45 protein-coding genes, 1 pseudogene and 1 riboswitch are annotated in these 50,645 nt (G+C 54.5%); of the genes and pseudogenes, 26 read left to right on the top strand and 20 right to left on the bottom strand.

From position 1 onward, the window contains the following. Window positions 1–66: 66 nt before the first annotated feature. From EKL29_RS20775 to EKL29_RS20755, 5 genes and pseudogenes are all read right to left on the bottom strand, one after another. Window positions 67–579: pseudogene (locus EKL29_RS20775) on the bottom strand (MFS transporter); the annotation flags it as partial. 691 nt (window positions 580–1,270) lie between these two features. Continuing rightward, a complete protein-coding gene (locus EKL29_RS20770) occupies window positions 1,271–2,413 on the bottom strand; it encodes a glycoside hydrolase family 105 protein (protein WP_126690581.1) in 1,143 nt (380 codons plus the stop codon). A gap of 4 nt (window positions 2,414–2,417) precedes the next feature. Beyond that, window positions 2,418–3,500 carry an alcohol dehydrogenase catalytic domain-containing protein gene (locus EKL29_RS20765; RefSeq protein ID WP_271153285.1) on the bottom strand — a complete coding sequence of 361 codons (1,083 nt, stop codon included), beginning with the start codon at window positions 3,498–3,500 and terminating at the stop codon, window positions 2,418–2,420. Between the two features lie 424 nt (window positions 3,501–3,924). Continuing rightward, window positions 3,925–4,917 carry a LacI family DNA-binding transcriptional regulator gene (locus EKL29_RS20760; RefSeq protein ID WP_126690580.1) on the bottom strand — a complete coding sequence of 331 codons (993 nt, stop codon included), beginning with the start codon at window positions 4,915–4,917 and terminating at the stop codon, window positions 3,925–3,927. A gap of 285 nt (window positions 4,918–5,202) precedes the next feature. Beyond that, on the bottom strand, window positions 5,203–6,099 hold the full coding sequence (locus EKL29_RS20755; protein WP_126690579.1) for a LysR family transcriptional regulator: 897 nt from the start codon (window positions 6,097–6,099) through the stop codon (window positions 5,203–5,205). Window positions 6,100–6,199: 100 nt separating this feature from the next. Here EKL29_RS20755 and EKL29_RS20750 point away from each other — a divergent pair, with 100 nt between their 5' ends. The 4 genes from EKL29_RS20750 to EKL29_RS20735 all read left to right on the top strand — a co-directional run bounded on the left by EKL29_RS20750 (window position 6,200) and on the right by EKL29_RS20735 (window position 11,263). Next, window positions 6,200–7,030: an SDR family oxidoreductase gene (locus EKL29_RS20750; RefSeq protein WP_126690578.1), complete on the top strand. Its 831-nt coding sequence runs from the start codon at window positions 6,200–6,202 to the stop codon at window positions 7,028–7,030. 513 nt (window positions 7,031–7,543) lie between these two features. Beyond that, a complete protein-coding gene (locus EKL29_RS20745) occupies window positions 7,544–8,125 on the top strand; it encodes a DUF4142 domain-containing protein (RefSeq protein ID WP_126690577.1) in 582 nt (193 codons plus the stop codon). 588 nt (window positions 8,126–8,713) lie between these two features. Beyond that, the gene (gene zigA / locus EKL29_RS20740) at window positions 8,714–9,949 is read left to right on the top strand and encodes a zinc metallochaperone GTPase ZigA (protein ID WP_126690576.1); all 1,236 of its coding nucleotides are present in this window, start codon (window positions 8,714–8,716) and stop codon (window positions 9,947–9,949) included. Window positions 9,950–10,081: 132 nt separating this feature from the next. Further along, on the top strand, window positions 10,082–11,263 hold the full coding sequence (locus tag EKL29_RS20735) for an FAD-binding oxidoreductase (RefSeq protein WP_126690575.1): 1,182 nt from the start codon (window positions 10,082–10,084) through the stop codon (window positions 11,261–11,263). A gap of 3 nt (window positions 11,264–11,266) precedes the next feature. Here EKL29_RS20735 and EKL29_RS20730 read toward each other — a convergent pair whose 3' ends face one another. After that, window positions 11,267–12,637, bottom strand: coding sequence for an aldehyde dehydrogenase family protein (locus EKL29_RS20730; protein ID WP_120458309.1), 1,371 nt, complete (start codon window positions 12,635–12,637; stop codon window positions 11,267–11,269). A 415-nt stretch (window positions 12,638–13,052) separates the two neighbouring features. Between EKL29_RS20730 and EKL29_RS20725 the strand changes: the two genes are divergently transcribed. From EKL29_RS20725 to EKL29_RS20715, 3 genes are all read left to right on the top strand, one after another. Then, window positions 13,053–13,985 (top strand): RepB family plasmid replication initiator protein, encoded by a 933-nt coding sequence (locus tag EKL29_RS20725; RefSeq protein ID WP_120458310.1) that lies wholly within the window; start codon window positions 13,053–13,055, stop codon window positions 13,983–13,985. A 1,424-nt stretch (window positions 13,986–15,409) separates the two neighbouring features. Beyond that, entirely contained in the window at window positions 15,410–16,609 is a 1,200-nt protein-coding gene (locus EKL29_RS20720; RefSeq protein WP_120458311.1) for an AAA family ATPase, read from the top strand. A 7-nt stretch (window positions 16,610–16,616) separates the two neighbouring features. Next, on the top strand, window positions 16,617–17,591 hold the full coding sequence (locus tag EKL29_RS20715) for a ParB family protein (RefSeq protein ID WP_120458312.1): 975 nt from the start codon (window positions 16,617–16,619) through the stop codon (window positions 17,589–17,591). A gap of 349 nt (window positions 17,592–17,940) precedes the next feature. On the opposite strand, the gene EKL29_RS20710 is transcribed toward EKL29_RS20715, so the two are convergent. Beyond that, window positions 17,941–18,885 (bottom strand): sulfonate ABC transporter substrate-binding protein, encoded by a 945-nt coding sequence (locus EKL29_RS20710; RefSeq protein ID WP_126690574.1) that lies wholly within the window; start codon window positions 18,883–18,885, stop codon window positions 17,941–17,943. Window positions 18,886–19,166: 281 nt separating this feature from the next. On the opposite strand from EKL29_RS20710, the gene EKL29_RS20705 reads away from it, so the two are divergent. The 3 genes from EKL29_RS20705 (at window position 19,167) to EKL29_RS20695 (ending at window position 22,382) form a co-directional block, all read left to right on the top strand. After that, entirely contained in the window at window positions 19,167–21,215 is a 2,049-nt protein-coding gene (locus EKL29_RS20705) for an FUSC family protein (RefSeq protein WP_126690573.1), read from the top strand. A gap of 139 nt (window positions 21,216–21,354) precedes the next feature. Then, a complete protein-coding gene (locus EKL29_RS20700) occupies window positions 21,355–22,059 on the top strand; it encodes an aspartate/glutamate racemase family protein (protein ID WP_120458314.1) in 705 nt (234 codons plus the stop codon). Between the two features lie 101 nt (window positions 22,060–22,160). After that, window positions 22,161–22,382, top strand: a complete 222-nt coding sequence (locus EKL29_RS20695) for a YdgH/BhsA/McbA-like domain containing protein (protein ID WP_126690584.1) — start codon at window positions 22,161–22,163, stop codon at window positions 22,380–22,382. A gap of 83 nt (window positions 22,383–22,465) precedes the next feature. Here EKL29_RS20695 and EKL29_RS20690 read toward each other — a convergent pair whose 3' ends face one another. Beyond that, a complete protein-coding gene (locus EKL29_RS20690) occupies window positions 22,466–23,191 on the bottom strand; it encodes an SDR family oxidoreductase (RefSeq protein ID WP_126690572.1) in 726 nt (241 codons plus the stop codon). A 99-nt stretch (window positions 23,192–23,290) separates the two neighbouring features. Here EKL29_RS20690 and EKL29_RS20685 point away from each other — a divergent pair, with 99 nt between their 5' ends. Further along, complete coding sequence (locus tag EKL29_RS20685; protein ID WP_126690571.1) at window positions 23,291–24,175, top strand: LysR family transcriptional regulator; 885 nt, start codon at window positions 23,291–23,293, stop codon at window positions 24,173–24,175. A gap of 3 nt (window positions 24,176–24,178) precedes the next feature. Here EKL29_RS20685 and EKL29_RS20680 read toward each other — a convergent pair whose 3' ends face one another. Then, on the bottom strand, window positions 24,179–24,928 hold the full coding sequence (locus EKL29_RS20680) for a DNA-binding transcriptional regulator YciT (RefSeq protein WP_126690570.1): 750 nt from the start codon (window positions 24,926–24,928) through the stop codon (window positions 24,179–24,181). 75 nt (window positions 24,929–25,003) lie between these two features. Next, on the bottom strand, window positions 25,004–26,266 hold the full coding sequence (locus EKL29_RS20675) for a DUF1479 domain-containing protein (protein WP_126690569.1): 1,263 nt from the start codon (window positions 26,264–26,266) through the stop codon (window positions 25,004–25,006). 244 nt (window positions 26,267–26,510) lie between these two features. Here EKL29_RS20675 and EKL29_RS20670 point away from each other — a divergent pair, with 244 nt between their 5' ends. Next, entirely contained in the window at window positions 26,511–27,332 is an 822-nt protein-coding gene (locus tag EKL29_RS20670; protein ID WP_126690568.1) for a Cof-type HAD-IIB family hydrolase, read from the top strand. Window positions 27,333–27,375: 43 nt separating this feature from the next. Here EKL29_RS20670 and EKL29_RS20665 read toward each other — a convergent pair whose 3' ends face one another. After that, window positions 27,376–27,768 carry a helix-turn-helix domain-containing protein gene (locus tag EKL29_RS20665; protein WP_126690567.1) on the bottom strand — a complete coding sequence of 131 codons (393 nt, stop codon included), beginning with the start codon at window positions 27,766–27,768 and terminating at the stop codon, window positions 27,376–27,378. A gap of 109 nt (window positions 27,769–27,877) precedes the next feature. On the opposite strand from EKL29_RS20665, the gene EKL29_RS20660 reads away from it, so the two are divergent. The 3 genes from EKL29_RS20660 to EKL29_RS20650 all read left to right on the top strand — a co-directional run bounded on the left by EKL29_RS20660 (window position 27,878) and on the right by EKL29_RS20650 (window position 32,008). After that, window positions 27,878–28,927, top strand: coding sequence for an NAD(P)-dependent alcohol dehydrogenase (locus EKL29_RS20660; protein WP_126690566.1), 1,050 nt, complete (start codon window positions 27,878–27,880; stop codon window positions 28,925–28,927). Between the two features lie 517 nt (window positions 28,928–29,444). Continuing rightward, a complete protein-coding gene (locus EKL29_RS20655; RefSeq protein ID WP_126690565.1) occupies window positions 29,445–29,771 on the top strand; it encodes a gamma-glutamylcyclotransferase in 327 nt (108 codons plus the stop codon). A gap of 257 nt (window positions 29,772–30,028) precedes the next feature. Further along, window positions 30,029–32,008, top strand: coding sequence for an autotransporter outer membrane beta-barrel domain-containing protein (locus EKL29_RS20650; protein WP_126690564.1), 1,980 nt, complete (start codon window positions 30,029–30,031; stop codon window positions 32,006–32,008). A gap of 310 nt (window positions 32,009–32,318) precedes the next feature. Here EKL29_RS20650 and EKL29_RS20645 read toward each other — a convergent pair whose 3' ends face one another. The 4 genes from EKL29_RS20645 to EKL29_RS20630 all read right to left on the bottom strand — a co-directional run bounded on the left by EKL29_RS20645 (window position 32,319) and on the right by EKL29_RS20630 (window position 36,149). Further along, a complete protein-coding gene (locus EKL29_RS20645) occupies window positions 32,319–32,486 on the bottom strand; it encodes a general stress protein (protein WP_103796973.1) in 168 nt (55 codons plus the stop codon). 319 nt (window positions 32,487–32,805) lie between these two features. Then, a complete protein-coding gene (locus EKL29_RS20640; RefSeq protein ID WP_311779052.1) occupies window positions 32,806–33,333 on the bottom strand; it encodes a VOC family protein in 528 nt (175 codons plus the stop codon). Continuing rightward, window positions 33,330–35,171: a glycoside hydrolase family 15 protein gene (locus tag EKL29_RS20635; protein ID WP_126690563.1), complete on the bottom strand. Its 1,842-nt coding sequence runs from the start codon at window positions 35,169–35,171 to the stop codon at window positions 33,330–33,332. Before EKL29_RS20635 ends, EKL29_RS20640 begins: the two co-directional genes overlap by 4 nt. A gap of 84 nt (window positions 35,172–35,255) precedes the next feature. Then, window positions 35,256–36,149, bottom strand: a complete 894-nt coding sequence (locus EKL29_RS20630) for an SDR family oxidoreductase (RefSeq protein WP_120458327.1) — start codon at window positions 36,147–36,149, stop codon at window positions 35,256–35,258. A 600-nt stretch (window positions 36,150–36,749) separates the two neighbouring features. Here EKL29_RS20630 and EKL29_RS20625 point away from each other — a divergent pair. The 9 genes from EKL29_RS20625 (at window position 36,750) to EKL29_RS20585 (ending at window position 43,870) form a co-directional block, all read left to right on the top strand. Further along, window positions 36,750–37,700 carry a DMT family transporter gene (locus EKL29_RS20625; protein WP_126690562.1) on the top strand — a complete coding sequence of 317 codons (951 nt, stop codon included), beginning with the start codon at window positions 36,750–36,752 and terminating at the stop codon, window positions 37,698–37,700. 41 nt (window positions 37,701–37,741) lie between these two features. After that, window positions 37,742–37,861, top strand: a riboswitch (TPP riboswitch). A gap of 142 nt (window positions 37,862–38,003) precedes the next feature. Beyond that, window positions 38,004–38,939, top strand: coding sequence for an FAD-dependent oxidoreductase (locus EKL29_RS20620; RefSeq protein ID WP_126690561.1), 936 nt, complete (start codon window positions 38,004–38,006; stop codon window positions 38,937–38,939). Then, window positions 38,929–39,126, top strand: coding sequence for a sulfur carrier protein ThiS (thiS, locus tag EKL29_RS20615; protein WP_120458330.1), 198 nt, complete (start codon window positions 38,929–38,931; stop codon window positions 39,124–39,126). Before EKL29_RS20620 ends, thiS begins: the two co-directional genes overlap by 11 nt. A gap of 3 nt (window positions 39,127–39,129) precedes the next feature. After that, window positions 39,130–39,888, top strand: coding sequence for a thiazole synthase (locus EKL29_RS20610; RefSeq protein WP_120458331.1), 759 nt, complete (start codon window positions 39,130–39,132; stop codon window positions 39,886–39,888). Window positions 39,889–39,900: 12 nt separating this feature from the next. After that, a complete protein-coding gene (locus EKL29_RS20605) occupies window positions 39,901–40,869 on the top strand; it encodes a HesA/MoeB/ThiF family protein (protein ID WP_126690560.1) in 969 nt (322 codons plus the stop codon). 2 nt (window positions 40,870–40,871) lie between these two features. After that, window positions 40,872–41,600: an ATP-binding cassette domain-containing protein gene (locus EKL29_RS20600; RefSeq protein WP_311779051.1), complete on the top strand. Its 729-nt coding sequence runs from the start codon at window positions 40,872–40,874 to the stop codon at window positions 41,598–41,600. After that, a complete protein-coding gene (locus EKL29_RS20595) occupies window positions 41,593–42,330 on the top strand; it encodes an ABC transporter permease (RefSeq protein WP_126690559.1) in 738 nt (245 codons plus the stop codon). The genes EKL29_RS20600 and EKL29_RS20595 overlap by 8 nt, the downstream gene beginning before the upstream one ends. Window positions 42,331–42,339: 9 nt before the next feature. Then, window positions 42,340–43,281: an ABC transporter substrate-binding protein gene (locus tag EKL29_RS20590; RefSeq protein WP_126690558.1), complete on the top strand. Its 942-nt coding sequence runs from the start codon at window positions 42,340–42,342 to the stop codon at window positions 43,279–43,281. Window positions 43,282–43,351: 70 nt separating this feature from the next. Beyond that, the gene (locus tag EKL29_RS20585; RefSeq protein WP_126690557.1) at window positions 43,352–43,870 is read left to right on the top strand and encodes an O-acetyl-ADP-ribose deacetylase; all 519 of its coding nucleotides are present in this window, start codon (window positions 43,352–43,354) and stop codon (window positions 43,868–43,870) included. Here the strand turns inward: EKL29_RS20585 and EKL29_RS23155 are convergent. The 3 genes from EKL29_RS23155 to EKL29_RS20575 form a co-directional block, all read right to left on the bottom strand. Beyond that, window positions 43,867–44,025 carry a hypothetical protein gene (locus EKL29_RS23155; protein WP_158591298.1) on the bottom strand — a complete coding sequence of 53 codons (159 nt, stop codon included), beginning with the start codon at window positions 44,023–44,025 and terminating at the stop codon, window positions 43,867–43,869. The genes EKL29_RS20585 and EKL29_RS23155 overlap by 4 nt on opposite strands. A gap of 79 nt (window positions 44,026–44,104) precedes the next feature. After that, window positions 44,105–45,424: an NtaA/DmoA family FMN-dependent monooxygenase gene (locus tag EKL29_RS20580; protein WP_120458336.1), complete on the bottom strand. Its 1,320-nt coding sequence runs from the start codon at window positions 45,422–45,424 to the stop codon at window positions 44,105–44,107. A 12-nt stretch (window positions 45,425–45,436) separates the two neighbouring features. Next, window positions 45,437–46,345, bottom strand: a complete 909-nt coding sequence (locus tag EKL29_RS20575) for an ABC transporter substrate-binding protein (RefSeq protein WP_126690556.1) — start codon at window positions 46,343–46,345, stop codon at window positions 45,437–45,439. A gap of 247 nt (window positions 46,346–46,592) precedes the next feature. Between EKL29_RS20575 and EKL29_RS20570 the strand changes: the two genes are divergently transcribed. Further along, on the top strand, window positions 46,593–47,669 hold the full coding sequence (locus EKL29_RS20570; protein ID WP_126690555.1) for a diguanylate cyclase: 1,077 nt from the start codon (window positions 46,593–46,595) through the stop codon (window positions 47,667–47,669). A 222-nt stretch (window positions 47,670–47,891) separates the two neighbouring features. Here the strand turns inward: EKL29_RS20570 and EKL29_RS20565 are convergent, their stop codons facing one another. Both EKL29_RS20565 and EKL29_RS20560 read right to left on the bottom strand, forming a co-directional pair. Further along, entirely contained in the window at window positions 47,892–48,971 is a 1,080-nt protein-coding gene (locus tag EKL29_RS20565) for a GlxA family transcriptional regulator (protein ID WP_126690554.1), read from the bottom strand. 2 nt (window positions 48,972–48,973) lie between these two features. Further along, window positions 48,974–49,897 carry a DMT family transporter gene (locus tag EKL29_RS20560; protein WP_126690553.1) on the bottom strand — a complete coding sequence of 308 codons (924 nt, stop codon included), beginning with the start codon at window positions 49,895–49,897 and terminating at the stop codon, window positions 48,974–48,976. Between the two features lie 524 nt (window positions 49,898–50,421). Between EKL29_RS20560 and EKL29_RS20555 the strand changes: the two genes are divergently transcribed. After that, window positions 50,422–50,645: hypothetical protein (locus tag EKL29_RS20555; RefSeq protein WP_148104579.1), on the top strand; the 224-nt coding region annotated here is incomplete at its 3' end.

The raw sequence follows: 50,645 nt of genomic DNA, 5'->3' as shown, positions 1-50,645 counted from the left end.
CGCTTACCGCTCATGGGCACCTCTCTTTAAGCCATCTTAAATGACTCTGAGGTGTCTGTTAAACCCGTGGCGATTCAGAATGCTGGGTAAAAACGAAGCGAGGATGGCCGACAGCTGACCCATCGCAATTCTGGCGCCGGAGAATTTGGATTTATGCGTAAAGTCATCGGTCATCTCTGGTACCAGAGTTTCATAGGGCACCAGAATCATTGAATAAACGATATCGAATAGTAAATAGGTCAGCAGGTAGTACCAGAAATCCATCCCGCTGACCCACATAAAGGCATAGCTAAAAATGCAAGGGATGCCAAGCAGGATAAAAAACTTACGACGGCCAAACCGCTTACCAAACCAGTTGTTGCCAAAATTATCGCTGAGATATCCCATTAAAGGGCTGATAAAAGCGTCGAGCACGCGGGCCGTCGCAAATATCAGTGTGGCCTCCACAGGAGTAAGGCCGCAGAAAGTGGTGTAGAAATAAAGCAGCCATGCTGCTGTCAGCACGGCCGTGCCAGCGCCCAGAAAATCTCCAGACCCGTATGCCAGATAGTGTTTGAACCCAGGCGTTTTATAATTCACATTAACCTCTGAACAGAACCATTTTCGTTATGAGAATGAAACAGCATCAGATGAGTTTCTCCGGGCTTTGCCCCTGCCCGCTCATGAACTGGCTTGTGCCAGCGCTGATTTTCTTTTTTAAAAGCTCCCTGGTGTACCGTTAAAGCCGATGCGTCTGCTGCAAGCGGTACTCTGCTCCGTTGCCCCGCTTCTGTGCATCAGAAAACAATCTGGCATGCGATCATTCTGAAATCCGCATGGAGCATTGATCCGGCATATCAAAACAATAAAATGATTTCGTAAACATTTAAGAAAATAAATATTATTTTGTGATCCATGAAGAAATATTCTTTAAATATCCATAAATAACAAGTGATTATAAATAACTCAATTGGTAGGACCGGGCTTATCCATCGTGTGACACAGCTCATATTTTGTTGTTAAACTCAATAAATGTTCACGATAACATATGAAAGTTATGCCCAGGGGGATAATTCCACATATCTAATAAGGTTATGACTTAGAAAAAATAAAGAAGGGGAACGTGCTTAATGAGACTCCGCCGCAATTTATAGGGGTAATATTCTTCACACTCGACTGAATGAGCAGATCGGAGTAAATGAAAGCATGCGGGAATAAGAAAATGTGCCACATTGTTTATGATGTGGCAGTAGCCATAAGGGTGATGTCAGTTCATCGTATAGATGAAACGCTAGAGATAATCATGCAGATATTCACTCAGGCACAGAATAGCCATCGCCTGCCCATAAGGCATCGGTGTTAGCGGGATCTGACGGTAGTACTCCAGATCGCTGCCCATTTCGGTACCGAATGAGGCTTGTTTTAGCTCGCCGTCTTCACTGATGTTTGCCGCTACGCCACGGATAGCTTTTTGTCCAACCACAGCATAATCTCTCGCAATATAACGCTTACGCACCGCCTTAAGAATGCCGTACGCAAATCCGGCTGTGGCAGAACTCTCTAAATAGGATTGATCATCGTCCAGCAAGGTATGCCAGAGCCCACTTGAATCCTGCAGCCTGGATAATGTACGAACCTGATGTTCTAATACCTGCAGCAGGTAACGCCGCGTCGCATCCTGTTCAGGGAGCTGAAGAAGCTCAATAAAATCAGGGATCGCGACGGTAATCCAGCTGTTCCCGCGAGCCCAGCGTGCCCGGGAGAAATTGTGATTACCCTCAAAGGTCCAGCCGTGAAACCATAACCCGGTATCCCTGTCCATCAGGTACTGGATATGGAGCAAGAACTGATACTTGGCTTCTTCAACGAACTCTGGCCGCCCCAGCAGTAAACCTATTTTTGCCAGCGGCATGACCGTCATCATCAAAGTGTCATCCCAGAGTTGCTGATGATTTTCCTTATGGATCACTACATGCTGTAACCCACCCTGCTCGGTTCGCGGCATCTCATACATAACCCATTCGCCCCAGCGCTCCAGGAGAGATCTCCAGGCAGGATTTTTAGCCTCTTCGTAACGATACGCCAGCGTCAGTAATGGACAGACAGTATTAACGTTCTTGGTTGGCAAGCCCCGCTGGAGCTGCTCGCTGAACCAGCGATCAATAATCGACAGCATCTCTTTATCACCCGTCTGCCTGTAATAGTGATAAATAGCATACAGACCGATTCCGTGCGTCCACTCCCATCCCGCGGCCCACCCTTTGGCGTCAATGATGCGACCATCGTCCAGGTGAAGGGCGAACTCGCCCGTAGTGTCTTCAATATGAATTAACTTATCGGTTAACTTGTGTATGAGCGAGTGCACGTCATCACGCGCAATAACATGTTCTGCCTGACGCAGCAGCGCGCTATGTTTTACTGCGAAAATAGTCATAAACTTACCCAGCCTGTTGTTCAGGAATCAGAAGAATCTTGATGGCTTCTTTCGAGCCGAAGGCTGCAAAAGCATGCTGCCATTCTTCAAGAGGGAAGCGGTGAGTCACAATACCCTCAGCGGTCATCAGTTTTCGGTGGAATAAATCGATAACGGTTTCATAGGTACCGGGGCTGAGATGGGCACCGCGGATGTCCAGCTCTTTTCGATCGCCAATAATCGACCAGTCCACAGACGTTTCCCGACTAAAGACACTGAACTCAACAAATCGGCCTAATTTACGGATCATTTGCAACCCCTGAGTAACGCCTACTGGATTGCCAGTGGCCTCAATATACACATCGCAGCCATAGCCATCCGTCAGGGACTTCACCACAGCCACTGCGTCCTCCTCCTGCGGATTGATGACAACGTCCGCCCCAAGAGTTTGCGCCAGCGCCAGACGGAACGGCATTACATCAATAACAATTAGCTTTTTGGGTGTCTTGAGCTTAATCGCCTGGATCATGCCCAGGCCAAGAGTGCCAGCACCAGCCAGTACCACCACGTCATTAAACTGAATATCGCCGCGATTCACCGCATGTACCGCACATGAAAACGGTTCTATCAGCGCGCACTCTTCCAGCGTCAATGAATCAGGGATTTTGTGCACACGGCTGGTGGGTTTGAAGAGCATATAATCCGTCATGCCTCCATCTGCATCCTCAGCCTGAAATCCATAAATGTCATGCTTTTCGCACATCCAGTACTGGCCGTTACGGCAGAAGCGGCACTTATTACAAGGAACAATTTGCTCGGCTATTACACGGTCATTTAACTCAACACCGAAATGATCCAGTGCGCCGGGGCCAGCAGCATATACCGTGCCGAAGAATTCGTGACCGGCCACCACCGGTGTTTTGACATAGCGCGGGAAGGTTTCATTACCCCAGAACATCGGTGCGCCATGAAAACAGTGAAAATCTGACGCACAGATACCGCAGGCTCCGATTTTAACCAGCAACTCGTTATGGCCTGGTGTAGGCATGTCCCCCCTTTCCAGGCGGTAGTCTTCAGGACCGTAATTAACCAGCTTTTTGATGTGCATTATTGGCATAACCCCTAAGCGACAAACAGATGAGGAAACCATAAAATGTTTTCGTAAACATTTCCACAAGGTCACTCACCTTTGTGATGGAGTTAACGCCAATTATAAAAATTTCTTTAAATTCAATTGATTATATAAATTATATAAAAACAACAAAAACTCAAACTGATACACCCATCATTTATCCGGCGTAAAATGTTATCATTAACATTCATAGGGGCGGGAATCCATCCGGCGTAAAGCGGCCAAAAAGATCAGGGGGAGTGGCAAACGTGGGCGAGAGCAACACCTTAAGCGTTGGCATTCAGAGCCCTTGATGTAGCCAGGATCTTGATTTTTTATCGAAACAGATACCGGCTGCGTAAAACGTAGTAAACCTGAACCCGTGGATTAAGAGTACAATGCGTGTGTTCTTTAACTGGAATTACTGATTATTTTTAAGAAATCCATTAATCATAGTCCGCTCCTGCCAGGGCCGGTCTTCAATTGCGGCAATCAGATTCTCTGCAACGATGGTAGCCCATTGCTTATAATCATGAACCACGCAGCAAAAGTAAAAACCGTAATCTTCTGCATTGGGAATTTCATCAATTGAAAGAAACTCGACGCCTCGTAACATCCATCGCGTGGCCACATTTTTAGCTGCAAGCGAGATAGCGCCGTTAATGCCAATAATGGCGTCATAATCGATTTCGTTAGAAGAAAAGTGCGACGTAATAATTTCTTTAGCATGATCGTAACGGTAATCGGCATAAAGACGGGTAACCTCAATATTATCAGAGAGGTTTTCGCAGATGCTCGTCAAACGTTTCTGGGTAATACGTGAATCTTTAGGCCCGCCAATTATCAGTACTTTTTTATAGGCCTTATCATTCACAATGGAGGCGATAAGCTCGCCCGCACGTCGGTCATTGACATACACTGCAGGCAGTTGCTCATCAAACTGACGGTCAAACTGAATGAGACGAGTGTGGGAACCGTTTAACACTTTCAGATGACGGGTATCATAATCAGCACTGTCACTGATCACCGACAACACGATACCCGCTGCTTTATAACCAACCAGCGTATTAATAGCTTTTGCTTCTGATGCGCGTTCGCCTTGAGTGGTGAATATCATCACTGAATAGCCACGGGTTTCAGATAATTTGCAGAGTTCCTGAATAACATACGAGTAACTCTGATTAAAGGTATCATCAGCAATAATACCAATAATAGGACTCTGAACGGTTTTAATATTTTGCGCGAATACATTAGGTATATAACCCATCTCATCTGCAACTTTCATGATTCTTTCACGCGTCTTGGCCTTGACCTTTTCAGGTGAGGTGAAAACGCGTGATACAGTAATACTGCTAACTCCAGCTACCTCAGCCACATCATTTATGGTAGGTGGCTTGCTTCCGTGTGTGTTCATTATTGCTTCAACCTTAAGTCAGCGGTCTCTTTGCACCTGCCAATTTCTAACACATGATAATTAACAGTAAATGGGAGTTGATGCCAGACCTTACTGGTAAATGTTCAAAACAGCAGCACTGACATCGCAGCTGTAAACGCTTTTGCCGTGCTGCTACGCCGGCGGTGTACTTCCATCGAGATACACCCGGTCCTTTAAACGCATAACCAGCCATAGTCAGTGTTCGCTGCCTTTATGCCAGTGATTCATTTCACAGCATCAGAAGCTCAACTGGTTAAGTCGATTTCAGGCGCGCGATGCTGCTTTGATTGTGTCAACGAACAGCCGTAACGCGACGGGCATATGACGATTCTGAGAAAAGTAAAGCGCAATGCCTTGCGAGGCTATTGTCCAGTCCTCCAGCAGGATGACCAGACGCTCTCTGTCCAGCCAGTGCTGAGCATAGCACTCCGGCACATAGGCCACGCCTAATCCAGCAGCGGCGGCTTCTGCTATTAACGCGCCGCTGTCGAGAGTCAGGCTACCCGGTACATCCAGGGCGAATCGCTGCTCATGCTGCTGATATTCCCAGTGGTAGCGTTTACCGCTCGGCAGGCGCTGTCGTAAACAGGTGTGCTGCATAACATCCTGTGGATGCTGAATTTGGGGACGCAATGCTAAGTAGCCAGGCGATGCCACAGTAACAAAGCGCAACGGCCCGCTCAGGGAAATGGCCACCATGTCTTTAGGCACATCTTCAAACAGCCGGATGCCGGCATCGAACCCCTGCTCAATAATATCCACCAGCTGACCTTGCGCGACTAAATCCATTTCAATCCCCGGATATTGCTGAATGAAGGTCGGCAGTATCGTTTCCAGCAGAAGGCTGATAGCGGCATCGCTGGCGCTGATGCGCAGCGTGCCATAGGGTTGATGGTCGCTGGCGGTCACTTCGTTCAGCAGCTCATCCATCTGGTTGAGCAGCGGCGTCAGACGCTCAATCAGCATTTCGCCTGTTTCGGTCAACGCCACGCTTCGCGTTGTTCGATGGAAAAGCCGCACGCCAAGCGCAGTCTCTAGCCCTTTAATAGTGTGGCTGAGTGAGGAGCGTTTAAGCCCGAGCACATCTGCAGCGCGACGGAAACTGCGTTGTTCAGCGACCGTTTTCACCGCCAGTAATTCGTTCCAGGAAGGACGTTTCATTGTTGAATATTTCCCACCATCTCATGCCAGTTTGTGGAGATTATGCCATCAATTATTCATTTTAAGATGGAGCCCGGTTTACTAAACGGAGATGAGAGTAATGAAAACCTGGCTAATTACCGGCGCATCCAGCGGCCTGGGCCGTCTGATGTGTGAAAGTCTGCTGGCCCGTGGCGATCGCGTGCTGGCAAGCGTCCGACGTGAAGCTGCATTAGATGATATGCGCACGCAATATGGCGACAAGTTGCAGGTGATGGTGCTTGATCTCAGCAAGACAGCAACGATAAAGCCAGTAGTTGAGGCTGCATTCGCTCAGGCGGGACGCATTGATATTGTAGTGAGTAACGCGGCTTATGGGCTATTTGGCGCCGTGGAAGAGCTGAGCGATACGCAAATTGAACGGCAGATCGCTACAAATCTCACAGGCTCAATTCAGCTGATTCGTTCAGTGATTCCGTTTATGCGGCAGCAGGGCGGCGGTCGTATTGTGCAGGTTTCCTCGGAAGGCGGTCAGATTGCTTATCCCGATTTCAGTTTGTATCACGCCACTAAATGGGGCATAGAAGGCTTTGTCGAAGCGGTTCGGCAGGAAGTTGCAGAGTTTGGCATCGACTTTTTGTTAGTAGAGCCGGGTCCGACGGCGACGCAGTTTGGTGCGGGGCTGGATATCGCTGATGCGTTACCGGTTTACAGCGATACGGCGGCAGGGAAAATGCGGTCGACGCTGATGAGTGGTGAATTTGCGATTAAAGGCGATGCGAAAAAATGCGTGGCGGCAATGATCGCTGCTGCTGATGCTGACAGCCCGGCGTTGCGCTTACCGCTGGGAAGTACCGCGTATAACAATATTGAAACGGCGTTAAAAATGCGACTGGATGCCCTGCGGGCAATGAAAACCGTGGCATATAGTGCGGATCGCCCGGAGATGTAGACTGAATCACTCCATGAGGAAAGCGACAAAACAGGCTTGCTGCGTTGCCTTACTTTTAATGACTTCAGTCCGCTTTTGGCTCAAAGCGGACTGAAGTCAGGTCCCTGTCCGCTATGAGGAAAAGCGGACCTTATGCATCTTTATCACTACCTGATTGATCCCCTCTGCCAGATTGAAGAGGCGAACTGATGAAGACCGGTCAGCTTATTGTTCGCTGCGTTTTTTCAGAATCAGCAACAGCAGCCCGATCAATACAGCCGCACCGCGATTGTACAGCATCTCTTCCACAAAAGCAGAATGCCTCCAGTCCAACCGTCTTCTTGCACGCTACGCTGTGCAGTTTCCGCTTTTTGCTTCGGTCATCTCCTGCCCTCCTCCGTTGAGAATGGTTACTTAACCTGCTGGATCAAATCGTTGCCACTATACTGACCATTGTAGTTGTAATTTACATACAAGGTTGAGCACGGTTAATTGCCTGATAACAGCCTTACCCATGACCCGCAGGAGAACAAAATGCAAAAGAGTAAAACCTTGAAAGGACTGCTAGCCGTAACAGCAGTCGCAGCGATGTTCAGCACTGTCGGCGTGCAAGCCCAGACGCCAGCGAGCGCCACGCAGACCAGCGCCGCAGGCCAGACCAAATCGAGCACCAGCCTCAGCTCCGGCGACGAAAAAGCGTTAAAGGATATGGCGCAGGCCGATATCAATGAAGTCGCCGCCGCCAAAATCGCGCTGAGCAAGGCCCAGAGCAGCGAAGTCAAAGCATACGCTCAGCAGATGGTCGACGACCACGGCGGTGCTTTGACCAAAGTACAGACGGTCGCCCAGCAAAAGGGCGTAACCCTGCCGACAGAGCCGGACGCCAAACACAAGACTATGGCCGCCAAACTGGAAAAGCAGAGCGGCACCGCATTTGACAAGATGTATATGAAAAACGCCGGCACCATGGACCACAAAATGGTGCTGTCGAAGCTGCAAAGTGACGCTAAAAAGATCAAGGATCCGGACGTGAAAGCCGTGGCTGACGCGCATATGCCGGTCGTTGAGCAGCATCTTAAGTCCGCGCAGCAGATGCCGATGGCAGCAGGTAAATAAACAGGTAATTCGGTAGGCACACGGTTTTCTGACTCAGGTTCCCCTTTGTGCAAAACGTTGTAGCACGGGGGATCTTTGCTTTATGTGTGCCGATCGATACGCGCTCATCTGCAGTTGCAAGCTAATACGCACTTTACCTGTTGATGACTGAAATTGACTCCGTGCAGCCGTTCGACAGGCTGCATGGCGCAAATATGGCGAAGGACCGCTTTTGGCGCCAGCGCCAGCACAAGCAGATCTCATTGATGAGCTTACTCTCCGAAGCCATGCCTCTCCTGGCTCTCACCTCGCTAAATCCACTCTTTGCCCTGAAGAAACGCAGCAGATCCCTCTGACTTCAGTAAACACAATTTAGGGCACCGGAACGTAAAGCCCATAACTTACGCAATTTAGTGACGACTGCTCGCGTGCGCGTGCAATATGCATCCAACATCCCGTCGCACCCGCTGTTATTACTACAGAGCCGCCTACCCGTAACCTCAGCCTAAAATCAGTGGTGTCTGTTATCCAACAGAAAAGAGGCATTGCGAGCAAAGACCCTTTATTGGTATGTTATAACATACCAATAATGCTTTATCAGAGGTTACAATGTCTACTCCCTTCCCCCTCTCTTCGCAGGCCGATCGGCGTCTGCCGGTTTGTGTACTCTCAGGTTTTCTGGGTGCCGGAAAAACGACGCTGCTTAACCATATCCTGAATAATCGCGAAGGGCGTCGCATTGCGGTTATCGTGAATGATATGTCAGAAGTGAATATCGACGCCGCGCTGGTTCGCAATGGCGGCGCATCGCTGTCACGTACCGATGAAAAACTGGTTGAAATGAGCAACGGCTGCATCTGCTGTACGCTGCGCGAAGATCTGCTGCTGGAAGTGAAAAAACTGGCGGAGGCGGGCCGCTTCGATCATCTGGTGATTGAATCGACGGGCATCGCTGAACCGCTGCCCGTCGCGGAAACCTTTACCTTTGAAGATGAAGATGGCGCATCGCTTTCGAGCATCGCGCGTCTCGATACCATGGTGACCGTGGTTGATGGATTTAACTTTCTGCGTGATTACCACTCAGTTGACTCGCTGAACCAGCGTGGCGAATCGCTGGGCGAGCAGGATGCCCGCTCGGTAGTGGATTTGCTGGTTGATCAAATTGAGTTTTGCGACGTGCTGGTGGTGAATAAAATTGATCTGATCAGTGAAGAAGATCGTCAAACGCTCTTTGCCATGCTGCGTTCACTTAATCCACGCGCGCGCATCGTAACCGCCTGTTTCGGCCAGGTACCGCTGGATCAGGTGCTGAATACCGGCCTGTTCGATTTCGACCAGGCCGCGCAGTCACCGGGCTGGCTGAAAGAGCTACGCGGCGAACACAGTCCAGAGACGGAAGAGTATGGCATCCGCAGTTTCGTTTATCGCGCCCGCCGCCCTTTTCATCCGCAACGTTTCTGGGAAGTCGTCAACCAACAGCTGACGGGCGTGGTGCGCTCGAAAGGTTACTTCTGGCTGGCAACGCGCCCGGATTACGCAGCAATGTGGTCACAGGCTGGCGCTGTGGCGCGCCACGGCTATGCAGGCCGCTGGTGGGCAAGCGTTCCTCGCGAGCACTGGCCGGAAGATGCCGACTCTCTTGAGTTTATCGCTAGCCAGTGGGAGGAAGGTATCGGCGACGCGCGACAGGAGCTGGTGTTTATCGGTATCGATATGGATGAACAGCAGGTGCGCTCGGCGCTGGATGATGCGCTGCTGACGGCGCAGGAGATGGCGCGCGGACCCGACTGGTGGCTCACCTTACCCGATCCGCTCCCCGCATGGTTTGATGAAGTCGCCGGGTAACGACCTGAAGCGCTGCGTGAAGCAGCGCTTTTTTTTGCTCCGCCAGACGCACAAGGTCAGAACGAAAAGTAATTGGTCGGCCTCCTGCTCTGTTTGCTATAACGCGGTATCAACTCACTGGAGGCTACCTTAATGACGCAGCGTATTGCCGTTATCGGCGCAGGTGTACTGGGCTTGTCTGTGGCGCGAATGCTGGCTCTGCAGGGCGCACAGGTCACGCTGTTCGACAAAGGCGCGCCTGGCGCAGGCACCAGCCAGATCAGCTTTGCATGGGTTAACGCCAACGGCAAAAGCCCGGAGAGTTATCACCGTCTCAATGCGGCCGGTATTGAGGCGCATAAACGCCTGCAACAGATATCCCGCGCGCCCGCGCCCTGGCTGCTGGAAACCGGCACCTGGGAGTGGGCGGCGGAGCCCGCCATACAGGCAGAGCTAGAAAAGAGACTGACTAAACTCACGGTGCTGGGTTATCCCTGGCGAACGGTGACGCGTGAAGCGCTGCTGGCGCATTTTCCTGAGCTGCGGCTTGACTCTCGTATTCAGCAAGGCTGTTTTTTTCCTTCAGAATGCCTGCTCTATCCCAGTCTGCTTATCGGCTGGCTGCTTGCCCAGGTACGCCATCTCGGCGGCACCCTTATCAGTCAGACAGAAGTGGTGACGCTTTCAGAGCACCCTGACGGCGCAGCGCTTGAACTGTCGAATGGCGAGCAGTGGACGGGCGATCGCGTGATTTTAGCCGCTGGTCGCTGGTCAGCGGAGCTGTTAAGACAGCTGGGCCTGGATCTGGCGATGACAGATGCTAATCGGCCAGACAGAGTGGCCTGCAGTTTCCTCGCCTATACCGATCCTTTACCGATCCAGATCAACAGCAATATCATTTCACCTGAGCTTAACGTCAGGCCAGACGGTGGAGGCAGACTGATCCTGCAGGCGCTGGATCTGGATGACTATGCGGATCCGGCCCGTCCGGCGAGTACCGACGGATTGATTGGGCAGGAGTTTTTGCGTCGTCTGCGCCGGATGTTTATCCAGACCGAAGACGCGCGTATTGCGAAGATCGAGGTAGGACAGCGTTCGCGTCCTGCGGATGGACTGCCTGCTGTCGGCTATGCGACTCACCACCAGCGGGTTTATCTGATGGCTTCCCACAGCGGCATGACGCTGGCGCCCCTGTTAGGCGAGCTGGTAGCGAACGAGATAATAACGGGCGAGCGCTCTGAAATGCTGGCCGATTTCGCGCCTCAGCGCCTTATGAGGCCGTTTATCGGTAAAAGCGAGGGTCTGGCCCCCGCTTACCTTCCCGCCGCACAGTGAGCCTTAGCGGCGGTTTTTCCAGACGGTCTGAATGTTGCAGAACTCATGTACGCCGAAGTGGGACAATTCACGACCGTAGCCGCTCTTTTTGACCCCGCCAATGGTGACGCGAGGATCCGATGCACCGTTGCCGTTGATAAACACGGCGCCGGTCTCGATCTGATCGGCCAGTCGATCTGCTGTGGCGCTGTTTCCTGTCCAGACCGTCGCGCTCAGACCAAATTCACTGTCGTTGGCGATAGCCAGCGCATGCTCGGCGTCACGGGCGATAGCGATCGCCGCTACCGGACCAAACAGCTCTTCACGAAACGCTGTCATTTCTGTCGTGACATCTGACAGGATAGTCGGCGCGTAGTAGTTGCCCTCTCCTGCGATCTTCTCGCCGCCCAGTACCAGACGCGCCCCTTCACGCAGGGATCGTTCGACCTGATTATGCAGCTCATCGCGTAGATCGAAGCGCGCCATAGGACCGAGATAATTTTTCTCATCCAGCGGATCGCCCATGGTTAACGCCTGTACTGCAGCGCTGAAGCGTGCTTCGAATTCTTCTGCAATGGCGGCTTCAACAATAAAGCGTTTTGCGGCCATACAGACCTGTCCGGTGTTCTGGAAGCGGCCCGTGACGGCTGATTTTACCGCTTCATCAAGATCGGCATCGGCAAGTACGATAAAAGGATCCGCGCCGCCCAGTTCCAGAACGGTTTTTTTCAGGGCTGCGCCAGCCTGTGCAGCAATAGCGGAGCCAGCGCGTACGCTGCCGGTAACGGCGACAGCGGCAATGCGAGGATCTTTAATAGCAGCCGAGACGCCGTCATTGTCGATATTGATGGATGCGAAGGCGCCTTTCGGCAGATCCGTTGCGCTGAACAGCTCCGCCATCAACGTTGCGCAGCCCATCACGTTCGGGGCGTGCTTCAGCACATAGGTGTTCCCGGCGAGCAGCATGCCCACAGCGCCGCGTAGCACTTGCCAGAACGGGAAATTCCACGGCATGACGGCCAGGATGGTGCCGACAGGCTTAAAGCGTTGCCAGGCATCTGGTACCTGCGTTGGCTGATCTTCCAGCATCGCGGGGCCATGTTCTGCATACCAGTCACTGAGGTTCGCACATTTGAGGATCTCAGCACGCGCCTGAGCGACAGGCTTGCCCATTTCAAGAGTAATCATGCGCGACAGTTCAGGCTCGCGCTGACGCAGCTGCTCTGCCAGCTGACGCAGTACCTTAACGCGGGACGCCATATCTGTATTGCGCCACTGCTTAAAGGCAGCGGTACTGGCAGCAAGCGTGCTGTCCAGTTCAGCCAGAGACTGCATAGGGTAACGTGCCAGGATTTCACCGTTGGCAGGGTTTTTTGAAACAGCGTAATCGGTCATGGTGCCTCTCAGGATGCGTTTTGACTATGGGACTTACACTACGCTTCTGGGATAGTGATGAAAAATGAATAATAGTGAGCAAGTTGTTTTCATATTCTGAACAGAAGCAGTGAGGCTATTATCGAGGCTGACGATCGTATACCCTGGCATCGATCAGTTATCCACATATACAGAGAGAAGATCCTAATAAACGATCATAAAGAGATCTAAAAGAGATCCTAAGAGATCCCCGATCGTCGCAGGCCGCACCCCACAAGGGCTGAGAAGGTGATCCCGTTCACTATAATCAGTAAAGAGTTCACTGTAATCAGTACTTTATTCACTACACACTGTAGAATGTTCACTGTAAACAGTGATAGTGTTCACTGTAATCAGAAAACGATCCCTTTCATCCACAGAATGAAGATCTCATGCTATGGCAGATAAAGAGAGTGAAAACAAAGCGTTACTTGAACCTTTTCTGTCGGTGACTAAAAACAGCGGTGAAGTTATTCAGCTTCATCCCAATAAGAATAATACTGTTCAGCCCGTCGCTTTGATGCGTCTGGGACTGTTTGTCCCGACACTGAAATCAACGGCGCGCGGTAAATCAGGCGCAATGGCCTCTACTGATGCGACAAAAGAGCTGAAGAACCTGTCATTAGTGAAAGCCGAAGGCTACGAAAAGATTACCATCACTGGCGCCAGGCTGGATATGGATAACGATTTCAAGACCTGGGCAGGCATCATTCAGTCCTTCTCACGTTATCCCACGAAAGGCGATACCGTAACCCTGCCCTTTATCGATTTCGTCAAGATGTGCGGCATTCCTTCTGCCAACTCGTCAGCGGCGTTGCGTAAAAGGCTGGATGCTTCCCTGCGTCGCATTGCTACCAACACGCTATCCTTCGAAGGAAATGGCAAGGCTTACCATACGCACCTTGTGCAGTCAGCCTACTATGACCGGGAAAAAGATGTGGTTCGCATTCAGGCCGATCCCAAGCTGTTTGAACTCTATAATTTCGACCATAAAGTTCTGCTGCAGCTCAGGGCTATATCGCGGCTCAAGCGCAAAGAATCTGCGCAGGCGCTCTATACCTTTCTTGAAAGCCTGCCAACTAATCCGGCCCCTATTTCGCTGGCGCGCCTGCGTATGCGCCTGAATCTTGGCTCGAAAACCACGACGCAGAACCACGTAGTGCGCCGCGCAATGGAACAACTAAAAGAGATCGGCTATCTCGACTATTCCGAGGTAAAACGCGGTCGCTCAGTCTTTTTTATCATCCACAGCCGCACGCCAAAACTGGATGGAATCAGCACGCTAGAGAGTATCGACTCTCTCGACGAGATCGATTTTGATGAGTCATGAGCAACGTTCACTGTAATCAGTGGGCGGTATGTGGCACTGTCACTTTTTAGCCAAAACGTGACAGTGACCTTTTCCTGGTGTTGTTCACTGTAATCAGCTGCAGCTCCCGTTCACTGTAATGAGCAACATTCACTGTAATCAGTGAAGCGTCAGTTCGGTATGCCTCCCTTCATCTTATCTTTCCCAATTAATTTTTACTAAATACAGCCACTTAAAAGATAGTTAGCGCTTGCTTACTTTTATGGCCTCTTTCTTGCTATCTCGTTCATACGTTCTACACTGATTACAGTGAATATGATGCGCCGCAGCTCTACGCTGCATTTTTGCTGATTACAGTGAACCTGTTGAGACTGACCTTTTACGGCCCTGACGCTGGTGACAGATAAAGGCCTGGCTTAATTTTTTGAATTAAAAGGGATTATTCAGGATTTGTTTGAGGGAGAATATCATCTTACTGATTACAGTGAATGGTTGCATCGGCAAAGCGCTAAAAAGTGACAGGGTTCGCTACAGTCACTGATTACAGTGAACGTTACAGGGTTTTCAGCCTTAATTTGCTGTTCCTTCGACCAGTTTACTGACTGCAGTGAATACTGACGGCGTTCTGTTAAAGTTTTATGGCTCTTTGATGATCGTTATCTACCCCTACTGATTACAGTGAATGCTTGAGCCATCGCTAATGTGCTTGTTCCTTACCCTACTTTTACTGTCTACAGTGAACCTTTGGCTTGTCTTCCCTGTTCTCGCACCTTCCACGTCGAACGCCTTGTGGGGGCGCTGCCGTCTTCCTTACCCGCATATCGAAGGTGATGCTGCATTACAGAATACAGTGAATGTTGTGCATCTCTTCGTTCGTGAAGCCTTTGCCTCTGCTGATTACAGTGAATGTTTGCTGGGTACGAACGCCTGCGTAGCGTTGCTGCCGGTTTTAGACTGAGTCAGCTCACTGATTACAGTGAACGTAAGCTGGCTGTGCTGATTACAGTGAATCTTTTGCTGAATACAGTGAACGTTTCTCTCTGACAGGCGACTCTGCTACTGATTACAGTGAATGTTATAGCTCACAGCTTGCCGACGGCCTTTCTCTACTGATTACAGTGAATGCTTTGAAAGACGCTGCCGATTACAGTGAATGTTTAGCCAGGATCCAGAGAAAGATGTTATGTCGGGACCCATCGGCACGTTGTTGAGAGCGTCTTCATTACTGATTACAGTGAACGAATTGCTGATTACAGTGAATCTGTTCCCCCTGCCCTCTCCTGATGCTTCCATTTGCCATTACTGATTACAGTGAATATTTGCATCATCTCTTTATCATGCAGTCCATTTTTGGCTGATCATTGATTTCGTTATGTAAGATATTTTCTTGCCCGATATGCAGGATTTATGTATAAAGTCACAAATCCTACATGTGTGGAGCAAGTATGGCTAACGACGAAAAGCAGGTGCTGAAGGTCGCACAACGGTCTGAAAGAATGCTGCTGAGCCTGACAGAACAGATTCAGGCGCAAAAAGAAGAGCTGCATGAAAATACGTTTTACCAGGTTTATGCCAAGGCTGCGCTGGCGAAGCTGCCAAAGCTGACGCGCGCCAGCGTTGATTATGCTGTTAATGAGATGGAAGAAAGCGGCTATCAGTTCGACAAACGTGCCGCAGGCAGTTCAACCAAATACGCGATGTCGATAGAAAATATCATCGATATCTATCACCATCGCGGTGTTCCTAAATACCGTGACCGCCATCCGGAAGCCTATACGATTTTTGTCGGCAACCTGAAAGGCGGCGTTTCTAAAACGGTTTCAACCGTCTCTCTCGCCCACGCGTTACGGGCGCACCCTCATCTGCTTTTTGAAGATCTGCGCATTCTGGTTATTGACCTGGATCCCCAGTCTTCGGCGACCATGTTCCTTAATCATGAGCGTTCAGTGGGGATTGTCGAAGCCACAGCCGCGCAGGCGATGCTGCAAAACGTGAGCCGCGAAGAGTTGTTAAAAGAGTTTATCGTGCCGTCGATTATTCCTGGCGTCGATGTGTTGCCGGCTTCAATTGACGATGCGTTTATCGCTTCTCGCTGGGATGAGCTTTGTGCCGAACATCTGGCTGGCCAGAATGTGCATGCGGTGCTGTACGAGAATGTCATTGCCAAACTGAAAAAAGATTATGACTTCATCTTTATCGACAGCGGCCCTCATCTGGATGCTTTTTTGAAAAACGCTATTGCGGCATCCGATCTGCTCATGACGCCCGTTCCGCCGGCGCAGGTTGACTTCCATTCCACCCTTAAATATCTGACGCGTCTTCCTGAGCTGATCGACATTATCGAGCAATCCGGCGCTCCCTGTCGTCTGCAGGGCAATATCGGCTTTATGTCCAAGCTGTCTAATAAAGCAGACCACAAGCTCTGTCACAGCCTGGCGAAAGAGATATTCGGCGGCGATATGCTGGACGCCGCTCTGCCGCGTCTTGATGGTTTTGAACGCTGCGGCGAATCCTTTGACACCGTTATCTCGGCAAATCCTTCAACCTACGTCGGCAGCAGCGAAGCGTTAAAGAATGCGCGTTCCGCTGCAGAAGATTTTGCGAAAGCGGTCTTTGACCGTATTGAATTTATTCGCCTGAACTGAGGTCGCTATGAGTGCAAAAAGAATTACTATCGGCAGAACCTTTAGCCAGACGCCTGTCCAGACTGACGTGTCATCAGACGCGCCAACGCAAACCTTTGTTCTCTCTACCGGCAAGCGTGCCGTATTTCGCCTGGAGCGTATAGAAGCCCGCGACATCGAAGATAAAACCTTTGTGGTGCTGGAAACCAACGGACGCGACCAGGCTGGCCTGACGCCGGATTCGTTACGCGACATTATTCGCACCATCAAACTCCAGCAGTTTTTTCCTGCTATCGGCATAAAGCGTGGCGAACGTATCGAAATCCTGGACGGTTCACGACGTCGCGCTGCCGCGCTCTACTGTAAGACCGGACTGGATATTCTGGTTTCTGAAACGGCAATTACGACTGAAGAAGCACGCAAGCTGGCGCAGGATATTCAGACTGCACGCGAACACAACCTGCGTGAAGTCGGTCTTCGTCTGCTGTCGCTGAAAAATGGCGGCCTGTCACAAAAAGAGATCGCAGAAAGTCAGGGCCTGTCACAGGCGAAAGTGACGCGAGCTTTGCAGGCGGCCAGCGTGCCGGCAGAGCTGATTTCACTTTTCCCCAACCATTCTGAACTGACCTATCCCGATTATAAGGCGCTGCTGATGGCCGCTGATAAACTCACTGAGACAGGTCAGCAGATTGAGCGTTTAATCGAAACCGTTTCCATGGATGTAGATAGCATCTGTGCGCGTGACGGGCTGGCGGCAGATGAGGTTAAAAACCATATCCTTCGCCTGGTGCGCAACGGCAGTCAGACGCTCATCGCGTCGCCTGCAAAAGAGAAACCTGTTTCAGAGAATCTCTGGACCTTTGCGGATAAAGACCGTTTTGCCCGTAAAAAAATCCGGGGCCGTATGTTCAGCTACGAATTTAACCGTCAGTCTAAAGAGCTGCAGGAAGAGCTCGACAGGGTGATCGCTGATACCTTACGTAAATATCTTGGCGACCAGTAAGCCGGTAATCCGGGTATTACTCTACCCGGATTTTTTATCCTCCCCTTTCCCTCCTCGCTTCTTCGCCATCCGCTTTTCAACGCTAACTCCCTGTTTTACAGATTTTTCTGCAAGAATTTCAGGCTGAAATCGCCAGCTATTTCCCTTTTGAAAAGATGCTCTATTTTAAAGAACCTGACCTGATGTTTTATCCCGCATTGGCCAGTTATGGAGTCATCCTGTATGGCTCTCCAGCGTGATTTCATGTTTAACCCATTGAATTTAAAAATAAATGTATAAAAATTTCAGGGTGAAATCGCCAGGAGTGCTGCTTTAAAAGGAAGGATTGCCCTTATTACAGGGCAAGAAGTTACTTTTTGTCGGCGGACCATGTCGCGGAGCGTACTTCAACTTTAACCGGTAAGAGCTTCGCTTGCGTAAAAGCATCCGCAAGTTTTTGCTGCTCTGAAAAAACGCTGTCTGTCATGCGCTCCGCTCCATATGGCAGACGCGTCAGCGTGGTTCGCCAGATGGCCTTGTCCAGGCCAGTAGACTGCGCCAGTATCGCCGCTGCTTCATCCTGATGGTGGTTCGCCCAGTCGCTCAGCGTACTAAGTTCATCCAGCACTTTTTTTGCTGTTTCAGGTTCACTATCGGCAAACTTGCGGCTGGCAAGATAAAAGGTGTAATGCGGCAAGAGGCCTTCTGCGTTACGTACCTGACGAGCGCCGGTGCTGGCTTCTACCTCAGCCAGATAGGGATCCCAGATAACCCAGGCATCTACCGCGCCTTTTTGAAAAGCGGCGCGTGCATCGGCGGGAGGTAAGTAAACAGGCGTTATATCTTTATAAGTCAGCCCCGCTTCTTTGAGTGCGGCAATCAGCAGATAGTTAACGTCTGAACCTTTGTTCAAAGCTACGCGTTTGCCCTTCAAATCCTCAATGTTATGAATACCGGAAGCGGAAGGCACTACAATGGCTTCGGTTTTCAGGTTAGCGGGTGAATGCCCCAGATAAACCAGATCGGCTTTTGCCGCCTGAGCAAAGGCTGGCGGCGCATCGCCTGTTGCGGCCAAATCGATACTGCCAACATTGAGTCCTTCCAGCATCTGCGGCCCGGCAGGGAACTCAACCCAGCGAAGGCTAATACCCTCTTTTTTGAAAGCTGCTTCCAGCGTGCCGCGATATTTGAGCAGCGCAAAGATGTTTGCTTTCTGATAACCGATAGTTACCTGTTCAGGTGCTGCATGGCTGACGGCGGCCAGCGAACCAAGCGCGAACAACAGTATGCCTGACGTTAATTTGCTTATTTTCATTTCTTTGTCTCCCGATTTTTAGCCAACCTTAGCAAAAAGCCTATATAACCAATAAATAACGAATTACATTTGCTTATTCTTAAGGGGCATAGCGGTAGATCAGGCAGAAAAGGCAGGAATAAGAGAGAAGAAGTAAGGGGATAATGCGTCCCCGTAAAGCGAGAAGAGCGAGCTTAATATTAGTTAGCACGTTAATAATTTGTAGTAATAATCAAAGAGCATTCCTCATGGCCTTCTGTCAGGATACGGCCAAAAATGCCTGTCTGAGGTCCATTCACTGTATGAAGTGGTTTTCAAAAAGCGCGCTCCTGTTTTCTGGCAAAACTTGTCTGGCCGCGTTTTTAGCGCTCTATATCGCATTAGAACTCAATCTTGATAAGCCAGCCTGGTCGCTGACCACGGTCTATGTCGCATCGCAGCTCTACTCCGCTGCGACTATCTCCAAATCCATCTTTCGTTTCCTGGGGACGCTGCTGGGCGGACTTTTTGTCTTGCTCATCTATCCGGCCACGGTACAGGATCCGATGCTCTTTAGTCTCTGCATCTCGCTGTGGGTTGCGCTTTGCCTTTATCTGTCACTGCACGATCGGACGCCCAAAAGCTACATATTCATGCTGGCGGGATACAGCGCGGCGATTATGGGGTTCCCTGACGTGACGGCACCTGCTGATATCACCTATACGGTCATATCGCGTATTGAAGAGATTAGCGTTGCTATTCTCTGTAGCAGCCTGGTGCATCGGCTGATTATGCCGGTCTCGATGAGCAGTATGCTGGAGCAAAGCGTGAGTATCTGGTATCAGAACGCCAGGAAACTTTGCGCCGAGCTGATTACAGTGATGCCCCGAGAAAAATCGCTGGAGCGTGAAGATATCCTGATCCAGATGGCGAATTATCCGCTGAACGTTGAAACGATGATTACCCACTGCGTCTATGAAGGTGAAGCGGCGCGGCGCCTGATCCGGCTTGTCAGCGTTCAGTATCAGCATCTCTCCTATCTTATCCCTACGCTTACGGCTATCGAAGCCCGGCTCAGCTTGCTGGCGGAACAGCACATTCGCTTTCCTGAATATGTCGCGCAAGCGTTCCAGCATTTCTTGCACTGGCTGAACAGCACAGACCATAGCGGTGAGACGCTGGCGATTAACGCGTCATTAATTGCTGCGCAGCAGCAATTGAAAGCGGACTGGGAAAAAGGTGAGCTACCTGTTGAAGAGAGCATTCTGCTCACCGGTCTGCTGGAGCGGCTGCTGAATTTTGTCCGCATCTCGGAGGCTTACCAGACGGTAGGCGAGCGCGTTAGCGATCTTACCCCCAGCGCTAAACCTGGCAAAATGACGCGCAGCCATAAACACGTCGATAAAGGCATGCTGCTGCTCTCCTGTCTGACGGCCTTTCTTGCCACCTTTCTGACCTGCCTTTTCTGGATTGGCAGCGGCTGGGTAGACGGGGCAACCGCTCCGATGATGGCGGCCGTTCTCTGCTCCTTCTTCGCCGCGATGGACAGTCCGCTTGCGCCAATGAAGATTTTTCTCAAGGGGGTAGTGGTAGCGATTGGTGCCAGCATGCTTTACACCACGTTACTGATACCGGAAGCGACCTCTTTCGAAGCGCTGGTACTCTGTCTGGCGCCTGGGCTAATGGCACTTGGACTGGTGATTGCTAACCCTTCAACCAACCTGATTGGCTTAATCGTGGCGACGCAGATCCCAGGCCTGATTGGCATGAGCCACCATTTTAAGCCTAACCTGCTGCTTATAGTGAATGCTTCACTCTCGACGCTCGCCGGGATCACCGCTGCTGTTATTGTGACAGCAGTGATCCGCAATAAACGTCCCGCCTGGACGGCCAAACGTGCGCTGCGCAAAGGGTTAAAGGAGTTGCTGCAGTTCATCACCGCCGTCGAGCTCAGCAGTGCCTCGCTGCTGATGCGCCAGCAGTTTGTGGCGCGGACGCTGGATAAGGTCAATATTATCCTGCCGCGTAAGCGTATCGATAATGATGCCGAGCTTGCGGCAGGCGGCAATTTGATTACCGAAGCCTGGCTGGGCGCTAACTGCTATGACTTTTATGTGCGCCATCAACAGCTACTGGCAGAACAGGGCATCAGCAGCGACAGGTTTTTTGGTGAGCTGCGCCTGTTCCTTAAAAACCGCATCAGACTGTTACAGGCTCAGCCGCATAATGCGCTGCTTGAGGAGTTAAACAGCCTGCTGGTGGCGCTGGAAGCGCTGGCGCAGCGCGACAGTAGCTTTTTCGCGCCCCTGCTGTATCTGTTCAACGTGCGGCTCTCGCTGTTTCCACAGGCCCGCTGGCCGCAGCAGGCGTAACGTAACAAGCACCTTAGCTCATTTAAAACAGTCACTCCGGTGGCTGTTTTTTTTGCGTATAAAGCCTTTGGACTGGCATAAAAAGGTCTGAGCTGCTCTGATAACAGGCATTCTATGAACAGCGATAAAGGAAGCAATCATGAAGACGATAGGCTTAATAGGGGGTATGTCCTGGGAATCGACCGCTCTCTACTACCGGATTTTGAATGAAGAAGTGAAAAGCGCACTTGGCGGTCTGCATTCGGCGCGCGTCGTACTTTATAGCGTGGATTTCGATGAAATAGAAAAGCTGCAAAGCACGGGGCGCTGGGATGAAGCGGGTCTCCAACTGGCACAGGCTGCGCAGGCTCTGGCGCGCGCAGGCGCAGAGTTGCTGGTGCTGGCAACCAACACCATGCATAAAGTCGCGCCGCAAATTCAGCAGGCAGTCGCTATTCCTTTACTGCATATTGCCGACGCGACGGCGGAGCGCATCCGAGAGCATGGCTTACAAAAGGTCGGTCTGATTGCTACTCGCTTTACCATGGAGGAGACGTTTTATCATGGCCGCCTGACAGATGAATACGGTCTGGAGGTCATAACACCCGACAGCGACGATCGCGCCTTTATCCATCAGGTGATTTATCAGGAGCTCTGCCTGGGTATCATCAATCCTGACTCCCGGGCGCGTTTTCGCGAAATAATGGCTGGCCTCACTGCGCAGGGCGCTGAAGGTATCATCCTTGGCTGCACAGAAATAACCATGCTGGTCACAGCAGACGATGCCAGCGTGCCGCTGTTTGACACCACGCAAATCCATGCGCAAAGTGCTGTGCAACAGGCGCTCAGGGAAAATGAAATGTGATCAAAATCGCACTTTTTGTTAGGATGATAATAGTAACTAACGTTATTATAACTTTCATCGAAGGCATGTTGCCTCGCATTAACAAAAGAAGGATTTTGACCATGAAAAATGTAAAAACTCTCGCTCTTGCTACCGTCGCTGCACTCTCTATGATTTCATTCGGCAGCTTCGCCGCAGAAAGCATCTCTGCACACGGCAGCACGCTGGATAGCGCAGAAGCTCATATCGCAGCGAAAGCGCAGGCTGAAGGCGCATCAGGCTATAAAATTACCAGTGCGCGCGCCGAAGACGGCGTTTATATGACCGCAGAACTCTATAAATAATGGATGGTCGTACAGGGACGTGCCAGAAAAGGCTGCCGCAAGGCAGCCTTTTTTGTTATCTCCGTTTAGCGGTGGCGTCAGGGTCAATAGGGTGAGCGGGTAGGGCGCACCACAATCTCGTTGACATCGACATCATCAGGCTGCTCAATGGCGAAGCGCACTGCGCGGCCGATAGCGGCCGGCTGTAAAGCGATAGCGCGGTAATCGTTCATCAGCGCTGCGGCGGCAGGATCGGTAATCGTTGCGGCCAGCTCGCTTTCCACCACGCCTGGATGGATGCAGGTCACGCGCAGTTGGGTATTCTCCTGCCGCAAACCGTCTGAGATCGCCCGTACGGCAAACTTAGTGGCGCAGTAAACCGCTGCGGTAGGGGAGACGCTCAGCGCGCCAATAGAGGCGATATTAATGATGTGGCCCGCTTCACGCGCCAGCATCGGCGGCAGCACGGCGGCGATGCCATACAAAACGCCTTTAATGTTGACGTCAATCATCTGATCCCATTCATCCACCTTTAGTGACGCCAGCGGCGACAGCGGCATTACGCCTGCGTTATTGATCATCACATCGATCCGCCCCCATTTTTGCAGCGCGACACCGGCAAATTGCTGCACAGAGACGCGCGAAGTCACATCAAGCGCGGCAACCGCCACTTCAGCGCCTTGCTGCTCAAGTTCAGCCGCCAGCGCCTGTAAACGATCGACGCGGCGCGCGCCCAGCAGCAAAATCGCGCCGCTCGTCGCCAGCTCGCGTGCGATACCCGCGCCAATACCGCTGGATGCGCCGGTGATTAAAATCACTTTCTTACTCATGGTTTCGCTCCTGTCGTTAAGTCTCTGGCGATCTTATGCCTGCTGCTTTATAAAGAGAATCCACCCATTCCTTACCTGGCTGGTAACAGAGGCTAACCAATGATGCTGGATAAAAACGCGCTGGAGGTTTTCGTCACGCTGGCGCAAACGCGTAACTTCCGCGTGGCGGCAGAAAAGCTGGGCGTGACCCGACCGGCAATTAGCCAGTCCTTAAAACGCCTGGAAGATCGGCTACAGATTTCGCTGATTCACCGCACCACGCGCAGCCTTAGCCTCACCGAAGCGGGCGAAAGACTCTATGCCGAGGCGGCGCCCGCCATATCGCAGCTTAATCAGGCGGTGGTGGATATCAGCGCGCTGGCGGGCGAGCCACGCGGGCTGCTGCGTCTGGCGGTCTCTTCTATTGCCGAACGTTTTATTAACGGCGAGCTGCTGGCGGCGTTTCTCATCCGCTATCCGCATATTGAGCTGGATATTTCGGTTACCGATGAAGAGTTCGATATCGTGGCGCAGGGCTATGATGCTGGCGTCAGGCTGGGAGAAATTATCGCCCAGGATATGATTGCGGTGCCGGTCTCGCTGCGTCAGCGACAGATAGCCGTAGCCTCGCCCGCTTATCTGGCCCGTTATGGTACGCCGCGCCATCCTCACGAACTGTTGCAGCACTGCTGTATCGGCTGGCGACGCGAGCCGGGCGTCGCGCCTTATCGCTGGGAGTTTGCGGAAGAGGGCAGAGAATTTGATGTCGCGGTCAATGCGCGGCTGAATACCAATGATATGGGCATTATGATCCGTACTGCCTGCGCGGGCGGCGGCATCGCCTTCGGTCTGGAAGAGACATACCGGCCCTATATCGCGCGCGGCGAACTGATACCGCTGCTGACAGAGTATCTGCCGGAGTTCGCCGGATTCTATCTCTATTTCCCCAGCCGGAAAAATCTGGCGCCCAAGCTACGGGCGCTGATCGATCATATGAAGATTTGAGTCTCAGGGCAGGGCAACACGCGTCACCGCGACGCCCTGTTCCTCTAACTGCGTCAGCGTTTCCGCGCTCAGCCCGCTATCGGTAATGACCCGCGTCACCTGATACCCCGACGACAGGGGGTAGGGATGGATCTGGCCGAATTTCGACGAGTCGGTTAGTGCCCAGGTCGGCACGCGCTTCGCCATCACCGCGTCCACCACATCGCAGCGCAGCATGTTGCGGCCGGTAAAGCCGGTTTCCGCCTGCCAGCCGTCAACGCCGATAAAGGCCTTATGGAAATGGATTTGCTGAATGCAGTAGCGCGTCAGCGGACCAACCATCGACTGACTGCTTTTCTGCAATAGCCCGCCCGGCACAATGACCTCACACGCTGCGTCTTTCAGCAGGTGAGCGATAAAATGGCTGACGGTAATTACCGTAAGGTCGGCGCGATCGGCCAGCAGGCGCGCCAGCAGCGCGTTACTGCTGCCGCCCTCGATAAAAACCGCCTCGCCGCTTTCAATCAGACCTGCGGCATGGCTGGCGAGCGCCTGTTTGAGCTCATAATGCGTATGCATACGCATGCCGACGTTATCGCTGTCCAGCGCCATTGCGGAACCGTGGACGCGACGCAGAAAATAGTCGCGCTCCAGCAGGTTTAGATCCTGACGAATAGTGACCTCAGAGACGCCGGTCAGCTGGGCCAGTTCGCTGACCGTCACGCTGCCGCGCGTATTAACGAGCTGAATAATCTGTTGATGACGAGCGTTCATGCGTGCCGTTTATCGGAAAAGTGTGGCGCCAGTGTAGCAGAGAGGCGCCGCGCAGGGGACGCTGCGCGGCAATGTTCAGGCTAAACCGAGTGCGCGGCGGCCGTTATCATTCAGATCGGCAAGGGTAAAGCGATCGCGCCAGCCTGTTTCGTAATCCTCCGGCGGAAAATCGGCAGGCGACCGACCCAGCGACAGCGCCTCAGCCACCTGCTGCGCGCAGGCGCGATTTTTCGCGCACACTGGCGCGGCAGGAATGTACATGACATTTCCCCAGCCCTGCTGATTGTCCACCGGCGCGACGGAGTGGATCACATCGCAGTGCCACCACACCGAGTCGCCTGCCTCCAGCGGCGGGATGGAGCAGAGACCGTCGATAAGGTGGGGATGCCACTTCTCGCTGACGGGCAGGACTTTACCTGGCGCAACGCCGCACAGTTCATCGTCCGGCACGTCGTCGAGCAACGGACGCAGCAGAATATAGGCCATCGCTTCCGGTACCGGCACCACATGCAGCAGACCCTGTCCGGCAAGCATATCTGACAGCGCTGTCCATCCCTGAAATGTGCGAAACGCAGAACATTTGGTGGTATCCGGCACGTTATACTCGTTCACTTCAGTGCGCCACGCCGCATCCCAGGGATCGTAAGCATCTATATCGCCGTAAAAAATGGCGGCAAATACCTGTTGATAAGCGGGCAGCAGCCAGCGCTCCAGCGCGCCGGAATCAGTATGCGCGCCCAGTCCTTTAGAGGTCGTGCCCGGCGGACGACGGCGGATACGGTCGGGATAGATAATGCTGACGTCAGGATCGAACCACTGCTTGCCGTGTGAGGAGAAACGCCACAGGCGGTTGAGAAAAGACTGAACCTGTGCGGTGGCGTCGCTTTGACGCGCCTGCATTTGCGCCTGTGACCAGTAAATCGGGTAAATCTCCGGGCGCGACGCCTCCAGGCTACCAAAGAAATTATCGCCCGGACCGCGATACTGCGCGTCGAAATCATTTAGATCGAGATAATCCAGCAGCGATCTGTCCCACGCCAGCGCCTGCTCGCGCGGAAACTGCTGCTTAACCACTACGCAGCCGCGTCGCTTTATCCGCGCCAGGGTTTCACTTGAAACCTGCCCTTTTGCGATTGCGTCCTGCGTGACAACGGGCCAGGCGGTGCCGTAATGCTGTTCCTCTGCTTTTGCTTCCGCAATCGCGCTGGCGATACGTTGGCTAATCCGGGCGAAAAGCCCTTCGACATCGCCAATTTGCTGACGGATCTGTTGTTTAAAGGTGCGAATGGCTGCGCTGATATCCTCGGGCAGCGGCGTAGCCTGTGTATGTAGGGTCATTCTGGCCTCCGCGGGCGGGTAAGTGTTTTTCATTTGTAAATATAATGTGCTTCGTTCGTAAGTTTAGGCGCAGCTGTTGCCTGTAAGCAACTCCCTGGTGCGTGATCGCGAACACACTCTGTCAGGAAAGCTCCGAAAGCCCTGAACATTCTTATTATTCGAATTTTCATTAATCCACACTGCGGGTAAGCTTTAGCTATTAAGTGGGCATCACTGAAACAACAGCCTCAGCAAGGAGATGACAATGGCGGTAAAGATGATCGCGGTGGATATGGATGGCACCTTTCTCGACGATAACAAGGAGTACAATGCTCAGCGATTTTTGCGGCAGTACACGCTGTTAAAAGAGAGAGGCATTCGTTTCGTGGTCGCCAGCGGCAATCAGTATTACCAGCTGCAGCGTTATTTTCCTGAAATCAAGGATGAAATCGCTTTTGTAGCGGAAAACGGCGCCTGGGTTTCGGACAGCAATGAAGAGATTTTCTGCGGTGAACTGGCGCAGTCGCGCGTGCATCAGGTGCTGGATATTCTTGCTAAAGAACCCGATATCAGCACAGTCGTTTGCGGACGTAATGGCGCGTATATCCACTCTTCCGCCCCCGATGAGGTTGTCAGCCTGCTCTCTAACCACTATGCCCGGCTGGAAAAACGCGACGATCTCTACAGTATCGACGACACCATCTTTAAGTTCTCTCTGAATCTGGCGCATGAAGGCGTCGATGCGCTGCTGGAACGACTGCATAATCAGCTGGGTGAAATCGAGAACATCATGCATCCGGTCTCGAGCGGCTATGGCTTTATCGATCTGATTATCCCTGGCTGTCATAAAGCGCACGGCATCGCGTTGCTTCAGGAAAAATGGGGCATCAGCGATTGCGAAGTCGTCGCTATTGGCGACAGCGCCAATGACCTTGAAATGCTGCGCCAGGCCTGCTTCAGCTTTGCCATGGCGAATGCCGTAGAGCCGGTACGCGCCGTAGCGCGCTATAAAACGGAGAGCAACAACGACGACGGCGCGTTAAACGTTATCGCCCGCGTACTGGCGCGAGAATTCCCGTTCGGCTAAACCGCTGCTTGCCCCGGATGCAGCCATCCGGGGTAACCTGCTGTTAACTCTCCTGCTGTTTCGCCCGCTGAAGACACTGTTCCATCTCATCCAGCGCGGCCTGATTCTCCAGCCCCCACTGATACATCTGCTCGATCGGCTCGGCAAAGATTTTACCCAGCGGTGTCAGCGTATATTCAACCTTAGGCGGCACGACTTCAAATACCTGGCGCGACACCAGCCCGCGCTGTTCCAGCTCTCGCAGCGTCTGCACCAGCATTTTTTTGGAAATGCCCTGCAGGCTGCGCTGCAGTTCTCCCGTGCGCGCGCGATGCGCTGGCCAGTGATAGAGGGCGTGAAGCACCATCGTGCTCCACTTTACGGCAAACAGATCCAGTAGCCGACGCGGCGGCGAATCCGCAAAGAACATCAGCTTTCCGTCAATCCAGGCTGGCATAGCGAATTATCCCGATGGTAACCAAAAGGTAACTACTACCAATAAGGTTCCCTGCTGTCTATAGTGGGCCGCTTTCTTTGCCGCTTCAGGCAGCCATCAGGAGGAATATATGAAAATTAACGCACTGGTCGCACAACAGGCGACGCAACCGCTGGCGGCGGGCCAGGTTGAACTGCGCGAGCTGCAACCGGACGACGTTAAGATCGCCATCATTTACTGCGGCGTCTGCCATTCCGATCTGCATATGGCGCGCAATGAGTGGGGCGTCAGTCGCTATCCACTGGTGCCGGGCCATGAGATTGTCGGGCGCGTTGAAGCCACCGGCGCGAAGGTAACGACGTTCAAGACGGGCGATATTGTCGGCGTCGGCGTAATGGTGGACTCCTGCGGTCACTGCTATTTTTGCCAACAGCAGGAAGAGCAGTACTGTGAAGCGGGCTTCACGCCGACCTATAACGGAACGGATAAATATACCGGGGGCACGACCTTCGGCGGCTATGCTCAGCATGTGATTACCGATCAGCATTTTGTGGTTTCTGTCCCGCAGAACCTCGATCTGAAAGCCGTTGCGCCGTTGCTGTGCGCGGGCGTAACCGTCTGGTCGCCGCTGCGTCACTACAACGTAAAGCCGGGCGATAAAGTGGGCGTTATTGGTCTAGGCGGGCTGGGACATATGGCGGTTAAGCTGGCCAGCGCGCTGGGAGCGGAGGTGACGCTGTTTACCACTTCACCGGAAAAAGGCGAAGATGCGCGCCGTCTGGGCGCCAGTCGGGTTGTGGTCTCTCGCGATGCGCAACAGATGGCGGCCTGTCAGACCTCGCTGGATATTATCCTCGACTGTGTCGCCGCGCCGCACGACCTTGATCCTTATCTGGCGACGCTGAAAACTAATGGTCAGCTGGTGCTGGTGGGCATTCCCGACCAGCCGCATCCCGCGCCAAACGTCACGCCGATGGTATTTCGCCGCCTGAGCATTAGCGGTACCTCAATCGGCAGCATCCGGGAAACGCAGGAAATGCTCGATTTCTGTGGCCAGCACAATATCACTGCCGATGTCGAAATGATTGCGGGCGACGAGATTGAAACGGCTTTTGCCCGGATGTTAAAAGGCGATGTGAAGTATCGCTTTGTCATCGACATGGAAAAAACGCACTGGTAACAGCAAAAAGGGCCTTAATGATAAGCCCCTTGATTTTCAAGCATTTCAGCCTGAAATCGCCAGTTAAGCCTGGCGCTAATCTTCTTCTCACCACTTCTCTCCGTCCCTGCACTGATACGTTCTGGCTGATTACAGTGAATGTTTCACCCCTGGCTGATTTGATCATATTTCATGCGGAAAATGCTCGCCGCATAAACAGTCAGGCTTCCAGGGCGCATGTAACCAAGGCGAGAGTGGAGATTGACTGTAATCAGCAAGGCTGTACGCCGTCGGAAAAGAATAAACCTGCAAACATTCACTGTAATCAGCAGTGCCCACTGTACACAGGGCCGTTCACTGTAGTGAGTAGAGCAGCCAGAACGCGCCTCAGGTTTTATCTCCGCTTTGCCCCGTAACAGTCTGGAGACGTCGCAGAGCCTCCATCAGGTAACGCAGGCGCGCATGGACAGCGGCAGAGAATGACATCGCATAACGGCATCGGTAAAGTCAGACTGTCGTTTTTAAAAGGGAGGAGTAAATGGAAAAGCTGTTTGTCTATGGCACCTTATGTCCGGGGCGTTCGAACGCCCATATGCTCGAAAGTATTGGCGGCGAGTGGCTGGCGGGAACGGTAAAGGGCATCCTGCATGAATCGGGCTGGGGCGCGGCTCAGGGCTTTCCGGCGATTCAGCTGGACAGGCAGGGATCGCCCGTACGTGGTTATCTTTTTCAGTCTGCTGATCTGTCGCAGCACTGGCCCATGCTGGATGAATTTGAAGCAGGTTACGACCGTGTGCCTGTTACAGTGAACACTGACAATGGCGAGCGGGTCACTGCCTGGATTTACCAGATCCAGCCCGCCTGAGAAAAAGGTGCCAGTGAGGATTGCTGGCACAACAGCAGCTTATCTGCCGCTTCGTCTAAAGCCCCGCCTGACAAAATATTTACGAAATAGTGGCAAGAGCTTCTTTCTCTGACTAATTTTTTAATCGTCCTGTTAACACTTTATTTACGTTCGCATCACTGGTGCGGCGCTTTTTACCTGCGCGCCTCTTAGTGAGCGCATCTGTCGTTAAATACTGCGGCCAGGCGAGCAGCGCCTGGCGATTTCCGGAGTCGATGATGAAAATCCCTAAAGACGCGCGTTCTCTCGCTGCCATCACTGCCCTTGGTGCTTTACTGGCGCCGCTGCCGGCGCTGGCGTGGGACAGTCTTACCGTGTTTGGCGACAGCCTTAGCGACAGTGGCAATATTGGCCGTTTTACCTGGGATGGCGGGCAGCATCAGCTCTACGACGAGATTCTTGCTTCGCAACTGGGCCTGGATTTACAGCGTTCGACGCTGGGCGGCAGCAATTATGCACAGGGCGGCGCGACATCACGGCACCGTCTCGATCCTACCCTTAACACTGAAGATCAGCTCACGGGCTATCTGAATTCGACCGGCGGACGCGCCGACAGCAATGGGCTTTATATTCACTGGGTAGGCGCAAACGATGTCGCCGTCGCCGTTACCAACCCGTTCACCGCAGCCGATACGCTGGCTACCAGCGCAGCGGCGTCGACGGCGCAGGTCAAAACGCTGCTGGATGCGGGCGCAGGCGCGGTAATCGTGCCAACCACGCCGCAGCTGGGCGAAACACCCTATATGATTTTAACGGTGCTGAGAGTGCTCGGGTCGGCCTCAAGTGCGGCAACGGCTGCCGCCTTTCAGTCGCTGGACAGCGCCGCGACGCCCGATGCCGCGTCACGCCAGCAGGCGGTGCGAAACGCTTTCACGCAGGCAGCGGCGCAGGTTTCATCTGTACCCGCCGTACGCGATGCGTTGGCGGAACAGCTCTATCGCGCCTGGCAGGCGTTGAGCACGGAGGTTTCTTCGCTGACGGCTGGCTACAATCAGCAGGAAGAGCAGGGACTGGCGGCGCTCAGCGGCAATATCGTGCGCGTCGATATCGCCGGTTTATTCAATGAGGTGATTGCCGATCCGACCCGTTACGGGCTGACCAACACTATCGGCATGGCCTGTCCGGTTGGCACAGCAGCGGATGACTGCGTTTCTACTGCAGCTGGCTTCTCCAGCGAGCAGGCGTATTTGTTTGCCGATCGACTCCATCCCAGCCCCGCTGTACACGCCATGATAGCGGACTACATCCAGTCGATTCTGGATGCGCCCCTGCAGGTTGCCGCCCTGTCGCAGGCGCAGCAAATGATGGCGCGCGATATGCAAAACACGCTGGACGGCCATCTACAACAGCAGCGGCACCAGGACAGCAGCGCAGGCCAGCTCTCGGTATTCGGCGGCTATGCCGGTCAGCATGTGGATTATAAAGGCGATGCTTTCTACAACGGCGATGCCACTACCGCCAGCTTTACGCTGGGTCTGGGTTATCAGCTAACGGACAACTGGCAGACCGGCGTGCTTTTCTCCAATACCAACCAGCGGCAGGAGCCGTCCTCACGCTACGATTACCGGCTGCGCGGCAATCTGGTGGCGCTCTACAGCCAGCTTGAGCTGGGCGATCAGGCATGGATCAATGCGGATCTTCACTATGCCGATCTCGATTTTGATGATATTCAGCGCGACGTGAAGATTGGCCCGGCAACCCGCACCGAGCAGGGCAACACCGGCGGTAAGCTGCTCGGCATGCGCGTACAAACCGGATGGGATCTGCCGCTCAGCGCGCATATCACTACCGGCCCGGTTGCCAGCTATGCGCTCGATTATGGCCGCATCGGCGGCTACCGCGAACAGGGCAACACCAGTACCTCGATGCGTTACAGCGACCAGACCAGCCACTCGCAAATCGGCGCTATCGGCTGGCGTATTGATACGCAACAGTGGCCGGTCAATCCCTGGGCGCAGGTGAGTTACAACCATCAGTTTGGCGACACCGACTCGACGGTCACCGCAGGTCTGAAATCGACCCGCACCGCTTTCAGCCGCACCACTGGCGCGCGCGACAGTAACTGGCTGGACGCCGCCGTTGGTGCCAACGTGCCGCTGGGCGAAACGGTAAATGCTTTCGCTGGCGTGTCAGCCATTGGCGGCAACCGCGACGCGCATCAGATCAGCTGGAATATCGGCGTGAACGCGACCTTTTAATTCGCGCAGGGCCAGCCATAGCGTGCTGGCCCTGATATAAACCGGCAACAGCAATACCATTTGCTGATTTAACTGGCGGAGACTGTCAGAGGGGGTTAATTATTTAAATTGTGATGTGGCCAGAAAAGTTTTTTATAGCGGAAAGGTAGTTGACTGAAGCGCGTAACCTTTATTGCGTGCGTAGATATAACCGATAATGTAGAGGCAAAAAATATGCGCCAGGCTGTATAACCCGGCGCAGTCGATAGCGCTTTTATTAACGCTATGCAGTGCTCATCTCTCCTGGGAAACCTGTGTTCAGATAAGAGAGTTATGAGCCTCGGCGGCTGTTCTGCCCGCCTTTTTTACCCGCTTCGGATGCTTTCTCACGGTCGTTTTTGAAGTTACCACCGCTGTGCTGTCCGCCTTTGCGGCCAGCTTCTGACGCTCTTTCACGATCTTCAGCAAAGTTACCTGATCCGCCTCGATGTTGAGCCATAATGGGTCCTCTTCATGAGTTGAAAATAACACAGCCGGTCTGAAGGCTGCGTGCGTCTTACACTTAAAGATTAGAACCCTTGTTATATTCTGCAAGCGGTGCGGTAAAAGGGCTGGCTGCGAAATTTAACAAGGCAGCAATAATTCAGGCGAGCAGAAGCGGCTGGAAATAAAAGGGAATATTGCAAAAATTGTATCGCAATAATAACCTTGTACAGGTTGTAGCAGGGAAATAAAAAGAGGGTTTATTGCCGCGGCGGGGGATTCAGACTATTCCTGGCAATAAAACAGCCGCGCCGAAGCGCGGTCTGACAGAACGTTTATTCAGCAGGCAACCAGCGCGGCTGGGTCGCTTCGCCATCATACTGCAGCGGCGAGGGCAGGGTGATAAGCTCAATCAGCACGCCAAACGGCGTCAGACAAAACCATGTCTGATTCCCTGGGCCTTCTTCCTGGGCGAAACAGTCATTCGGGCCGTCATAAAAGCGTGCGCCATGCGCCTTCAGCTTTTCCGCCGTCTCGTTGATATCATCAACATAGATGGAGAAGTGGTTAACGCCGGGCTGGCCGATATTTGCCAGATCGTCGGCAATGCCAGGCTCCAGCTGGAACAGCTCTACGTTACAGCCATTCCCCAGGCGCAGCATTGACAGCCCCACCACGCTCAACTGGGGCGGAAAGCCGTTAACCGGACGCATTTGATCGCCGCCGATGCGCTGTTCGCTCTTCTGCCAGGGAACGACGCGGTAGAGTATCGACGCATCGAGCGCCTTGATAAAAAAGTTTTCCGCCTGCTCAATATTGCTGACGGTGATGCCGATATGCTCAATGCCTCTTGTCGCCATCATAGTTCTCCTTGAGTTTTTTGATTATGTTGATGACAGGTCAATGCCTGCGCGGCGCAAATCAAAGCAAGGTGACTGAGACCCTGCGGCAGATTCCCGCGCCATTCGTTGCTGCGAACGTCAAACATTTCATTGAAAATCTCTACATTGCCGCTGTCGCACAGCGTTTCCAGGATCTCATCCATGCAGGCGCGCGCCTTTGTAATCTCGCCCAGGGAGGCCCAGGCTTCCGCCAGCCAGAACGAGCAGGCGATAAAGGTGCTCTCCTCCTTCTCCACGCCGCTGTAGCGATAGAGCATGGCGCGACCCTGGCCCAGCTCGCGCTGAATCGCCGCATAGGTCGAACGCATACGCGCCGGGTTCACCGCGTTGCCGTAGTGATGTACCAGCGCCAGCGAGGCATCCAGCCGCTCTTCGCTGCCGACGTAGAACAGATAAGCCTGTTTGCTCTCCGACCAGCAGTGCTCTTCCACCCAGTCGCGGATGCGGTCGCGCTCGCGCTCCCAGCGCTCCATCCAGGTCGGTTCGATATGGCGCGCTTTCGCCATGGCGACCGCGCGATCCAGCGCCAGCCAGCACGCCATTTTCGAATGGGTATAGTGCTGCTCTTCCGGCAGTTCCCAGATACCGGAATCTTTTAGCCGCCAGCGATCGGCGCAGTGGTTCGCCAGCTGGCCCAGCAGCCGCGACGTGCCTAAGTCCAGTACGTGGCCCGCTTCGATAAACAGCTGCGCCGTGGCGAGCATATCGCCATACATGCTCAGCTGACGCTGGTCGCGCGCGTTATTACCGACGCGCACCGGCAGCGAATCTTTATAGCCGCGCAGCGCCGGATAGCGCTCTGGTGGCACGATATCGCCTTCAAGCGTATAGCAGGTACGTAGCTCGATGCCGTGACGCATAATGGTCTGCGACAGCCAGGAGAAGGCCGCTTTACAATCTTCCAGCGCGCCGAGATAGACGAAAGATTTAATAATCAGGCAGGCGTCCCGCACCCAGGCGTAACGGTAGTCGTAATTTTTCTCGCCGCCGATGCCTTCCGGCAGCGAAGTGGTGGCCGCCGCGGCCAGCGCCCCGGTAGGGGAGTACCAGAGAAATTTCAGCGACAGGGCCGAGCGTTTGACATGGACTTTATATTCGCCCTCATAGCTCAGGCTTTTACACCAGTCCTGCCAGGCGGTATGACTGGTTTCGATACGGGTATCAATAGCCTCGAGGTCCGGCACGGCCAGCGGCTCGCGCTGGGTAATCAGCAGCGCCACCAGCGAACGTGAATCCTGCTGCGTGGTCAGCTCGGCGATCACCTGCTCGTCATCCATATGGGTAATCTTTACGTCGTCGCTGGTGCGCAGCATCGCCATGATATCGCCGATATGAAATACATTTCCCTGAGTGGTGTTGCCCATCCACGGTGAACGCGTCTCCGCAACGGTGCCAAAGCGCAGGTGTAGCCTGAGCGTCATGCTGCCGCGCACGCCTTCTACGCGGCGCGCAAGTTCGCTCCAGGGCAAACGGCCCGCCAGGGTGCTGTTCAGGGATTCTGTCAGGCGGACTTCGCCTTCATCGGTGGTAAAACAGGTTTCCAGCACATTACTTTCATCGCGGTAGCGTCGCTGCATGCGATAGGGCTGAACAGGCGTAATCGCAAAAAAACCGCCAATGCCGGGATCGAGCAGGCGATCGAACAGCGGCGGCGAATCGAGATTCGGCGCGCACCACCAGTCGATAGCGCCGTCGGGGGCAATCAGCGCGACAGAACGTCCTTCGCCAATCGCTGCGTAGTCACCGAGGCCCGCAAATCCATCCTCGCGTACGGGCGAGGCGTAATCACCGTTTTTCATCAGAAGCATCCTTGTCTGAAACGCGTTATCTACAGACGAAAAAACTGGCCGCACAGGGCGACCAGTTGGGAGGAACAGCGGGTATTACAGCGTGCCAGTACCGCCGTCGGAGCACCAGACCTGACCAGAGGTGTAGCTGCTTTCGGCCGAGGCGAGCGTGACGTAAAGCGGCGCGATTTCAACCGGCTGGCCCGGACGGCCCAGCGGCGCGCTGGCACCGAACTCTTTAACTTTTTCCTGCGGCTGGCCGCCGCATACCTGCAGCGGAGTCCAGTAAGGACCCGGCGCGACCGCGTTTACGCGGATGCCTTCCTCGCCCAGCTGCTGCGCCAGCGCTTTGGTAAAGGCGACGATGGCCGCTTTAGTCTGCGCGTAGTCCAGCAAGATATCGCTTGGTTTATAGGCCTGTACCGATGAGGTATTGATAATGGACGCGCCGCGCGGCAGGTGGTCAACCGCGGCTTTGGTGATCCAGAACATGGCATAAACGTTGGTTTTAAAGGTCGCGTCAAAGTCTTCGGTAGAGAGAGTACGAATCGATTCGTTGAACTGCTGACGTCCGGCGTTGTTCACCAGAATATCGAGTCCGCCCAGCTGATCGACAGCCTGTTTCACCAGCGACTGGCAAAAGGCTTCATCACGGATATCGCCAGGAATAGCCACGGCTTTACGGCCTTCAGCTTTAATCAGCTCGATAACTTCAGCCGCGTCCGACTCTTCTTCGGGCAGATAGTTGATCGCTACGTCGGCGCCTTCACGGGCATAGGCGATAGCGACAGCGCGGCCAATACCGGAATCGCCGCCGGTGATCAGCGCTTTGCGTCCAGTCAGACGGCCAGTGCCGCGATAGGTGGTTTCCCCGTGATCCGGAACCGGATCCATTTTGCTGGCGAGACCGGGCACAGGTTGTTTCTGTTCCGGAAATGACGGTTTCGGAAATTCAACCGGGACGAGTGTTTTGTCGTTTTGGGTAGTCATGCTTCGCTCCTTGCACATCGTTTTCGGATGATAATAAGCCTGGCACATATGTGAAGTTTGTCACATTCAAATTAACCAGACGGTTATTAAACCCACCATTTGCGGGATCGTTATTAATAATAAGGTGGCTTTTGAGGTTTAACTTCGAGCGGAAAAATTTTTTCGCTGCGCCTATTTAACAGGCGGTTTGGTAAAAGGTTTATATAACCTTTTGTTACTTGAGAGTGTCGTCAGCCCCAGGAGGTTATCGCGATTAAATTTCTATTTAAACAAAGAGTTATATATTCATCGGCGTTTTCTGCTGTGTCTTAATAAAGGTAAGGGTTGACCTGTTTTTAGCGCTGAACCCGCTTAAGATCTGGCGAGTCAGGTAGAGCATAAGGCGTGGAGAATAAATTTTTCGGCGTTAAGAAAAAAAGTAAATAAACTTTCAGCTCATTCTCACTCGAGGCAGGGAGAGAGTGGTTGCGTAATTATGCTGTACGCCTGGCCCATAAAGGCAGAATACGCTGTATTTGCTGTGGTTTCCCGCGGCCTGCGCAGCGCGTCTGCGTTAACCTGAGCGCTCACTTTCTGATACGGCGGAATAAGGAGCGCGGCGTGAGCGCGTCGACGGGTATTTCACTTAAAATCATAGCGACGCTCAGCTCCACGCTGATGCTTGCCTGCGTAAAAGGTCTGGAGGGCGCGTTGCCGGTCGGCGAGGTGATTTTTTTCCGTTCGCTGGTGGGCATAATGCCGTTGCTGGTCTGGCTGCAATATCAGGGCGGTATTGTAGCGGGCATTAAAACCCGCAACGTTAAGGGGCATCTTGGCCGGGGCCTGGCGGGTACCTGCAGCATGTACTTCAGCTATCTGTCGCTGATGTATATTACGCTGACGGATGCCACTGCCATTAACTATGCCGCGCCGCTGTTTACCGTACTGCTCGCTGCCGTGGTGCTGCGCGAAAAAGTGCGTCTTAATCGCTGGCTGTCGGTGCTGGCCGGTTTTGTCGGCATTGTGATCATGCTTTCTGGTCACCTCTCGCTAAGCGGCCCGTCACGTCTCACTGTAGCCAGCCTGGCCTCATCCGTCGGCGTATTGCTGGCGCTGCTCTCCGCTATCTGCACGGCTGGCGCGCTGATTCAGATCCGCTACCTGAGCGGCAAAGAGAAGCCGGGCGCGATCGCCTTCTGGTTTACCGCGATGACGGGCGCGACCTCACTGCTGACGCTGCCGTTCGGCTGGCGTTTACCACAGGGCGAGCAGCTCCTTCTGCTGCTGGGCTGCGGCTTTTTCGGCGGGCTGACGCAAATTTTGCTGACGCTGAGCATGCGCTACGCCGACGCTTCGCTGCTGGCGCCTTTCGATTACAGTTCGCTGCTCTGGTCGGTAATTATCGGCGTGATTTTTCTTAATGTCTTGCCCGAAAACACCACGCTGGTCGGCGCGAGCCTGGTGGCGCTCGCCGGTATCTACTCTGTCCTGAGTGAGCGACGTCAGCGGCGTCGGGCTGCTTCGGTGGCTTTATCCACCCGCAGCGAAACCGCCGATTTAACAGCTGACTGACACGTCGCACTTGACGCCGGACAGTCAGTTGCCCTACAACTAATGGCCGTCGGGGGAGTCTCGCCAGAGAGACTGAGAGGCTAATAGCGCAGCGCGCGGTTTAGCGACCCTTTGAACCTGACCCAGTTGATACTGGCGTAGGAAGACTCGTATCTCACTGATGCTTTCCCCTTTGAGATGCCTGCCGCGCGAGCTTACCTCCTTTGCTCACGCTTTTTCCCTTCACGTATCACGGGTCGTCAACATCGAGGCCTGCGTGAATCGTTATCTTTTTCAAAAAGCTTACTTTGTCAGGTGCGCGCCATGAGCCGCTGGTCTGTGATCGGCAGCGGCGTCGCCGGATTATGCGTCGCCACGCTGCTGGCTGAACAGGGCGAAACGGTTGAGGTGATCGTCAGCGACCAGACGCCCGCGTCGCACTGGGCGGGCGGGATGCTGGCGCCTTTCTGCGAAGGGGAGAGCGCGCCTGAACAGGTCGTCGAACTGGGACAGCGCGCCGCGGAGTGGTGGTCGCAACGGGTTGACGACGTCGCGCATCAGGGCACGCTGGTGGTGGCGTCGCCGCGCGACGCGGCGGAGCTGACGCGCTTCGCCCGCATGACGCGCCAGCACCAGTGGGCCGATCCCGCGCAGCTTGAGCCTGAACTGGCGGGACGCTTTGCGCGCGGCCTGTTTTTCCCCGATGAAGCGCATCTCAATCCGCGCGACGCGCTGCGGCAACTGCGTGCCAGCCTTGAGGCGCGCGGCGTCGCCTTTCACGCCGGCAAACCCGCCGGGACCCTTATCGACTGTCGCGGGATTCACGCCGTCGATCGCCAGCCGGAACTGCGCGCGGTACGCGGCGAGATGCTGATCCTGCAGTGTAAAGAACTCCGTTTTTACCGGCCGATCCGGCTGCTGCATCCGCGCTTTCCCTGCTATCTGGTGCCGCGTGCCGACGGGCATTTTATGCTCGGCGCGACCATGGTTGAGAGCGACGACGCCAGCCCGATCAGCGCCCGCGCCATGATGGAGCTGCTCGGCGCCGCCTGGGCGATTCACCCGGCGCTGGCGGAAGCGCGCATTGTCGAGAGCGGTACGGGTCGGCGTCCCGCCTACCGTCATAACGTGCCGGAAGTGCGCTACCGTGACGGCGTCTTCTCGCTTAACGGCATGTACCGCCACGGTTTTTTACTTGCGCCCGCCATGGCGCAGCAGCTAATGCAACTGCTTAGTCAGGAGTCGAACCATGCAAATTGAACTCAACGGTCAGCCAGTGGAAACCGAAGCGGCGAATGTCGCGGCGCTGCTGCAGGAGCGAAAAATCGACGCCGCCTGCGTCGCCAGCGCCTTTAACGGCCAGTTTTTGCCGCGCTCGCAGTATGAGAGCCAGCGGCTGGAAGCGGGATGTCGGCTGGAAGTGCTGTCGCCGATGCAGGGAGGCTGAACCATGTTTTACGGCTTTGTTCCCCGCTCGCGCTTTCTGCTCGGCACCGCCGGCTATCCGTCGCCCGATATTCTGCAGCAGGCGATCTGCGCCGCCGATGCCGAAATCATTACCGTCAGCCTGCGGCGGGAAGGGAGTCAGGGCGGCGCGTTTCGCGATCTGCTCAGCCAGCTCAACCGCCGCGTGCTGCCCAACACCGCTGGCTGCCACAGCGTCAAAGAGGCGGTGACCACCGCTTATATGGCGCGTGAACTCTTCGACACGCCGTGGATAAAGCTGGAGGTGATCGGCAACGCCGACACGCTGCAACCCGATCCCTTTGCGCTGGTCGAGGCGGCGCGCATTCTCTGTGCGGACGGCTTTCAGGTCTTTCCCTATACCACTGAGGATCTGATCGTCGGTGAAAAACTGCTGGAAGCGGGATGCGAGGTGCTGATGCCCTGGGGTGCGCCTATTGGATCCGGTCAGGGCTTGCGCAATATCGAAGGGTTACGCAGCTTCCGCGCCTGGTTTAAAGACGTGCCGCTGGTGATCGACGCGGGTATTGGCGCACCGAGCCAGGCGGCGCAGGCGATGGAACTGGGATTCGACGCCATCCTGCTCAATACCGCCGTCGCGAAAGCACAGGATCCGGTGGCGATGGCGGGTGCCTTTGCGGGCGCAATCCGCGCGGGACAGGCGGCGCACCAGGCGGGACTGATGGAGCGGCGCGAAATGGCCGCTGCCTCGACGCCGGTGTTTGGCCTGGCGCAGTTTAGCTAACGGGACAAGAGAATGAATCGTTATCAGCGGCAGCAGATGCTGCCAGAGATCGGCGAAGCGGGGCAGCAGCGGCTCCGCACCGCGCGCGTGCTGGTGGTGGGCGCAGGCGGGCTGGGATCGACGCTGCTGCCGCTGCTGGCGGGTGCGGGCGTCGGCTATCTGCGCATCTGGGACGACGACGCAGTAGAGCTGCACAATTTACATCGTCAGACGCTTTTTACCACCGCCGATGTCGGCCAGCCAAAAGCGCTGTGCGCCGCGCGCGCGCTGAACGAGCGCAACCGCGATTGCGTAACCGAGGCGCGACAGCAGGCGCTGCGTGCCAGTACGGTCGCCAGAGCGCTCGAGGGGATCGACCTGGCGATCGACGCGGCGGACAGCTTCGCCGTGACCTACACCTTGTCCGACGCCTGTCAGCCGCGCCATATTCCGCTGATCAGCGCCTCGGTGCTGGGTCGGCAGGGCTATGTCGGCGGTTTTTGCGGCAGCGCGCCTGGCTATCGCGCTCTGTTTCCACAGCTCCCCACCTCTGCCGCTAACTGCAACACCGCTGGCGTAATGGGACCGGCGGTGGCGACACTGGGCGCGATGCAGGCGCAGATGGCGCTCAGCGTGCTGCTGGGATTAACGCCGTCGCCGCTCGGCAGCCTGGTGAACTGCGACTTTACCCAGTGGCATTTCCGCGCCTTTCGCTTTGACGACGCGCAGGAGCCGACGCAGCCCCTCATTCCTTTTATCGACCGCGACCTGCTGCAGGCGGACGATTGTATCGTCGAGCTGCGCAGCCGCGAGGAAGCGCCGCACAGCGTGGCGGCGCAGGTTGAGCGCATCCTGCCGGAGGCGATAGACGCGTGGCAACCCCCCGCCGGTCGGCGCGTAGTGCTGGTGTGCGCCAGCGGCATTCGCGCGGCGAAAGCGGCGTCGGTGCTGGCGCAGCGCGGCGTCATGCCGCTGGCGATCATCGCGGCGAACCAGGGATGAGCATGATGCCGCACGGCCCCGACATCGCTTTTGAAGCGGTAACGTTTGGCTGGAACAGCAAGCCGATCTGCGAGCGTTTTAGCCTGGCGCTGCGCGGTGGAAAAACCAGCGCGCTGCTGGGGCGCAGCGGCGCAGGTAAAAGCACGCTGCTGCGGCTGGCGGCGGGGCTTTTAACGCCCCAGCAGGGACGGATAAGCAGCTCGCTGGCGGGCGATCTGTCGCAGCACATCGCCTGGATGGGGCAGCGCGACGAGCTCTATCCCTGGCTGTCGGTACGCGACAACGTAACACTCTCCGCGCGGCTCAATGGTCAGCGTCCCGACCATAAGCGCGCTGAGGCGCTGCTGGCGCAGGTCGAGCTGGCCGGGCTGGGCGACGCGCGCCCCGACTCGCTCTCCGGCGGGATGCGGCAGCGCGTCGCGCTGGCGCGCACGCTCTATCAGGATCGTCCGGTGGTGCTGATGGACGAGCCGTTCGCCACGCTCGACGTCATGACCAAGCTGCGGCTGCAAAGCCTGACCGCCCGCGTGTTACGCGACAAAACGTTGCTGTTAGTCACACACGATCCGCTTGAGGCGTGTCGCCTTGCGCATGATATCTACCTGCTGGATGACGCGCCGCTGCGCTGTCGCGCCTTTTCCGCACCCGACGGCGATGTGCCGCGCGCTGCGCAGGATGGCGCGGTATTGCAGGCGCAGAGCCAGCTTTTTCAACAGCTCAGTCATGATTAAACATCGTATTTTAAGCCTGGCCTACCTGCTGGCGGTGATCGGCGGCGTATGGCAACTGGCACGCCACAGCGGCGTACCCGCTTTTCTGCTGCCTTCGCCTCAGTCGGTGGGGCAGGCGCTGCTTCAGCAGCATGGGCTGCTGATGCATCACGCGCTCTATACGCTCGGAGAGATCGCGCTGGCGCTGCTGCTGGGCGGCGGCGCTGGCGTGGCGCTGGCGATTGTGATGTCCGCCAGTCCGCTGCTGCGCCGTCTGCTGTTTCCGCTGGTCGCCGCCAGCCAGACCATTCCCGTCTTTGCGCTGGCGCCGCTGCTGGTGCTGTGGCTCGGTTTCGGCGTCGCGTCGAAAGTGGTGGTCGCCGCGCTGATTATCTTTTTCCCACTCTGCCTGTCGCTGTTTGACGGACTTTGCCGCACGCCGCCCGGCTGGCTGGAGCTGGCGCAGACGATGAACCGCTCGCGGCTGCGACAGTTCCTGCATGTGCGCTGGCCCGCGGCGCTGCCGCACTTTTTTTCCGGTCTGCAAATGGCAGCCATTCTCGCGCCGGTCGGCGTGGTGATTGGCGAATGGGTCGGCGCGAGCGAAGGGCTCGGCTACCTGATGATGCATGCCAGCGCGCGGCTGGAGACGCCGCTCAGTTTTGCCGCACTGGCGCTGTTAATGCTGCTGGCGCTGCTGTTATCGGGCGGCGTCGCACTGCTGCGCCGTCGTTTTCTCTACTCTGCATAAGGAATCATTGTGAAAAAAGTAATGCTGATGCTGGTTGCGCTGCTGATGGCTGCGGCCGCGCCCGCTCAGGCGGCGCAGAAGGTGCGCCTGCTGCTCGACTGGTTCGTTAACCCTAATCATGCGGCGATCTTCGCCGCCAAAGAGAGTGGTGCCTTTGCGCGTCAGGGACTGGATGTGGAGATGATCGCGCCAGCGGATTCCGCCTCAGTGCCGCTGCTGCTGGCGGCAGGCAAGGCCGATCTCGCCGTAAGCTACCAGCCGCAGCTCTATACGCTGGTGGATAAAGGAGTACCGGTGATCCGCGTCGGTACGCTAATCGGCCAGCCGCTTAATACGCTTACCACGCTTAAAAGCAGCCATATCCATACGCTCAGGGATTTCGAGGGGAAAACGCTTGGTTACGCCATTCCGGGATTTGAAGATGTCGCTATTCAGACCATGCTCAAATCGGCAGGCGTAGATGTAGACAAGGTTAAGCTGATCAATCTGAATATGGATGCCGCCTCGGCGCTGCTCAGCCATAAAATCGACGGCGCGATGACCATCTATCGCAATTATGAGCTGCTGGAACTCAGGCAGCAGGGCGCAGAGACCCTGACGTTTAAACCGGAAGAGCATGGCGTTCCCGCCTATGACGAACTGATCGTACTGGCGAACGCTGGTACGGCGGCGACCGACCCGCGTATCGGCAAGTTTCTGCATGGGCTGAACGAGGGCGTAGCTTATTTGCGCGCGCATCCTGAAGCGGTCTGGCAGGCTTTTATTAAGGCTTATCCGGAGCTGAATACGCCGCTTAATCACCAGGCCTGGCAGGCGACGCTGCCGCTTTTCGCCAGCGACGCCGGCAGGTTGGATGAGGCACGCTATCAGGCTTTTGCCCACTATATGCTGGACAACAAACTTATCGGTCAAATCGCGCCCCTGTCGCGCTACTCGTTGCCGACACAGTAACGCTGGCGTTTGTTCACATCTTCTTTTATCTGACGCGACTAGACTTAAGGAAAAGGACAAGGAGCGAAAGATGCAAGAGAAGATCACGCTGGTGGCTGGCGATATCACCAAAATCAACGCGGACGCCATCGTTAACGCAGCGAACAGTTCGCTGCTCGGCGGCGGCGGTGTGGACGGCGCGATTCATCGCGCCGGCGGGCCGGAAATAGTGGAGGAGTGTAAAATCATCCGTAACCGCCAGGGCGGCTGCCATACCGGCGACGCGGTGATCACCACCGCAGGAAAACTGCCTGCGCGCTACGTCATTCACACTGTCGGTCCGGTATGGAACGGAGGCAGTCAGAACGAGGCTGAACTGCTGAAGCGCGCCTATCAGAGCTGTTTCAGGCTGGCGCAGCAGCACGATATCAAGACGATTGCTTTTCCCAGCATCAGTACTGGCATCTACCGTTTTCCGAAGAAAAGAGCGGCCGAAATCGCCCTGGAGGCGATTCGCGACGCGCTGGCGGATAACCCGGCGCTGGAGGAGGTTAAAATTGTCTGCTTCGATGAAGAGAATTTCGAGATTTATGCCAACCTGCTTAACTAGCCCATCGCCACGCCATAAATAAGCACCGCCACTGCCACAACGGCATAGACACCCGCGCGCGTCAGCAGATTTTTCTGCTGGCGCTTAACGCCCACGATTAAGAAACCCAGCGCGACGCAAAGCGCCATCAGTGAAACCAGTAAGTATGCTGTCATGCCTGACTCCCGATAAAAAAAGCCTTATTTAACATGCCAGCATCAGCGGCGATAGCCGATTTACACTTCTGTTAAAAACTCACCTCAGCCCATTCTCCGGACGCGCCAGCCCCAGGGTGTCGCGCAGCGTGCCTTCTGGATAGGTCGTGCGGAAGACCCCGGCGCGCTGTAAACGCGGCACCACTTCCTCAAGAAACAGATTGCCGCTCGCTTCCAGATAGGTCGGCAGTACGACGAAGCCGTCGCACGCGCCGCTGTGATACCACGCGATCATCATTGCCGCCACATCATCCGGCGTGCCGACCGGTGAAGGAAAGGAGAGGCTTTCTGCATAGCGAACCGCCATCTCGCCCAGCGTCAGCTTCTCTTCAAGCGCCTGCGCAATCACATACTGGAAGCGCCCTTTGCTGCCGGTGATAATATCGCGCAGATCCGGCGCTGGCTTATCCAGGGGATACTGCGCCAGGTCATGATTCATGCTGGCGGACATAAAGCTCAGCGCCGATTCAACGGTGATCAGCGACTTAAGATAGCGATCTTTCTCCTGTGCCGCGGCGCGCGTTTCCGCCAGCACCGGCACGATGCCAGGCAGAACGCGCAGCCGATCCGGCGTACGGCCGTACTGCTGCGCTTTGCTTTTCAGCGTCTGGTAAAAACGCCGCGCGCGCTGCTGATCCGGCTGCACCACGAACAGGACCTCGGCGTGCTGCGCCGCCAGATCGATAAACGCTTCGGATACGCCCGCCTGGATCACGACCGGATAGCCCTGAGGCGGACGCGGGATATTGAGCGGCCCGCGCACATCAAAGAAGGTTTCATGGTGGTTGAGATAGCGAAAGCCATCGGGCCGGGCGAATAGCGCGTTGGCTTTGTCGATCACGATGGCGTCATCGTCAAAGCTGTCCCACAGCTTTTTCATCAGCGTAATAAACTCAGCGGCGCGCGCGTAGCGCTCGGCGTGGGAATAGTGACTGTCACGGCCAAAATTGCGCGCTTCGGCGTCGCTGACCGAGGTGACCAGGTTCCACGCCGCGCGTCCGCCGCTGAGGTGGTCGATATTCGCCAGCTGCCGCGCGGTAGTGTAGGGCAGCGAATAGGAAGAAGAAACGGTGCCGCCCAGGCCGATGCGGTCAGTCACCGCCGCGAGCGCGGCAAGCAGCGTCAGCGGTTCCGACCAGCCCTGCGGGCGGCTGCGCACCGTGGCGCTGAGGTCGCCGCCGTAGATATCGTCAATCGCCAGCTTGTCTGCGACAAAAATCATATCAAGCTTTGCGGCTTCAGCCTGTTGGGCGATGCGGCGAAACAGCGGCCAGTTCGTGCCGCCGCTGGAGACGGCCTCAGGGTGACGCCAGCCGCCCTGGTGGATGCCTGCATCAAGATAGAGCGCGATATTCATCATTATTTTCTCTCCTTAAGGCTGGCGAAAAAAGCTGGCGTCGATCATCGCGTCGGCTCTTAGCCCGAGTTTGATCAGGCCACTTTGGGCAAAGGTGTCGATAGCGGCCTGCTGGCGCTGCTGCACCGTCGCCACATCGCTTAGCGGCGCGTTGTTCTCGCGCTTCACCTTGTTCAGCGCCACCGCATCCGGCAGGCGCAGCAGCTTCGCGATGCCCTCTGCATACGCCTGCGGATGGGCTATGCCCCATTCGCGCGCGCGAATCAGCCGCTGCCGAAAATCCTGTAGCGCTGTACGTTTATCCGCAATGGCGCGATCGGTCGCTACCAGGTAACTGGATACCGGGAAGGCATCGCCATCTACCGCAATGACCGCCCCGGACTGGGCGACAGCAAAAGAGACATAAGGCTCCCATGTAGCGACTGCGTCTACCGCGCCGCTATCCAGCGCCAGCGTCGCTTCGGCAGGCGTGGTAAAGACAAACTGCACGCTGTCGGCAGGCAAGTGCGCGTTGTTCAGGGCATTAAAAACCAGGTTTTGTCCGGAGGAGCCTTTCACCGTGGCAATCTTTTTACCTTTCAGATCGGCGGCGCTTTTAATGCTGCTGCCTTTTTTTACAATGATGGCATTGCCCAGATATTGCGATGCCTGTATGGCTTTAAGGGGGGCGCCCGACGCGACGGCAAACGACAGCGGGCCGTCGCCCACCAGACCGGCATCCAGATGGCTGGCGTTAAGCGATTCCAGCAGCGGCGCGGCGTTAGGAAACTCATACCATTTCACTTCATAGGACAGATGGCTGAGTTCTCCCGCTGCTTCCATGACGGCGCGCGCATTGCCCTTTTGATCGCCAACTATCAGTTCGGTATCCGCCGCCTGGCTGGCAAAAGCGGTCAGGCACAGCGTTAAAGCTAGCATTTTCATCTTTGATTTCCCGGGGAAAAAGAAATCAGACTAAGTTTTCTCAGCTGAAAGAGGTAATAACGAATGCGGGAAAGGTTTTCTGCGCTGAGAATAACGACGAGGATGTTCAGGCAAAAAGATTATTAATTGCGAAAGTAATTTTTAGGCGAAAATAAAGATGCAAGACGAAAATTCCTAAAAAAATTCACCGCTTTAAATCAATTACCGATAAACTGCGCTATCCATCCCGCCGCTTCTTACTGATTTAATGAATTATTACTCTCCTGATGACAGGCATTTGAAGTTACGCTCGACCCGGTTCGTCAGGCGTATGTTTGCTATGCGACAGTTGGGCACCATTCTCTGCTTTTATCCCATCCTCTCGGTGTTAATGGAGTCGGGGAAGGGCCTTAGCGTCTGCGCGCTGCTTTTCGTCAACGCTTTTTTCTGGCCCTGGATGGCCTGGCGGCTGGCGCTTGCTTCTGACGACCCGACCGGGCGCGAGCGCATTAACCTGACGCTGGACGCTGCCTTTGGCGGCGTCTGGGTGGCGATGATGGCGCTTAGCCCATTGCCATCGTTCGTGATCATGGCGATTCTGGTGGCGGATCGCTACGCGGCGGGCGGCTGGGCGCAGCTTATCGCCGCGCTGCAGGCTTTTCTGGTCGCCTTTGTGCTGGTGTGGGCGCTGCAAGGGGCGCCGATCAATATGAACTTCAGTACGCGAACGGTCTGGCTGACGTTGCCGCTTGCCACTTTCTATCTGCTGGCACTGAGCGTGGTTTCTTATAACCTGACGCTGAATCTGCGCCTGAAGAATCGCGAGCTGGAGCGCATCGCGCTGATGGATCCTGGGCTAAAGATCCCTAACCGACGGCTGTTTGAGCGTCGTCTGGAGAGCGAGTTTCTACGTACCCGTCGTGGAGAAAGCGCCGCCTGGCTGATGCTTATCGATGTGGACCATTTCAAGGCGGTAAATGACAACTTTGGCCATGAGGCGGGAGATTTTTTACTGGCAGAGATCTCCGCGCTGCTGCGCGACGGTGTAGGCATTGAGGATATTCCGGCGCGCTTCGGCGGTGATGAGCTGTGCGTTATCGTGCGCGATGCTCAGGAGGCGGCAATCCTGGCGCTGGCGAAAACCCTGCAGACCCGCATCTCGCAGCTTCGCCTTCCCGCCTCGGCTGATTTCTCCTGCACCGTCAGTATCGGCATCGCGCCCGCCAGCAAAGTGGATTCGATCCACAGCTGGCTGCGTCACGCCGATGAGGCGCTTTACCAGGTCAAGCGCGGCGGGCGTAACGGCGTGCATCTCTGGCAGCCGTCTGAGGGTGTAACGCACTAAAGTGACTGGTGTTTTGACCGGTGGCAAAACGCCAGGCGGAACGGGTTTTTACAACGGCTAGTAAGCTGCTCAAATACCAGGCCCACTTATCCTTTATTTCTGAATAAACTGTCCGGCAGACAGCTTGCCGGGCTCTGTTTCCTCGTTTGGGCTTATGTGTAAGCTGTTAAACGACGCGCGTTATATGCGCGCTTCTCTCTGCCACCCTGCGTAAACGCCCGTTTAAAGCGTGCGATAGCGGCCAGGCGTACAACCATACTCTTTCTGAAAATTCCGTATAAAATGCGCGCAATCACTGAACCCGGTTCTTAGTGCAATTTCAGTAATAGTTTCAGTCGAGTTCTTCAACAACCAGCTGGCATATTTGAGACGCGTGGCGCGAATAAACTCTTGCGGCGATTTACCAAATTCTTCATGAAACAGGCGAGTCAGATGACGAGGGCTGATATGAACTTCCGCGGCCAGCCAGGCCGTCGATATCTGTTTTACCAGCGATTTTTCAATTAAAAAAACCGCGCTGCGCAGGCGAGGGTCACTGACCCTGGTGAAACCGATCGCTCTGGCTACGGATATCGCAGTGTCATCAATTTTGTTTGGTATAGATATCTGATGAATAGCTTTTGTCGCGCGATCCGGGCCGCAATGTCGACGGATAAGTTCAGTAGCGAGACTGATCGTTGAAATCCCGCCGGAGCAGGTCAGGATATCGCCTTCATCAATGAAATCATGACCTGTTTCAGCATAAACCGCCGGATACAATCTACGGAAATCCGCTATATGGTAGGGGTGAATGGCGGCCCTGCGAGAGTCCAGCCACCCCTCTTCGGCAAGAATAAAGCTGCCGGTACAGATGCCAATAAGCGGGATGCCCTTCTGTCTGGCATGATGCAAATAGTCCCGACCGGCAGAATGGCCATTTTTAAGGCTCCGCAGCAGACCGCCAATAACGGCAATATAAGTAAACTCAGCAGGAGACCGAAAAGGGCCATCAGGCTGAACAGAGGTCCCTGAGCTTGCCAGAACCGGTTCGGCTGGATAATGACTCATCACATACCATGAGCATCGCGTTTTCTGGCTATTATCGCCAAAATCCGCCGCATGGCGCAGTGCATCGATAAGGCCTGCCAGCGCTAATAGTGGAAATTCCGGCCAGAGGATAATCCCTACGCTTATTTCAGGCTTAGCAGCAGCCTGCTTACCGGCAATATTGTCTATATCTGAAATAAAATCACAGGAAACAGCCGGTTGTTCCTCACTCCGTACAGAGCGCTGGTGGTTATTCTTTGCCGGGATGTTGCTCATGCTCATTTGCCTGTGTATGACGTAGGGCTCTCTCTGAGGCGGTGATTCTCTCGCCCAAGGCGCGTTAGCATCAGACCGGAAAGAATAAGTACCGAGCCGGTTAGAAAACTGGATTGCAGCGTCTCTCCGAGGGATACCGCCCCGGCTGCAATGCCCATGACCGGCGTCAGAAGGATCAGCGTGCCCAGCGATGAGACGTGATAATAGCGTAATAAGGTGAACCAGCACAGATAGCTGATTACAGACACGATAATCGTCTGGTACGCCAGGCTGAGCAGCACTGCCGCGTTCAGAATAAAGCGTGTTTCATGCGTGAAACACGCAGCCAGGGCCAGCATAAGGCTGGTGATGGTCAGCTGATAAAAAAGTGTGCAGGCAGGCGGCAGGGTAGACAGCTGAGAGGTGCGAATAATAATGCTGGATATGCCCCAGGAGAGACCGGCAGCCAGAGCGAAGAGATCGCCTGCTGTCGCAGAGCGATCGGCAAAAGAAAACTGCACGGCTACGGCAATACCTGCGAACGCAACGATTATTCCTGACCATTGCAGCCGCGTCATTCTCTCATCGCGAACCAAAAAATGCAGGCCGACCGCGGTGAACAGCGGGGCGGTGTAGAGAAACAGCGTAATATGCCCGGTAGAGGTTTTAGGTATTCCCAGCGCAACCATAAAAAATTCCAGAGCAAACAGCAGTCCAGCGCATAATCCTGAGAAAGCGACGCCAGGCGCTTTCAGGTGAAGGGTGATCCCATCCCGACGATTAAACAGAATAAAAACGATCAGTGCAGAGAGTCCTGATCGAAGGGATAGCTGCAGCATGGGCGAAACATATTGCTCAACCATCTTTATTGCGACCTGTTGAGAACCCCAGATGGCGCAAATAAAAAACATAATAAAAAATACAGAAGCATCCAGACTTTTGCGCATAGACCTTTTCTTCAGTTACAGGGACAAACTGGCCCTCTGATGGGTAATCGGGGCTATTCTCGGATACCAAAGGGCCGTCGGATTGTACGGTAAGGACGAAGGCTATAACGCAAGAGACAATTTCTATAAAGACGGTAAATAAAACCTCAACCGCCTGATCGGGTATGCCAGGCGTTGCTGGTAAGCAGAAGCTAAATTTAAACGCTTTATTTAAACTGACTACACAAGAGCCTCTCGTGTCGGAAACAGGATTAAACGACCTTTTTATTATAAGGTTAAGCGTATTTCATCAGGCCTGGGGGAATAAGGAGGCGCCTTATGTAAGCCATATTTAATTAATCCGTTATCATTTTCTATTTTTGTGTAAAAGAACAGAAAATGCCTCTTTTGTCATTGAATCTTAGTAGGTAAAACCTGTCTGTTAGCGTGAGTAATCGGGGCCGCGTCAGCGATTAGTAAATATAATTTATTACTTATCGCCTGAGAAAACTTTTACGTTATTTGAAAATAAAACAGGCTTTAAGATATTAATGAAAAAAACCATTGTTGCCTTAATTATGCTGAACAGCTCAGTTGCCTGGTGCGCAGACGATTTTGTGGTAAAGGATATTCATTTCGAAGGGCTGCAGCGAGTCGCCGTCGGCGCAGCTCTGCTGAGCATGCCGGTACGCGTTGGCGATACGGTTAATGACGAAGATGTCAAAAATACCATTCGTTCACTCTTTGCTACCGGCAACTTTGAGGATGT

The organism is Pantoea sp. YU22 (assembly GCF_003970755.1).
GTDB classification, from domain to species: domain Bacteria; phylum Pseudomonadota; class Gammaproteobacteria; order Enterobacterales; family Enterobacteriaceae; genus Pantoea; species Pantoea piersonii.
Note: the sequence above shows the minus strand (reverse complement) of the source record. Positions and strands in the feature narration are given on the sequence as shown.

What these genes read in the sequence shown, in the direction of transcription:
- EKL29_RS20770 (WP_126690581.1), bottom strand. Translation starts at nt 2,413, where the DNA reads ATGACTATTTTCGCAGTAAAACATAGCGCGCTGCTGCGTCAGGCAGAA.
- EKL29_RS20765 (WP_271153285.1), bottom strand. Translation starts at nt 3,500, where the DNA reads ATGCACATCAAAAAGCTGGTTAATTACGGTCCTGAAGACTACCGCCTG.
- EKL29_RS20760 (WP_126690580.1), bottom strand. Translation starts at nt 4,917, where the DNA reads ATGAACACACACGGAAGCAAGCCACCTACCATAAATGATGTGGCTGAG.
- EKL29_RS20755 (WP_126690579.1), bottom strand. Translation starts at nt 6,099, where the DNA reads ATGAAACGTCCTTCCTGGAACGAATTACTGGCGGTGAAAACGGTCGCT.
- EKL29_RS20750 (WP_126690578.1), top strand. Translation starts at nt 6,200, where the DNA reads ATGAAAACCTGGCTAATTACCGGCGCATCCAGCGGCCTGGGCCGTCTG.
- EKL29_RS20745 (WP_126690577.1), top strand. Translation starts at nt 7,544, where the DNA reads ATGCAAAAGAGTAAAACCTTGAAAGGACTGCTAGCCGTAACAGCAGTC.
- zigA (WP_126690576.1), top strand. Translation starts at nt 8,714, where the DNA reads ATGTCTACTCCCTTCCCCCTCTCTTCGCAGGCCGATCGGCGTCTGCCG.
- EKL29_RS20735 (WP_126690575.1), top strand. Translation starts at nt 10,082, where the DNA reads ATGACGCAGCGTATTGCCGTTATCGGCGCAGGTGTACTGGGCTTGTCT.
- EKL29_RS20730 (WP_120458309.1), bottom strand. Translation starts at nt 12,637, where the DNA reads ATGACCGATTACGCTGTTTCAAAAAACCCTGCCAACGGTGAAATCCTG.
- EKL29_RS20725 (WP_120458310.1), top strand. Translation starts at nt 13,053, where the DNA reads ATGGCAGATAAAGAGAGTGAAAACAAAGCGTTACTTGAACCTTTTCTG.
- EKL29_RS20720 (WP_120458311.1), top strand. Translation starts at nt 15,410, where the DNA reads ATGGCTAACGACGAAAAGCAGGTGCTGAAGGTCGCACAACGGTCTGAA.
- EKL29_RS20715 (WP_120458312.1), top strand. Translation starts at nt 16,617, where the DNA reads ATGAGTGCAAAAAGAATTACTATCGGCAGAACCTTTAGCCAGACGCCT.
- EKL29_RS20710 (WP_126690574.1), bottom strand. Translation starts at nt 18,885, where the DNA reads ATGAAAATAAGCAAATTAACGTCAGGCATACTGTTGTTCGCGCTTGGT.
- EKL29_RS20705 (WP_126690573.1), top strand. Translation starts at nt 19,167, where the DNA reads ATGAAGTGGTTTTCAAAAAGCGCGCTCCTGTTTTCTGGCAAAACTTGT.
- EKL29_RS20700 (WP_120458314.1), top strand. Translation starts at nt 21,355, where the DNA reads ATGAAGACGATAGGCTTAATAGGGGGTATGTCCTGGGAATCGACCGCT.
- EKL29_RS20695 (WP_126690584.1), top strand. Translation starts at nt 22,161, where the DNA reads ATGAAAAATGTAAAAACTCTCGCTCTTGCTACCGTCGCTGCACTCTCT.
- EKL29_RS20690 (WP_126690572.1), bottom strand. Translation starts at nt 23,191, where the DNA reads ATGAGTAAGAAAGTGATTTTAATCACCGGCGCATCCAGCGGTATTGGC.
- EKL29_RS20685 (WP_126690571.1), top strand. Translation starts at nt 23,291, where the DNA reads ATGATGCTGGATAAAAACGCGCTGGAGGTTTTCGTCACGCTGGCGCAA.
- EKL29_RS20680 (WP_126690570.1), bottom strand. Translation starts at nt 24,928, where the DNA reads ATGAACGCTCGTCATCAACAGATTATTCAGCTCGTTAATACGCGCGGC.
- EKL29_RS20675 (WP_126690569.1), bottom strand. Translation starts at nt 26,266, where the DNA reads ATGACCCTACATACACAGGCTACGCCGCTGCCCGAGGATATCAGCGCA.
- EKL29_RS20670 (WP_126690568.1), top strand. Translation starts at nt 26,511, where the DNA reads ATGGCGGTAAAGATGATCGCGGTGGATATGGATGGCACCTTTCTCGAC.
- EKL29_RS20665 (WP_126690567.1), bottom strand. Translation starts at nt 27,768, where the DNA reads ATGCCAGCCTGGATTGACGGAAAGCTGATGTTCTTTGCGGATTCGCCG.
- EKL29_RS20660 (WP_126690566.1), top strand. Translation starts at nt 27,878, where the DNA reads ATGAAAATTAACGCACTGGTCGCACAACAGGCGACGCAACCGCTGGCG.
- EKL29_RS20655 (WP_126690565.1), top strand. Translation starts at nt 29,445, where the DNA reads ATGGAAAAGCTGTTTGTCTATGGCACCTTATGTCCGGGGCGTTCGAAC.
- EKL29_RS20650 (WP_126690564.1), top strand. Translation starts at nt 30,029, where the DNA reads ATGAAAATCCCTAAAGACGCGCGTTCTCTCGCTGCCATCACTGCCCTT.
- EKL29_RS20645 (WP_103796973.1), bottom strand. Translation starts at nt 32,486, where the DNA reads ATGGCTCAACATCGAGGCGGATCAGGTAACTTTGCTGAAGATCGTGAA.
- EKL29_RS20640 (WP_311779052.1), bottom strand. Translation starts at nt 33,333, where the DNA reads ATGATGGCGACAAGAGGCATTGAGCATATCGGCATCACCGTCAGCAAT.
- EKL29_RS20635 (WP_126690563.1), bottom strand. Translation starts at nt 35,171, where the DNA reads ATGAAAAACGGTGATTACGCCTCGCCCGTACGCGAGGATGGATTTGCG.
- EKL29_RS20630 (WP_120458327.1), bottom strand. Translation starts at nt 36,149, where the DNA reads ATGACTACCCAAAACGACAAAACACTCGTCCCGGTTGAATTTCCGAAA.
- EKL29_RS20620 (WP_126690561.1), top strand. Translation starts at nt 38,004, where the DNA reads ATGAGCCGCTGGTCTGTGATCGGCAGCGGCGTCGCCGGATTATGCGTC.
- thiS (WP_120458330.1), top strand. Translation starts at nt 38,929, where the DNA reads ATGCAAATTGAACTCAACGGTCAGCCAGTGGAAACCGAAGCGGCGAAT.
- EKL29_RS20610 (WP_120458331.1), top strand. Translation starts at nt 39,130, where the DNA reads ATGTTTTACGGCTTTGTTCCCCGCTCGCGCTTTCTGCTCGGCACCGCC.
- EKL29_RS20605 (WP_126690560.1), top strand. Translation starts at nt 39,901, where the DNA reads ATGAATCGTTATCAGCGGCAGCAGATGCTGCCAGAGATCGGCGAAGCG.
- EKL29_RS20600 (WP_311779051.1), top strand. Translation starts at nt 40,872, where the DNA reads ATGATGCCGCACGGCCCCGACATCGCTTTTGAAGCGGTAACGTTTGGC.
- EKL29_RS20595 (WP_126690559.1), top strand. Translation starts at nt 41,593, where the DNA reads ATGATTAAACATCGTATTTTAAGCCTGGCCTACCTGCTGGCGGTGATC.
- EKL29_RS20585 (WP_126690557.1), top strand. Translation starts at nt 43,352, where the DNA reads ATGCAAGAGAAGATCACGCTGGTGGCTGGCGATATCACCAAAATCAAC.
- EKL29_RS23155 (WP_158591298.1), bottom strand. Translation starts at nt 44,025, where the DNA reads ATGACAGCATACTTACTGGTTTCACTGATGGCGCTTTGCGTCGCGCTG.
- EKL29_RS20580 (WP_120458336.1), bottom strand. Translation starts at nt 45,424, where the DNA reads ATGATGAATATCGCGCTCTATCTTGATGCAGGCATCCACCAGGGCGGC.
- EKL29_RS20575 (WP_126690556.1), bottom strand. Translation starts at nt 46,345, where the DNA reads ATGAAAATGCTAGCTTTAACGCTGTGCCTGACCGCTTTTGCCAGCCAG.
- EKL29_RS20570 (WP_126690555.1), top strand. Translation starts at nt 46,593, where the DNA reads ATGAATTATTACTCTCCTGATGACAGGCATTTGAAGTTACGCTCGACC.
- EKL29_RS20565 (WP_126690554.1), bottom strand. Translation starts at nt 48,971, where the DNA reads ATGAGCAACATCCCGGCAAAGAATAACCACCAGCGCTCTGTACGGAGT.
- EKL29_RS20560 (WP_126690553.1), bottom strand. Translation starts at nt 49,897, where the DNA reads ATGCGCAAAAGTCTGGATGCTTCTGTATTTTTTATTATGTTTTTTATT.